Origin of the sequence: Escherichia sp. MOD1-EC7003, from assembly GCF_002965065.1 — a bacterium.
Lineage (GTDB): Bacteria > Pseudomonadota > Gammaproteobacteria > Enterobacterales > Enterobacteriaceae > Escherichia.
Genome location: NZ_PTRE01000064.1, coordinates 1 through 42,503 on the forward strand (window position 1 = coordinate 1; position 42,503 = coordinate 42,503).

Here is a 42,503-nt window from a genome sequence, read left to right on the forward strand (position 1 = left end):
AGCGGGGTGCTCTGGTCACGCTCCTATTTCGCCTGTAGCGCTGGCGGCGCAACAATCGAAACATTGAAGGCTTATGTAGCGGCGCAGAAAACCCCTGATTAGCTCCCCTTATATCCCCGCCCGATTGGGCGAGGGTTTACGGGGCATTTTCTAAATTACGGAAATTGATTCCGACTTTTTCAAGGAATCTGTCGATACAATCATCAATTATGCGTCGAACGGGTCGCGCAGAATTATCGTTTCGGTGCGATCCGGACCGGTAGAGATGATATCGATCGGCACACCGGTCAGCTCTTCAATACGCTTGATGTAGTTCAGCGCCGCCTGCGGCAGGCCGCTACGATCTTTCACACCGAAGGTGGATTCAGACCAGCCCGGCATGGTTTCGTAAATCGGCTCTACACCTTTCCAGCCGTCAGCTGCCAGCGGAGTGGTGGTCACTTCGCGACCATCCGGCATACGGTAAGCCACGCAGAGTTTCACCTCTTTCAGGCCATCCAGAACGTCCAGTTTGGTCAGGCAGAAGCCAGACAGGGAGTTCAGCTGAACCGCACGACGAACGGCAACGGTGTCCAGCCAGCCGGTACGACGACGACGACCTGTAGTTGCGCCGAATTCGTTACCCTGCTTGCAGAGGAACTCGCCAGTTTCATCAAACAGTTCGGTCGGGAACGGACCTGCACCTACACGAGTGGAGTAAGCTTTGAGGATACCCAGAACGTAATCAACATAACGCGGGCCCAGGCCGGAACCAGTCGCCACGCCACCAGCAGTGGTGTTGGAAGAGGTTACGTACGGATAAGTACCGTGGTCGATATCCAGCAGCGTCCCCTGCGCACCTTCGAACATGACGAAATCGCCACGCTGACGCGCCTGGTCGAGCAGGTCAGAAACGTCAACCACCATAGAAGTCAGGATGTCGGCAACAGCCATCGTATCATCCAGAACTTTCTGGTAATCAACCGCTTCAACTTTGTAGTAGTTAACCAACTGGAAGTTGTGATATTCCATCACTTCTTTCAGTTTTTCAGCGAAGGTTTCTTTGTCGAAAAGGTCGCCAACACGCAGACCACGACGTGCTACTTTGTCTTCATAAGCAGGCCCGATACCACGACCGGTGGTGCCGATCGCTTTAGCACCACGCGCTTTCTCACGCGCGTTATCCAGCGCAACGTGATAATCAAGGATCAGCGGACATGCTTCAGACAGCAGCAGACGCTCACGAACGGGGATGCCACGGTCTTCCAGTTCTTTCATCTCTTTCATCAGCGCAGTCGGAGACAGCACAACACCGTTACCGATGATGCTGGTTACATTCTCGCGAAGAATACCTGATGGAATAAGATGGAGAACGGTTTTTTCACCGTTGATTACGAGAGTATGGCCTGCGTTGTGACCGCCCTGGTAGCGTACAACATATTTAGCCCGTTCAGTCAGAAGATCGACGATCTTACCTTTACCTTCGTCACCCCATTGGGTGCCCAGTACGACGACGTTGTTACCCATTTTTCAAAATCACCGTTTGCTTAAAAATGGATTCTACCATCGCTTTTTCAGAGTTACAGCACTTTTTGCACTCAAAAATGACCTCGATCAGTCTGTTTTTTATTCAACCAATCGTTTTCCTCAACATGTAGTAGACCACAACGCCCGCAACCACAAGTCCACCGCCAAAACGACGTAAAATATTATCGGGCAAATTGGTCATCGCAGAGATCATCTTCTTCCATGCCTTCGGGTAAAGCATCGGCCCTAAACCTTCCAGCACCAAAACCAGGGCGAGCGCCAGCCAGATTGTCGAATTCATTCATTATCCTTATAGAAAAAGAAAACCACCGACATCCCTGAGGATGCGGTGGCTTTATTGACCTGTACCGCGGTCGTTATATTAACGCGTTGCGGAAGTCGGCGTCTTCATGTAGCGGAAGAAATCGCTGTCCGGGCTCATGACCATCACGTCCTGATTGCCAGAGAAGCTGTTCTCATAAGCACGCAGGCTACGGATGAATGCGTAGAAATCCGGATCTTTACTGAATGCATCAGCAAACAGTCTGGCAGCTTCGGCATCACCTTCACCGCGCATGATACGGCCCTGACGCTCAGCTTCTGCCAGCGTTCTGGTCACTTCATAGTCAGCAGTCGCGCGCAGTTTTTCTGCTTCTTCCTGACCTTGAGAACGGTGACGACGCGCTACCGCTTCACGCTCGGCGCGCATACGGTTGTAGATCGCTTCAGACACTTCGGTCGGCAGGTTGATCTGCTTAATACGCACATCGACAACTTCAATACCCAGCGCCGCCATACTGTTCGGGTTGATGACCGGTACTTTGCCCTTCATCTCAGCCGTTACGCGCTCTGCCGCTTCGGCAATGGCGTTATCTGCTGCCGGAGTAGTAACTTCATCTTCTGTACCCGCAGAACCGGAGTTCAGCGCGTCACGCACTTCCAGAGTCAGACGACCACGGGAATCGGTAACGATGTCTTTCACGTCCAGGCGACCAATTTCAGAACGCAGACGGTCAGAAAACTTACGTTTCAACAGCACTTCCGCTTGCGAAATGTCACCACCACCCGTTGCCAGGTAGTAACGGCTGAAATCGCTGATGCGCCATTTGATATAAGAGTCAACGATCAGGTCTTTTTTCTCTTTGGTCACAAAGCGGTCGGCCTGGTTGTCCATGGTCTGAATACGTGCGTCGAGCATTTTCACCGTTTCAATGAACGGTATCTTGAAATGCAGACCCGGCTCATAGACCAGAGGTTTGTTGTCATCGTCACGCAGTACCTTACCAAAACGCAGCGTAATACCGCGCTCACCTTCTTTGACGACAAAGACAGACATGTAAAGCACTACCAGCACGATGATGATAATCGCGATAACTGACTTACGCATCGTTATTCCCCCTGACGCTGGTAGTTGTTACGCTGCGCGTTGGCGCGGCGTTGGTCCATAATATCGCCCTGACTGGTGGACGACGTGTTGCTTGCTCCACTGGCTGTGGAGGAAGAGGCTGGCGGCAGACGCAGCAGATTGCTGGCACCGTTGTCACTCTTCGCCGCAGGCGCGTTACCACCTTTCAGCATCTGGTCTAACGGCAGAACCATCAGGTTGCCACCTTTATCGTTAACCAGCACTTTGCGGGTGTTGCCCAACACTTTTTCCATCGTCTCGATATACAGACGCTCGCGAGTAATTTCTGGCGCGGCTTTATATTCCGGCAGAAGTTTAGCAAAGCGCGCCACTTCACCCTGAGCTTCCAGGATGGTTTGGGCTTTGTACGCACGCGCTTCTTCGAGGATACGTTGCGCCTGACCGTTCGCACGCGGCTGAACTTCGTTGGTATACGCTTCTGCTTCACGAATGTATTGCTGTTCGTTTTCACGCGCGGCAATCGCATCGTCAAACGCCGCTTTTACTTCTTCCGGTGGACGAGCGGCCTGGAAGTTGACGTCCAGCAGAGTGATACCCATGTCATAAGGACGAATCGTCTCTTCCAGTTCGCGCTGAGTATCGCTACGAATCACGGTACGACCTTCCGTCAGAATGCGGTCCATGGTGTATTTACCGATAACCCCACGCAGGGCGCTGTCGGTAGCCTGACGCAGGCTGTCATCCGGGCTGGTCACGCTATACAGATATTTTTCCGGATTGGTGACGCGGTACTGCACGTTCATCTCAACGCGCACCACGTTTTCGTCTGAGGTCAGCATCACACCGGAAGCTGCCAGTTCACGCACAGCTTCTACGTTCACCGGTTTGACTTCGTCGATAAATGTCGGTTTCCAGTTCAGACCCGGCTCAACCAGATGGCTGAATTTACCAAAGCGTGTTACCACGCCGCGTTCGGCTTCTTTTATGGTATAGAAACCGCTGGCCGCCCAGATAATAACAACCGCTGCCGCTGCGATGGTAACGACACGACCGCCAAGCTGCGGGCGCGGGCCTTGCGATGAACTGCCACCGCCAGATCCGGTGCCTTTACCGCCGCCCAGACCGCCGAGTTTTTTGCTCAGTTTGCGGAAGATATCATCTAAATCAGGTGGCCCTTGATCGCGACCGCCTTTGTTTCCATTTCCCTCAGAGTTGCCGCCAGGTTTGCTGCTTCCCCACGGGTCGCGGTCTTGTCCGTTATTACCGGGCTGATTCCACGCCATGTTTGTGCTCCATATTTGTTATGCGGTGATCCCTGTTGTCTTTCGACGCCAGAGGATATGACTCCACGCTTCAGACGCTACGCCGTTAGATCAGGTAATCGATCAACGCCGGTTCTTGTTTACAGAGGCGACGCCAGTCAACGATCGGCATACGAACCTGCAGACTTACGCTGCCGTCCTCCTCCATCCACTCTTTTTCTATTGCCTGAAGCTGATAAAAACGACTTCTCAGACGCCCTTCCTGCGGTGGCAGACGCAATGTATGCTGCGCCACCTCGCCGGAAAGCCGCTCCGTCAAAGCCTGAAAAAGCTGTGGTATCCCCGCTCCGGTCTGCGCGGAAAGCCAGACACGGATCGGTTTGTTCTCTTCATCTCGATCAATACGTGGTTCGAAATCTTCCAGCATATCGATCTTGTTCATCACCAGCAGAGTTGGGATCTCGTGAGCATCGATCTCTTCAAGAACCGTATTCACCGCTTCGATGTTTTCTTGTACACGCACATCTGCCGCATCAATGACGTGCAGCAGTAATGTAGCTTGCCGCGTCTCTTGTAACGTGGCTTTAAATGCAGCCACCAGATCGTGCGGCAGATGGCGAATAAACCCTACGGTATCTGCCAGCACGGTTTCACCGACATCCGAGACGTCAATACGCCGCAACGTCGGGTCGAGGGTGGCAAACAACTGGTCTGCCGCGTAGACCCGCGCTTCAGTGATGCGATTGAAAAGGGTAGATTTACCGGCGTTGGTATATCCCACCAGCGAAACAGTAGGAACGTCGGCTTTGATACGCGATTGCCGCCCCTGCTCACGCTGCTTTTCAACTCTTTCCAGGCGCGACTGTATCTGCACAATGCGATTACGCAACAAACGACGGTCGGTTTCGAGCTGGGTTTCCCCCGGACCACGCAAACCTATCCCGCCTTTCTGTCTTTCAAGGTGGGTCCAGCCACGCACCAGGCGCGTAGCCAGATGACGCAGCTGCGCCAGCTCAACCTGCAACTTACCCTCATGGGTACGCGCACGTTGGGCGAAAATATCTAAAATAAGGCCGGTGCGGTCGATAACACGACACTCGCACAAACGCTCCAGGTTACGCTCTTGCGCCGGGCTCAGGGCATGGTCAAAAAGAACGACCGAAGCACCCGTCGCTTTGACAGCTTCCGCAATTTCAACTGCTTTACCTTCACCTACAAAATACTTTGGGTGCGGCGCTTTACGGCTACCGGTAATCACCTGCAATGCTTCGACACCGGCGGAAGAGACCAGAGATTCAAACTCCTGGAGGTCTTCCATATCTTTGTCTTGCGTAAAATAGATGTGTACCAGTACCGCCTGCTCACCAGCATCATAACGGTCAAACAAGCGTATAACCCTCTAAATAGATCAGCGGGGAACGCAGGATCGCTGGCTCCCCGTGTAAAAAAACAGCCCGAAACCTTATTCGGTTTCTTCGCTGTCCTGTTGCGCGGAAGTATTCTGCGCGCTGCTACCATGATGGTAGTTACTGCTGGTACCGCCACCGACGTTGTTACTGTGATGAGAAACCGGGCGAGACGGGACAACAGTAGAAATCGCGTGCTTGTAAACCATCTGGCTGACCGTGTTTTTCAACAGGATCACGAACTGATCAAAAGACTCGATTTGCCCTTGCAGCTTAATACCATTCACCAAATAAATAGAAACTGGAACACGTTCCCGACGCAGTGCGTTCAGGAACGGATCTTGTAAAGATTGCCCCTTAGCCATTCTCTCTTTTCCTTATATGCTTATTTGTACTTTGAACCTTTCGATTCTGAAAAATTGCGCACGATACGTCTCAATTGTACACATTCAGCCTGCGATAGCACCAACAACCTGTAATACCTCGTCACGCGCCTGTTCTGGTTTTTCACTGTCAAGCCAGTGAACCCCTTCCCAACCACGCAACCAGGTTATCTGCCGCTTCGCCAACTGTCTCGTGGCGCAAACACCTCGATAAACCATTTCATCGTATGAGATTTCGCCTTCAAGGTAAGACCACATCTGGCGATAACCCACGCAACGAATGGAAGGCAAATCCGTATGCAAATCTCCTCGGGCAAAAAGCGCCCGGACTTCTGCTTCAAAACCTGAAGCCAACATCTGATGAAAACGCTGCTCAATTCGTTGATGGAGCAGTTCACGGCTCGCCGGGGCGATGGCGAACTGATGCACCTGATACGGTAGAGCGTCTCCTGACGTTTGCGTCAGTTCCGTTAAAGTTTTACCCGAAATGAAAAAAACTTCCAGTGCCCGGGAAAGCCTTTGTGGATCATTTGGATGAATCCTTGCTGCCGCAACCGGATCGATCTCCTGAAGTTGACGATGCAATGACTCCCAACCTTGCTCTGCCGCCTGTTGCTCAATTCTGGCCCGCACTTCGGGATCTGCCGACGGTAGCGGCGACAACCCTTCCAGCAATGCCTTGAAATACAACATCGTACCGCCCACTAACAGTGGGATCCGTCCCGCCGCGGTGATATCGGCCATTTCCACCAGCGCATCGCGGCGAAAATCAGCAGCCGAGTAAGCCTGCGACGGATCGCGAATATCCAGCAATCGGTGCGGCGCGACGAGTAACTCTTCAGCGTTCGGCTTCGCCGTCCCGATATCCATCCCTTTGTAAATAAGGGCAGAATCAACGCTTATCAACTCCACTGGTAAAATTTTACGCAGCTCAATGGCTAACGCCGTTTTACCGGAGGCCGTCGGCCCCATCAAAAAAATCGCCTTAGGCAGGCTCACCTTACTGATATCACTCATCTTTCAGGGCTTTCATTGCCGGATGTAAATCAACAGATTGTAACAGACCACCCGGCGGCGTTTTCACAAGTTGTGGACATAACCGTTCTACGTCTGCCAGCAGGGTAATGGCCTGAGCCATCGACCACTGCGCATGTTCGCTCATCAGATTTCGTGCAATCCACTGCGCAATATTGCCAGGTTCGAATACGGACTGCTTCGCCAGGTAGCCTATCAGTTCAGGAATCAAGATTTGTAAATTTTGTTGGCGTAAGGGTAAAGGCACGGCCCTGATGGTCACATGCTGCGCATCGGACTGAAATTCAATACCCAATTCTGTCAGAGCAGACTGAGATTTTTCTAATGCCGATTTTTCTTCACCAGAAACTTTTAGCCGCAAAGGAATAAGCAACGGCTGGGCGCAAACTGGCACTTCACCCGGCGTCAGTTGCGCCTGACGCAGCCAACGTTCTGCCACTGGCAAGGCTAAAAGTGAAATGTTGCCGTCGCGCTCCAGCAACGCACAGTTGGAATGGACGATAGTCAGTACCCGACCAAAACTCTGACTGTTCGCCGCAAGCGCTGGCTCCTGCGACTCTGGCGCTTTTGGTTTTTGCATCGGCGCAGGCGTTTGCAAAAGCTGGCGATAAACCTCACCTTGCTGTTTCTGGTAGCCTGGCTGCGCATTCGGCCAGAGGGTAGCCGGACGACTGCCTGAGGCGGGCGCAGGAGAGTAGCGTGGAGTTACCGGTTCACGAACTACCGGTTCCGCAAAATGATTACGCCCAGCTGCCACGCGGTTTTCCGGGATGGTGCGCGGTGCGGGTTGTGGCTCATCATCCAGCGATAGCGGCGTTTCCAGTTGCTGTTGTAGCACGCTCAGCACGCCCTGATAGATAAAGTCATGCACCAGACGCGACTGATGGAAACGCACTTCGTGTTTGGCGGGATGCACGTTGACGTCCACCTGATGCGGGTCGATCTCCAGATACAGCACAAACGCCGGTTGCTGATCGGCCCCCAGTTTGTCTTCGCAGGCCTGGCGGATCGCGTGATTGATCAGGCGATCGCGCATCATGCGACCATTCACGTAGCAATACTGAATTTCTGCCAGTGCGGGCGTGGTGTGATTTGGATCTGCCACCCAGCCGCGCAGCGTGAGATCGCCATGCTGCCATTCAATCGCCAGCGCATGTTCGAGAAAAGCGGTGCCGCAAATCGCGCCTAAGCGCCGTTCCTTTTGCCCGCCTTCCGGCACTGCGCGGTACTGGCGTACGATTTTACCGTTATGCGACAGGTTGATAGTGACATCGAAACGCGCCAGCGCGATGCGACGGATGATTTCATCGATATGGTTAAATTCGGTTTTCTCGGTACGCAGAAATTTGCGCCGCGCCGGGGTGTTGTAGAACAAATCTAACACCTCCAGCGTCGTTCCCACCGGATGCGCCGCCGGTTTTACCGTCACGTCCATATCGCGGCCTTCGGCATAAGCCTGCCAGGCTTCCTGCTGTTCTGCGGTGCGTGAAGTGAGCGTCAGGCGGGAAACCGAACTGATACTCGCCAGCGCCTCTCCACGAAAACCCAGGCTGATAATCGCTTCGAGATCGTCCAGAGAGGCAATTTTACTGGTGGCATGACGAGCCAGCGCCAGCGCCAGCTCATCTTTTTTGATACCGCAGCCGTTATCACGAATGCGGATAAGTTTCGCCCCACCACGTTCGATATCAATATCGATACGCGTCGCGCCTGCATCGAGGCTGTTTTCCACCAGTTCTTTGACTACCGACGCAGGTCGCTCGACCACCTCACCTGCGGCAATCTGGTTCGCCAGTTGTGGCGGTAAGACCTGAATTGGCATCAATAATCCTTAATTTGGCAGCGTACGATCTGGCGTCGTCACCGTGCTGGCCGTTTGTGCCGATGCCCCCTGTGGCGCAGATTGCATCGGATGCGCAAGGAAATAATTGCGCAAGCCTTTGTAAATGGCTTCTGCCAGCTGTTGTTGGTAATCGTCGCTCGCCAGCAAACGTTCTTCGCTGTTGTTGCTGATAAAACCGGTTTCGACCAGTACTGAGGGAATATCCGGCGAACGCAGAACGCCAAGGCTGGCGTGTTCTGGTCGACGTTTATGTATTTCGCCAATGCGTTGCAACTGGCTGATCATACTGGTCGCCACATCATACCCTACCCGCTGGGAATGACCGAACTGTAAATCCAGCACCGCCTGGCTTAAATAGGGATCGGCCTGACTGTTCGCCAGCACATCGCCCGCTCCACCCAGCAGCTCCGACTGTTTCTCGTGCTGCTCCAGCCAGTTGGCCATTTCGCTGTTGGCGCGACGGTTAGAGAGCACCCATACGGAAGCGCCAGTCGCACTGCGGTTCGGTGCGGCATCAGCGTGAATCGACACGAGGAAATTGGCGTTTTGCTTACGAGCCACATCACTGCGCCCCATCACCGAAATAAAGTAATCCCCGTCACGAGTTAAAACACCTTTAAACATCGGATCGTCATTGAGCAAAGTACGCAATTTACGCGCGATGGCGATGGTGACATTTTTCTCCCGCGTACCGCCAGGGCCGATAGCGCCAGGGTCCTGACCGCCGTGTCCGGCATCAATAGCGATGACAATTTTATCGCCAGTGTTAGCCGTCACGCGCGCTGCCGGACGCGTTACCGTATTGCTGTTGATAACGCCCGTGGTACGGTTGCTTTCTGTTTTAAACGGATTGCGCGCCGGTTCACTGACACGCGGGGCAACCACTGGCGGTGCCTCAACGCGTTTTGCAACCACTGGCGGTGGAGGAGGCGCATCGGCATTAATCGTAAAGACGACGGTGTAATTATTGCCATTCTGCCGCTTTATCGCTTCGGTTTTACCGTTTTCGGTAAGATCGACCACCAGTCGCAACGTTTGCGCATCTTCAGGCGCTCCAGAGCGAATCGCCTTCACCAGATTATTACCGCTGAACAACAACGGCAGCCCCTGAATCACGCCCGTTTGTTTAATATCCAGCGCTACAGTGCGTTTGCTTTGATGGCTAAACGCATAATCAGGATCGCCAATAAAACTCAACGTTATCCGCGCCTGTTGATTACCGTTAGAAACCTGAATATCAGAGAGCGTCGCAGCGCCAGCCTGCGCGCACAGCAGCACCAACGTCGCAACCAACCAATTTCTGATGCGATACATCATCCCGTCACCTTTCAAAGGTTAACCGGCTAAACGCGCCAGCAACAATTCACCCGCAGAGGAAACTGCACTCACGTGCGCCTCACGGCCTTGTGCCTGATAATCAATGTGTATTTCGACATCCGGGTCAGGAAGAACACCTGTACCTTGTTGTGGCCACTCCACCAGGCAGATGGCATCGTTGGCAAAATAATCGCGGATCCCCATAAACTCCAGCTCCTCGGGATCGGCAAGGCGGTACAAATCAAAGTGATACACCATTAAGTTGTCGAGCGTATAGGGTTCGACCAGCGTATACGTGGGGCTTTTGACATTACCCTGATGACCCAGAGCCTGTAAAAAGCCCCGGCTAAAGGTGGTTTTACCTGCGCCTAAATCGCCATATAGATAGATTACAGTAGCACCATCGCAGGCTTTCGCTACCCGCTCGCCCAGGTCTAATGTTGCCTGCTCATCAGGGAGCGGAATTACTCGATTCATCATGGTTTTTATCAGTCACTTCCGGGTTAACAATACGCTGTAACGTGGAAAAGAGATCGGTTGCCAGCATTCCGCGCGTTCCAAAACGCGCCGCCAGAACATCAGCTGCCGCACCGTGTGCGACACAGCCAGCGCACGCTGCATCATATGGCGACAGTTTTTGCCCAAGCAATGCGCCAATAATACCAGAGAGCACATCGCCCATGCCGCCGCTGGCCATGCCTGCATTTCCGGCGTCAATAATGCCTAAAGCGTCAGGATGCGCGGCGACCACGGTTCCGGCACCTTTCAGCACCGCTACACCGCCATAACGTTGTACCAGACGTTGGGCGCAATGTAAGCGGTCACTTTCAATTTCAGCGACGGAACAGCCTAACAACCTCGCGGCCTCGCCAGGATGCGGCGTGATCACGCGATTGTGACGCTTATCGGGATTGATTGCCAGCAGGTTCAATGCATCGGCATCCCACAACATCGGTTTGCGAAAATTCTCAACTTTTTGCAGGGCTTTTATCCCCCACTCTTGCTGCCCCAGACCTGGGCCAATCACCACCACATCGGCCCATCCCAGGCTTTCGGTAAGAGAGTCCATAGTCAGTTCATGCACCATCAATTCCGGTCGTGCAGTCAGCAGCGGCGCAATATTTTCACTGCGGGTCAGTACTCTGACTAAACCAGCGCCCGTTCGTAGCGCTGCTTCCCCCGTCATACGAATAGCCCCCGCCGTGCCGTGATCGCCACCGATAATCACCAGACGCCCGTGATCGCCTTTATGCGAAGTCGGGCGACGCGGTTTCAGCCAGTGAGAAAGTTGTTCTGTAGAAAACCGCTGAATTTTCGTCTCCTGACCTGCCAACCAACTATCCAGCCCCAGCGAGTCAAAATGCAGTTGTCCGGTCACATCCCGCGCTTTCCCAGTGAGCAAGCCAGGTTTTAGCGCAATAAAGGTGATAGTGTGATTGGCGTTGATTACCGCGCCTGGCGTAGCGCCAGTTTCTGCCAGCAGGCCGGAAGGGATATCAACCGCCACAATCGGCGCAGGATGGGAATTAGCGTGGTCGATTAACTGGCTAATAGATTCGCGAGGTGCTTGCTGCAAGCCGGTGCCGAGCAGCGCATCAACAATCAGATCGACCGACTCGGGCCAGACAATATTCGAAGCATGAAGCTCGCCTCCTGCATTTAACCATGCTTCGCGTGCCAGCGCGGCCTCTTCCGGCAATGATTTGTCACTTTCCAGGGCCAGCAGCGTGACCTCAATGCCGACGGCTTTGGCCAGCCGTGCAACCACGTAGCCATCGCCACCGTTATTACCATGACCGCACAGCACCAGCCAGCGGCGGGCGTCAGGATAAGCCGAACGACACACCTGGAATGCGGCTTCGCCAGCGCGAAGCATCAGCTCATAGAGCGTTAGCCCCAGCGCATCTGCCGCCTCACGTTCTCCGCGGTGGATATCGTCGGCGTGCCAGACGGTGTGTGGTATACTTACGGGGTTTTTCTTCATTGTATGGTCCGTCATGTCAGAGCCCCTCGATCTCAATCAGTTAGCACAAAAAATTAAACAGTGGGGGCTGGAACTGGGCTTTCAGCAAGTAGGTATTACCGATACCGATCTCAGCGAGTCCGAGCCCAAACTGCAAGCATGGCTGGACAAACAATACCACGGCGAAATGGACTGGATGGCGCGTCACGGTATGCTGCGTGCTCGCCCCCACGAGTTATTGCCCGGTACGCTGCGCGTGATCAGCGTGCGGATGAATTACCTTCCTGCCAACGCCGCATTTGCCAGCACGCTGAAAAACCCCAAACTCGGCTATGTTAGCCGTTATGCGCTGGGCCGTGACTATCACAAACTTCTGCGCAACCGACTCAAAAAGCTGGGCGAGCTGATTCAGCAATATTGTGTTTCGCTGAATTTTAGACCGTTTGTCGATTCTGCGCCTATTCTCGAGCGCCCGTTAGCTGAAAAAGCAGGACTTGGCTGGACAGGTAAGCACTCACTTATCCTCAATCGCGAGGCCGGTTCGTTCTTCTTTTTAGGCGAGTTGCTGGTCGATATTCCTCTGCCCGTGGATCAACCGGTCGAGGAAGGATGCGGTAAATGCGTGGCCTGTATGACGATTTGCCCGACCGGCGCCATCGTCGAGCCATATACCGTCGATGCTCGCCGCTGTATCTCTTATCTCACCATTGAACTGGAAGGGACGATCCCGGAAGAGCTGCGACCGTTAATGGGAAACCGTATTTACGGTTGCGATGACTGCCAGCTTATCTGCCCATGGAATCGCTATTCGCAACTCACAACAGAAGACGATTTCAGCCCGCGTAAGCCGCTACACGCACCAGAACTTATTGAGTTATTTGCCTGGAGCGAAGAGACGTTTTTAAAAGTCACGGAAGGATCGGCAATTCGCCGTATAGGTCACCTGCGTTGGCTGCGTAATATCGCCGTAGCATTAGGCAATGCCCCCTGGGATGAAACGATTCTGGCGGCGCTGGAAAGTCGTAAAGGTGAGCACCCACTTCTTGATGAGCACATAACGTGGGCGATTGCGCAGCAAATCGAGAGACGAAATGCGTGCGTGGTCGAAGTGCAATTACCGAAAAAACAGCGTCTGGTTCGGGTGATTGAAAAGGGATTACCGCGTGACGCCTGATTCATCCACAGCTTGTGAATAAAAATAAAAACGCATTGCAATTCAAGACGAATAAAATCGTCAAGTGATCGACTCGACAAAATGAAATCTTAATTTTAAACCTATATATCAATAAGTTAAAAAAATACTATTCACCGTGCGAAGTTTCTTTAAAATTAAGATTACGGCCTGAGGTTGTGGATAACTCTGTTTACAAGAGTTTGTCAGAGACGACAAAAACCAGCAATCACGCATCGCGTCGCTGTGGATATTTTATTGAGAGAAGAATTTGGAGCGGGAAACGAGACTCGAACTCGCGACCCCGACCTTGGCAAGGTCGTGCTCTACCAACTGAGCTATTCCCGCTTGGGTGGTCTGTGCTTTACAGCACTTTCAAATTTTGGAGCGGGAAACGAGACTCGAACTCGCGACCCCGACCTTGGCAAGGTCGTGCTCTACCAACTGAGCTATTCCCGCTTAATCTTCGTCTTTCGAACCGCTACTGCCTTGGCTGCCTTCACTCACCTTAGTCACTTACTTTTGTAAGCTCCCAAGGATTCGTTCAGTTGCCGCCTTGTCGCAATTCGAAATACTGCGATTGGGTGGTCTGTGCTTTGCAGCACTTTTCAAATTTTGGAGCGGGAAACGAGACTCGAACTCGCGACCCCGACCTTGGCAAGGTCGTGCTCTACCAACTGAGCTATTCCCGCGTACTACTTAATTTTGCTTTCGTAATTTTCGCAATTCTGCGTCGTTACGGGAGGCGCATTATACGAGAAATCTTTCCCTCTGCAACCCTCCAAACGAATTTTTTCGCAAAAATTGTTTAAGCGCTGATTTATTCGACAAATCTAGCAAAAAACGAACAGCTTAACAAAAAACTTTTCACTCTCTGCCTAAAAGGACAGAATCTGTCTGTTGCCCCAGGCTGATAAAAGCGTAGCACACAGCCTTAGGCAGTCCACAACACAACATGGAAATCAGGGAATCAGATGAAACAAAAATTACTTGTCATGCTCCTCGCAGGGCTCTCCTTTCAAGCTACTGCCGCAAACACCAAAACACTGCATTTTGGCACTTCTGCAACCTATGCTCCGTATGAATTTGTTGACGCAGACAATCAAATCGTAGGATTCGATATTGATGTTGCCAAAGCCGTTTGCAAAGAGATGCAGGCAGAGTGTCAGTTTACGAATCAGAGCTTTGACAGCCTTATCCCCGGATTACGCTTCAAAAAGTTTGATGCCGTCATCGCGGGGATGGATATGACAGCGAAACGAGAACAACAGGTTTCTTTCAGCCAACCCTACTATGAAGGGCTATCTGCTGTGGTTGTCACTCGCAAAGGGGCTTACAACAGTTTCGCCGAACTGAAAGGCAAAAAAATCGGTCTGGAAAATGGCACCACTCATCAGCGATATCTGCAAGATAAACAAAAAGAGATTACTGCTGTCGCCTATGACAGTTATCTGAATGCATTTACCGATCTGAAAAGCAACCGACTGGATGGTGTTTTTGGTGATGTTGCAGCCATTGGCAAATGGCTTAAAAACAACCCGGATTACGCCATCATGGACGAACGGGCAAAAGATCCGGAGTATTACGGCAAAGGTTTAGGTATCGCGGTACGCAAAGGCAATGATGCGTTGCTGACAGAAATCAACGCGGCACTTGATAAGGTCAAAGCCTCACCTGAATACGCGCAAATGCAGGAGAAGTGGTTTACACAGTAATCATTTGCCGGGGCGTAATCACCACGCCCCGATTTCGTATTACAGCCTGATAAAATGCTCGCGGTAGTAAGCCAGTTCTGCCACCGACTCGCGGATATCATCCATCGCCTGATGCGTCCCCTGTTTGGTAAAACCGTTGAGAATTTCCGGCTTCCAGCGGCGCGCCAACTCTTTCAGGGTGCTGACATCGAGATAACGGTAGTGGAAGTAGGCTTCCAGCTCCGGCATGTATTTAAACAGGAAACGACGATCCTGACCGATGCTGTTACCGCAAATCGGCGATTTTCCCGCAGGCACCCACTGTTTTAAAAATTCGAGCGTCGCCAGTTCAGCTTCACGATCGCCTATCGTACTCGCTTTCACACGCTCCACCAGCCCGCTGGCGGTATGGGTGCGCACGTTCCAGTCATCCATCAGCGCCAACTGTTCATCGGACTGATGTACTGCAATGGTCGGCCCTTCTGCCAGAATATTCAGGTTGGCATCGGTCACCAGCGTGGCAATCTCAATAATGCGATCGCGCTCGGGATCCAGACCGGTCATTTCAAGATCGATCCAAATCAGGTTGTTTTCATTGGCACTCATGCTATTTTCCACCCATTCACAGTGACTATATTGATCCACAATTGCGTGTATCATAGATGTTTTGCCCATCAGGGGCGACCAGGAGTCTGTACGATTGAGTAAAAATAAACTCTCCAAAGGCCAGCAGCGCCGCGTGAACGCCAATCACCAGCGTCGTCTTAAAACGTCTAAGGAGAAGCCCGACTACGACGACAATTTGTTTGGCGAGCCTGATGAAGGTATCGTCATCAGCCGTTTTGGTATGCACGCTGATGTGGAATCTGCCGGTGGCGACGTTCACCGCTGCAATATTCGCCGTACCATCCGTTCGCTGGTGACCGGCGATCGTGTAGTCTGGCGTCCAGGTAAACCGGCGGCAGAAGGCGTAAATGTCAAAGGAATTGTGGAAGCAGTGCATGAGCGTACCTCAGTGTTAACGCGCCCGGATTTCTACGACGGCGTGAAACCTATTGCTGCCAACATCGACCAGATTGTCATTGTCTCTGCCATTTTGCCGGAACTGTCACTCAATATTATCGACCGTTACCTGGTAGCCTGCGAAACCTTGCAGATTGAGCCGATTATTGTGCTCAACAAGATTGACCTGCTGGACGACGAAGGCATGGCGTTCGTCAACGAGCAGATGGATATCTACCGCAATATCGGTTATCGCGTATTGATGGTTTCCAGTCATACTCAGAATGGACTTAAACCGCTGGAAGAGGCGTTGACCGGGCGCATCAGCATTTTTGCCGGGCAATCTGGCGTTGGTAAATCCAGCCTGCTGAACGCGTTGCTGGGGCTGCAAAAAGAGATCCTGACCAACGATGTCTCTGACAACTCGGGTCTCGGCCAGCACACCACTACCGCCGCACGACTGTATCACTTCCCGCACGGCGGTGATGTGATTGACTCCCCTGGCGTGCGTGAGTTCGGCCTCTGGCACCTGGAGCCGGAACAAATTACTCAGGGTTTTGTCGAATTCCATGACTATTTAGGTCTGTGTAAATATCGCGATTGCAAACACGATACCGATCCGGGCTGCGCTATCCGGGAAGCGGTTGATGAGGGGAAAATCGCGGAAACCCGTTTCGAAAACTATCACCGTATTCTGGAAAGCATGGCGCAGGTAAAAACGCGTAAAAACTTTTCTGATACGGATGACTGACAATTAAGCTAACCGTCGTTAGAATCGTCCCCTTTTTTTCAGGATCCGGCATGTAGGCCGGATCAGGAACGACAAAACAATGGCCTGGAGGCTACCTTGTTAAATTCATTTAAACTTTCGCTACAGTACATTCTGCCGAAACTATGGCTTACTCGCCTGGCGGGTTGGGGCGCAAGCAAGCGGGCAGGATGGCTGACAAAACTGGTTATCGATCTGTTCGTTAAATACTACAAGGTCGATATGAAAGAGGCGCAGAAGCCAGACACCGCCAGTTACCGCACCTTTAACGAATTCTTTGTCCGTCCGCTGCGTGACGAAGTACGCCCAATCGATACCGATCCGAATGTACTGGTCATGCCTGCCGATGGCGTTATCAGCCAGTTAGGTAAAATCGAAGAAGATAAAATCCTGCAAGCCAAAGGCCACAACTACAGCCTCGAAGCCCTGCTGGCAGGTAATTACTTGATGGCGGATCTCTTCCGCAACGGTATGTTTGTGACCACTTACCTCTCCCCGCGTGACTACCACCGCGTACACATGCCGTGCAATGGAATTCTGCGTGAGATGATCTACGTGCCGGGCGATCTCTTCTCCGTTAACCATCTCACCGCTCAGAACGTACCGAATCTGTTTGCCCGTAATGAACGCGTGATCTGCCTGTTCGATACCGAATTTGGCCCAATGGCGCAGATTCTGGTCGGAGCGACGATTGTTGGCAGCATTGAGACGGTCTGGGCGGGCACCATTACGCCGCCGCGCGAAGGCATCATCAAGCGCTGGACCTGGCCTTCCGGGGAAAACGATGGTTCTGTGGCGCTGCTGAAAGGCCAGGAAATGGGTCGCTTTAAACTCGGTTCCACCGTTATCAACCTGTTTGCACCGGGTAAAGTGAATCTGGTTGAGCAACTGGAAAGTCTGTCTGTCACGAAAATTGGCCAGCCGCTGGCAGTATCTACCGAAACTTTTGTTACGCCAGACGCTGAACCTGCCCCACTTTCTGCTGAAGAGATCCAGGCAGAACACGACGCCAGCCCATTGGTTGACGACAAAAAAGACCAGGTCTAATCCATCAAAGGAAACGCTGACGTGCGCCTGATTATCACTTTTCTGATGGCCTGGTGCCTCAGTTGGGGGACGTACGCCGCGACGGCCCCCGATAGCAAACAAATCACCCAGGAACTGGAGCAGGCAAAAGCGGCGAAACCCGCGCAGCCGGAAGTCGTAGAGGCGCTCCAGTCTGCCTTAAATGCGCTTGAGGAACGAAAAGGTTCCCTTGAGCGCATCAAGCAATATCAAGAAGTCATTGATAATTACCCGAAACTCTCCACTACTCTGCGCGCGCAGTTAAACAACATGCGTGACGAGCCGCGCAGCGTGTTACCGGGAATGTCTACCGACGCGCTGAATCAGGAAATTCTCCAGGTCAGCAGGCAGTTGCTGGATAAAAGCCGTCAGGCCCAGCAAGAGCAGGAACGCGCCCGTGAGATTGCCGATTCACTGAATCAACTGCCGCAACAGCAAACCGATGCCCGCCGTCAGTTAAATGAAATCGAGCGCCGCCTGGGAACGCTTACCGGCAATACCCCGCTTAATCAGGCACAAAATTTCGCATTGCACTCTGACTCCGCACGTCTGAAAGCACTCGTCGATGAACTGGAACTGGCGCAGCTGTCTGCCAATAACCGTCAGGAATTAGCGCGCTTGCGCTCTGAGCTGGCAGAAAAAGAGAGCCAGCAGCTGGATGCATATTTGCAGGCCTTACGTAATCAGTTGAACAGCCAACGTCAGCTTGAGGCAGAGCGGGCGCTGGAAAGTACCGAATTGCTGGCAGAAAACAGTGCCGATTTGCCGAAAGACATCGTCGCGCAATTCAAAATTAACCGCGAACTGTCGGCGGCGCTCAATCAACAGGCACAGCGGATGGATCTCGTTGCCTCGCAACAGCGTCAGGCTGCCAGCCAGACGTTACAGGTCTGGCAGGCGTTGAATACACTGCGTGAACAGTCGCAATGGTTGGGGTCGTCAAACCTGCTCGGTGAAGCGTTGCGTGCGCAGGTGGCACGGCTACCGGAAATGCCGAAACCACAACAGCTTGATACCGAAATGGCGCAGTTACGTGTGCAACGGTTACGTTATGAGGATCTGCTTAATAAACAGCCGCTGCTACGGCAAATCCATCAGGCCGACGGTCAGCCGCTGACCGCCGAGCAAAACAGTATTCTGGAAGCACAGCTACGCACTCAGCGTGAGTTGCTGAACTCATTGTTGCAGGGTGGCGACACGCTACTGCTGGAGCTGACCAAGCTGAAAGTCTCCAACGGGCAACTGGAAGATGCGCTGAAAGAAGTGAACGAAGCGACGCACCGCTATCTGTTCTGGACCTCAGACGTGCGCCCAATGACCATCGCCTGGCCGCTGGAAATCGCCCAGGATCTGCGCCGCCTTATCTCGCTGGACACCTTCAGCCAGTTGGGCAAAGCCAGCGTGATGATGCTGACCAGCAAAGAGACGATTTTGCCGCTATTTGGCGCGCTGATTCTGGTCGGTTGCAGTATTTACTCGCGCCGCTATTTCACCCGTTTTCTTGAACGTTCGGCGGCGAAAGTCGGCAAAGTGACTCAGGATCACTTCTGGCTGACGTTGCGTACCCTTTTCTGGTCGATTCTCGTCGCGTCACCGCTACCGGTGCTATGGATGACGCTGGGTTACGGCTTGCGCGAGGCGTGGCCTTATCCGCTGGCGGTCGCAATAGGTGATGGCGTAACAGCCACCGTGCCGCTGCTGTGGGTAGTGATGATTTGCGCCACCTTTGCCCGCCCGAACGGCTTGTTTATCGCTCATTTTGGCTGGCCGCGCGAACGTGTTTCCCGTGGGATGCGCTACTACCTGATGAGCATCGGGCTTATTGTGCCGCTGATTATGGCGCTGATGATGTTCGATAATCTCAACGACCGCGAGTTTTCCGGTTCGCTGGGACGGCTTTGTTTTATTCTCATTTGTGGTGCGCTGGCGGTGGTCACCCTCAGCCTGAAAAAGGCCGGGATCCCGCTGTATCTCAACAAAGAGGGCAGCGGCGACAACATTACTAACCATATGCTGTGGAACATGATGATTGGCGCACCACTGGTTGCCATTCTGGCAGCGGCAGTCGGTTACCTGGCAACGGCACAGGCACTGTTAGCGAGGCTTGAAACCTCGGTTGCCATCTGGTTCCTGCTACTGGTGGTTTATCACGTTATACGCCGCTGGATGCTGATCCAACGCCGCAGGCTGGCGTTTGACCGGGCGAAGCATCGCCGGGCAGAGATGTTAGCGCAACGTGCGCGTGGCGAAGAGGAAACGCATCATCACAGTAGCCCCGAAGGGACAATTGAAGTCGATGAAAGCGAAGTCGATCTCGATGCCATCAGTGCGCAATCCTTGCGGCTGGTGCGCTCAATCCTGATGCTGATCGCCCTGCTTTCGGTCATTGTGCTGTGGTCAGAAATTCATTCCGCTTTCGGCTTCCTCGAAAATATTTCGCTGTGGGATGTCACCTCCACGGTACAGGGCGTAGAAAGCCTGGAGCCGATTACCCTCGGCGCGGTGCTGATTGCCATTCTGGTGTTTATCATCACCACGCAGCTGGTGCGCAACCTGCCCGCCCTGCTGGAACTGGCGATTTTGCAACACCTCGATTTAACGCCGGGTACGGGTTACGCCATCACCACCATCACCAAATACCTGCTGATGCTGATTGGCGGGCTGGTCGGCTTCTCGATGATTGGTATTGAGTGGTCGAAATTGCAGTGGCTGGTCGCCGCGCTCGGTGTTGGTCTCGGTTTTGGTTTGCAGGAAATTTTCGCCAACTTTATCTCTGGTCTGATCATCCTGTTCGAAAAACCGATTCGCATTGGCGATACGGTAACGATCCGCGATCTTACCGGTAGCGTAACGAAAATTAACACCCGTGCCACCACCATCAGCGACTGGGACCGTAAAGAGATTATCGTGCCGAACAAGGCGTTTATTACCGAGCAGTTTATCAACTGGTCACTCTCTGACTCAGTCACGCGCGTGGTGTTGACAATTCCGGCCCCTGCCGATGCTAACAGTGAAGAAGTGACGGAAATCCTGCTCACCGCAGCACGTCGCTGCTCGCTGGTGATCGATAACCCAGCGCCGGAAGTCTTCCTGGTGGATCTGCAACAGGGGATTCAGATTTTCGAGCTGCGTATTTACGCCGCCGAAATGGGTCACCGTATGCCGCTACGCCATGAGATCCACCAGCTGATTCTGGCGGGCTTCCACGCCCACGGTATCGATATGCCATTCCCGCCCTTCCAGATGCGTCTGGAAAGCCTCAACGGTAAGCAAACGGGGAGAACATTAACTTCTGCGGGCAAAGGTCGTCAGACGGGAAGTTTGTAATGCGTGAAGCTACCGGATGATGCCAACGTGGCTAATTTAGCAACTTAACATCATCTTCAGTTATCACCGGCCCCGGAGAGTATCATCCATAACGTCTTCCTTTCCAGACAACTCATCGCCGGAGAGACGATGAGTTGCAGGATTTCATATGATCAGTCGAGAGCGAGTTCAGGTTTGTTCGCCATGCGACTGCAATAGTTCTGGTAAATCGCCATCGCTAACAGCGAGAAGAAGACAGGGCCGCCAATCATCCACAATGTGCTGTCCCAGTCTCCGGCTTCAACCACAGGCTGAATGATGGTGAAGACGTTCGCAAATGTCACCACCAGTACGACAACCACCGTCGCAATCATTGCCGACATATGCGTTTTGAAAATCACAAATGGTCTGTCGAGATCCTGACGTGCTTTAAAGAACGGGAAAGCCAGCGCGAGGAACAGATAAGGAAGCGTCATAGACACGTTCGCCATCAGCGTCAGCTTGTTAAAGAACGCCGATGCAGTACCGCCACCAAACGAAACCAGCAGGATGAAAACAGTAACCAACCCGCACTGCATCCACATGGCGACAGACGGCATGCCCATCGCATTCAGGCGCGTCATCGGTTCCGGCCACAACGCTTTCGGCGTCCCCTGGATGATGGCTTTCAACGGTGAATAGCAAAGCGTAAAGAACGCGCCGGTATAGGCGAGGAACATCGACAGTCCGGTAATACGCGCAAACCATACGCCCAGCGACAATGATGCTTCAGGTGACAAATGCAGTGCGTTACCCAGCGTCATCCCGAGGCTCTTCATCAGCACATAGGTAATATTGCCGAGGTTAACGGAACTATTACTTAAAACCTGCTGCCAGTTTGTACTGACACCCCATAAAAATATTGCCAGCGAATAGCCGATTGAAATAACAATAGCGGCAAAAACAATACCTTTGGCAAAGTTCTTTTCTGGATTTTCTGTTTTATCGACCAGACCACCAACCGCTTCAATTCCGCCATAGGCAAAAATGGCAAATACCACAAACGATAGCATTGCCAGACCGGACTGATAACCTGGGTTCGGTGATGCCAGGAAATTAATATCCTGCGCGAAATGCCCACCATTTAATAACAAAATAGTAATGCTTACTAACAGTAATACTAAATTCAGGCACATTACTGCAATACCGCCCACCGCAGTAATGCGGGCAATTTTATTAATCCCCTTTGAAGCAACAACGGTGACCAGAATCATCCATGCCACTGCCAGCAGACCAACCACCTGCGTAGGCTCCAGTCCGGCAACACGCCAGTGCTGGGTCATGTCGCTACCATAGAGGAATGTTGAGAATGGTACCCAAACTTTAGCGGAGGTGCTCACCATCCAGATGATATAAGAGGAAAACCACATAAACGTGCCAATGAAGGCAAAACGTGGTCCGACACTATTATTCATCCAGGAATAGATACCGCCTTCTTCTTTGCGATACGCAGCGCCCATTTCAGCCATCATTAAGGCGAATGGAATAAAGAATAACAATGCAGAAAATATATAAAAGGGAATCGCACTATAACCCATTAAGTAATAAGCCGATGGGCTATTGGCAAATCCAAATACGGAAGTAAAGATCATCAATATGAGTCCTATCAGACTCATCTTTTTTATCTTGTGAGGCATGAAACCATCCTTCATTTCAGCGCGTGTATAAAACGCGCCCACTGAACGCACTACCCAACATTGAGCGGGCAGCGTAAAAACCAATACAGAATTGATACCTGGATGATATCAAATATCCAGTCTTAAATTGTGGGCTTTAGCGTAAAAATGAAAAAATATGCTACAGAATGGCGTTTATCACACCATTCCCCGCTGTTAAATCAGTAATTTTCCAGAATTATGCCCGGTCAACGCTAAAGGCGATGACGTCAGCCAGTGTCTCCGCGCCCAGCGCCAACATCACCAAACGATCAACACCTAACGCCACGCCAGAACAGTCAGGCATACCGACTTTCAAGGCTTCAATCAGATTCTCGTCAATGGGGTGCTGCGGCAAACCACGCGCCGCGCGCTTACGGTTATCTTGTTCAAAGCGTTGTTGCTGCTCACGGGCATCCGTCAATTCATGGAAACCATTCGCCAGCTCAATGCCTTTATAATAAACCTCAAAGCGTTCAGCGACCCGATGATCTTCGGTACTGATTTGCGCCAGTGATGCCTGGCTGGCTGGAAAGTGGTACACAAAGGTCGGTTTTTCTTTGCCAATATTTGGCTCTACGCCAAAGGTAAACAGCAGTTGTAGCAGCGTGTCGCGGTCTTCTTCGGTATCTGCAACGTTGCTCAAATCCAGTTTCGCCGCCACTTCCCGCAGTTGCGTTTTGTCGGCAGAGAGCGGGTCAATTTCCAGATAACGCAAGAAAGCTTGTTGATAAGAAAGGCTTTCTGCTGCCGGGCAGTCCAGCACCTGTTGCAAGAGATCGTCCACCTCGTTCATCAACCGGTACATATCATAGTGCGGTCGATACCACTCAAGCATCGTGAACTCAGGGTTGTGATAACGCCCCATCTCTTCATTACGGAAGCTGCGGCACAGCTGGAATACCGGTCCACAACCGGCAACCAGCAGGCGTTTCATATGGTATTCCGGACTGGTCATTAACCAGAGATTCATCCCCTGCGAATGCCCGGGGCCAACGAAACGTGTCTCAAACGGGACCAGATGAATATCGGTTACCGTCGCCTGGCTCATACAAGGCGTCTCCACCTCCAGCACTCCACGATCGGCAAAAAAACGACGGATCTCCGTCATAATCGCCGCGCGCTTTAATAAGTTAGGAATGGATGCGCTCGGCTGCCAGGATGCCGTTTCGCTCATAGTTAAATCTCCAGTTTTTGACAAGGGCACGAAGTCTACTCGCAACGTGACGGCGAGACAAATTTTACGCAGGAATCAATCAACGGCGAGCGGTGACTAAAAAAAGCACGATCTGATGGTTTAGTAATTAAATTAATCATCTTCAGTGATAATTTAGCCCTCTTGCGCACTAAAAAAATCGATCTCGTCAAATTTCAGTCTTATCCATCAGACTATACTGTTGTACCTATAAAGGAGCAGTGGAATAGCGTTCGCAGACCGTAACTTTCAGACACTTACCCTGAAGTTCGGTGCTGTGGGATAAAAACAATCTGGAGGAATGTCGTGCAAACCTTTCAAGCCGATCTTGCCATTGTAGGCGCCGGTGGCGCGGGATTACGTGCTGCAATTGCTGCCGCGCAGGCAAATCCAAATGCAAAAATCGCACTAATCTCAAAAGTATACCCGATGCGTAGCCATACCGTTGCTGCAGAAGGGGGCTCCGCCGCTGTCGCGCAGGATCATGACAGCTTCGAATATCACTTTCACGATACAGTAGCGGGTGGCGACTGGTTGTGTGAGCAGGATGTTGTGGATTATTTCGTCCACCACTGCCCAACCGAAATGACCCAACTGGAACTGTGGGGATGCCCATGGAGCCGTCGCCCGGATGGTAGCGTCAACGTACGTCGCTTCGGCGGCATGAAAATCGAGCGTACCTGGTTCGCCGCTGATAAGACCGGCTTCCATATGCTGCATACGCTATTCCAGACCTCTCTGCAATTCCCGCAGATCCAGCGTTTTGACGAACACTTCGTGCTGGATATTCTGGTTGATGATGGTCATGTTCGCGGCCTGGTGGCAATGAACATGATGGAAGGCACGCTGGTGCAGATCCGTGCTAACGCGGTCGTTATGGCTACCGGCGGTGCGGGTCGCGTTTATCGTTACAACACCAACGGCGGCATCGTTACTGGTGACGGTATGGGTATGGCGCTAAGCCACGGCGTTCCGCTGCGTGATATGGAATTCGTTCAGTATCACCCAACCGGTCTGCCAGGTTCCGGTATCCTGATGACCGAAGGCTGCCGCGGTGAAGGCGGTATTCTGGTCAACAAAAATGGCTACCGTTATCTGCAAGATTACGGCATGGGCCCGGAAACTCCGCTGGGCGAGCCGAAAAACAAATATATGGAACTGGGTCCACGCGACAAAGTTTCTCAGGCCTTCTGGCACGAATGGCGTAAAGGCAACACTATCTCCACGCCGCGTGGCGATGTGGTTCATCTCGACCTGCGTCACCTCGGCGAGAAAAAACTGCATGAACGTCTGCCGTTCATCTGCGAACTGGCGAAAGCGTACGTTGGCGTCGATCCGGTTAAAGAACCGATTCCGGTACGTCCGACCGCGCACTACACCATGGGCGGTATCGAAACCGATCAGAACTGTGAAACCCGCATTAAAGGTCTGTTCGCTGTAGGTGAATGTTCCTCTGTTGGTCTGCACGGTGCAAACCGTCTGGGCTCCAACTCCCTGGCAGAGCTGGTGGTCTTCGGTCGTCTGGCCGGTGAACAAGCGACAGAGCGTGCAGCAACTGCCGGTAATGGCAACGAAGCGGCAATTGAAGCGCAGGTAGCTGGCGTTGAACAACGTCTGAAAGATCTGGTTAACCAGGATGGCAGCGAAAACTGGGCGAAGATCCGCGACGAAATGGGCTTGGCTATGGAAGAAGGCTGCGGTATCTACCGTACGCCGGAACTGATGCAGAAAACCATCGACAAGCTGGCAGAACTGCAGGAACGCTTCAAGCGCGTGCGCATCACCGACACCTCCAGCGTGTTCAACACCGACCTGCTCTACACCATTGAACTGGGCCACGGTCTGAACGTTGCTGAATGTATGGCGCACTCCGCAATGGCACGTAAAGAGTCCCGCGGCGCGCACCAGCGTCTGGACGAAGGTTGCACCGAGCGTGACGACGTCAACTTCCTCAAACACACCCTCGCCTTCCGCGATGCTGATGGCACTACTCGCCTGGAGTACAGCGACGTGAAGATTACTACGCTGCCGCCAGCTAAGCGCGTTTACGGTGGCGAAGCGGATGCAGCCGATAAGGCGGAAGCAGCCAATAAGAAGGAGAAGGCGAATGGCTGAGATGAAAAACCTGAAAATTGAGGTGGTGCGCTATAACCCGGAAGTCGATACCGCACCGCATAGCGCATTCTATGAAGTGCCTTATGACGCAACTACCTCATTACTGGATGCGCTGGGCTATATCAAAGACAACCTGGCACCAGACCTGAGCTACCGCTGGTCCTGCCGTATGGCGATTTGTGGTTCCTGCGGCATGATGGTTAACAACGTGCCGAAACTGGCATGTAAAACCTTCCTGCGTGATTACACCGACGGTATGAAGGTTGAAGCGTTAGCTAACTTCCCGATTGAACGCGATCTGGTGGTCGATATGACCCATTTCATCGAAAGTCTGGAAGCGATCAAACCGTACATCATCGGCAACTCCCGCACCGCGGCTCAGGGTACTAACATCCAGACCCCGGCGCAGATGGCGAAGTATCACCAGTTCTCCGGTTGCATCAACTGTGGTCTGTGCTACGCCGCGTGCCCGCAGTTTGGCCTGAACCCAGAGTTCATCGGTCCGGCTGCCATTACGCTGGCACATCGTTATAACGAAGATAGCCGCGACCACGGTAAGAAGGAGCGTATGGCGCAGTTGAACAGCCAGAATGGCGTATGGAGCTGTACTTTCGTGGGCTACTGCTCCGAAGTCTGCCCGAAACACGTCGATCCGGCTGCGGCCATTCAGCAGGGCAAAGTAGAAAGTTCGAAAGACTTTCTTATCGCGACCCTGAAACCACGCTAAGGAGTGCAACATGACGACTAAACGTAAACCGTATGTACGGCCAATGACGTCCACCTGGTGGAAAAAATTGCCGTTTTATCGCTTTTACATGCTGCGCGAAGGCACGGCGGTTCCGGCTGTGTGGTTCAGCATTGAACTGATTTTCGGGCTATTTGCCCTGAAAAACGGCCCGGACGCCTGGGCGGGATTCGTCGACTTTTTACAAAACCCGGTTATCGTGATCATTAACCTGATCACTCTGGCTGCAGCCCTGCTGCACACCAAAACCTGGTTTGAGCTGGCACCGAAAGCGGCCAATATCATTGTAAAAGACGAAAAAATGGGACCAGAGCCAATCATCAAAAGTCTCTGGGCGGTAACTGTGGTTGCCACCATCGTAATCCTGTTTGTTGCCCTGTACTGGTAAGGAGCCTGAGATGATTAATCCAAATCCAAAGCGTTCTGACGAACCGGTATTCTGGGGCCTCTTCGGGGCCGGTGGTATGTGGAGCGCAATTATTGCGCCGGTGATGATCCTGCTGGTTGGTATTCTGCTGCCGCTGGGTCTGTTTCCGGGTGATGCGCTGAGCTACGAGCGCGTTCTGGCGTTCGCGCAGAGCTTCATTGGCCGCGTATTCCTGTTCCTGATGATCGTTCTGCCGCTGTGGTGTGGTTTACACCGTATGCACCACGCGATGCACGATCTGAAAATCCACGTGCCTGCGGGCAAATGGGTTTTCTACGGTCTGGCTGCTATCCTGACAGTTGTTACGCTGATTGGTGTCGTTACAATCTAACGCATCGCCAATGTAAATCTGGCCTGCCGTTGGCAGGCCTTTTTATTCGCTTTTCCTTACGGTCATCTACACTTAGAAAAAACCAGTAAGGAAACATTTATGCGCCTGCTCCCTCTCGTTGCCGCAGTGACAGCTGCTTTTCTGATCGTTGCCTGCAATTCTCCTACACCGCCGCGTGGCGTGACCGTAGTAAATAATTTCGACGCTAAACGCTATCTCGGCACCTGGTATGAGATTGCCCGTTTTGATCACCGCTTTGAACGCGGGCTGGAGAAAGTCACCGCAACATACAGCCTGCGGGATGATGGCGGCTTGAATGTCATCAATAAAGGCTATAACCCTGACAGAGAAATGTGGCAGCAGAGTGAAGGGAAAGCGTACTTTACCGGCGCACCAACTCGCGCTGCGCTGAAAGTGTCATTCTTTGGTCCTTTCTATGGCGGTTATAACGTCATTGCACTCGATCGGGAGTACCGCCATGCGCTGGTTTGCGGCCCGGACCGCGACTACCTGTGGATACTCTCCCGCACGCCCACCATTTCTGACGAAGTTAAACAGGAGATGCTGGCAGTCGCGACCCAGGAATGGTTTGATGTCAGTAAATTTATTTGGGTACAACAACCCGGTAGTTAATGAGTGCTGAGTTTCAGACCAATAATCCCCAATACGATTAACGCCAGACTCACCAGGCGCATTGGGTTAGCGGACTCACCGAGCAACACAATGCCGGTGATGGCCGCGCCGACTGCACCAATACCCGTCCACACGGCATAAGCCGTCCCTACCGGTAACGATTTCATCGCCCAGGCAAGTAGCGCCATACTGGCAACCATCGCCGTCACAGTAATAACACTTGGCGTCAAACGACTAAAGCCGTGGGTATATTTCAAGCCAACGGCCCATACCACTTCCAGCAGACCAGCAATAACTAAGATAATCCAGGACATATCAGGCTCCGGAAATTTGGGGCCGTCCCCGATGAAAAGACGCGTTTGCAGGTCGTCCTGCAAAGCGGGTGGTTGAACGAATATTTTGCCAGGTGGCAGGGGAATTTCAACTATTACTTTAGTGACTATCGCAGAAAAACAAACGGCACGACACCGCTGTCGTACCGTTATTGCTTATTGCTGCGCTTTCGTCGCTGCACCAGAAATCGCGTTACCGCCATCAGAAATGTCTTCACCAACGCCACGCGTGGTGTTGCAGGCAGTTAATACAGTTGAAAGCACCAGAACAGAAAAGATCGCTGCAATTGTCTTCTTCACCATAACGTCTTCCTTTTAGGTCATGTTATTTATGTTTGCCTATAGCAAATTAATAATAGACAACATCACCAAAAATGACGGAAATCTGATGATTTTTCGGAAGAGAAGAAAAATTAGCTGGCAGCGCGGGAGATTGAGTTGCCGAGATGTTTGATGTCTTCGCCGAAACCGCGAGCGGTGTTACAGCCCGTGAGCAGCGTGCTGGCAAGCAAAACAAGAACGATAAGGCGTTTCATTATCTCTGACCTGAATAAGTGATGGTGCAGCCTGCAGGCCGCACCACAACCGCATTACTTCACGCGAGAGACGTATTCACCAGAGCGGGTATCCACTTTGATGACTTCGCCGATCTGTACGAACAGCGGAACTTTAACCACAGCGCCAGTTGACAGGGTAGCCGGTTTGCCGCCAGTACCTGCGGTATCACCTTTCAGACCCGGATCGGTATCAACGATTTCCAGTTCAACGAAGTTCGGTGGAGTAACGGCGATCGGCTGACCATTCCACAGAGTTACAATGCACTCTGCCTGATCCAGCAGCCATTTAGCGTTGTCGCCGATTGCTTTTGCATCAGCAGACAGTTGCTCGAAAGTTTCGTTGTTCATGAAGTGCCAGAACTCACCGTCGTTGTACAGGTAAGTCAGGTTCATATCGACAACATCAGCGCCTTCAGCGGAATCAGTAGATTTGAAGGTTTTTTCTACGCGAGTACCAGTCAGCAGACGACGCAGTTTAACGCGAGCAAATGCCTGGCCTTTACCCGGTTTTACGAATTCACTCGCTTCAACCGCGTAAGGTTCGCCGTCTAACATGATTTTAAGACCAGCACGAAAATCGTTGCTATAGTACGTTGCCATAAGGCCCTCTGAAATTTGTTAATTGGTAGCTAAGCCACAAAATGGCGCATATTGTAACCCTAAATACCCCATCCAGAGAAGATTGGTTAACGCAACTTGCCGATGTTGTGACCGATCCTGATGAACTTCTGCGTCTTTTGAATATAGACGCGGACGAAAAACTGTTGGCCGGACGCAGCGCCAAAAAGCTGTTTGCCCTGCGTGTGCCCCGCTCATTTATCGATCGCATGGAGAAAGGCAATCCGGACGATCCACTTTTGCGTCAGGTACTTACCTCGCAAAATGAGTTTGTCGTCACACCCGGATTCTCCACCGACCCGCTGGAAGAACAGCACAGCGTAGTGCCTGGTTTGTTGCATAAATACCACAACCGGGCGCTATTGCTGGTCAAAGGCGGCTGCGCGGTAAATTGTCGCTATTGCTTCCGTCGCCACTTCCCCTATGCCGAAAATCAGGGCAACAAGCGTAACTGGCAGACTGCACTTGAGTATGTTGCTACGCATCCGGAACTGGACGAGATGATTTTCTCCGGCGGCGATCCGTTGATGGCGAAAGATCACGAGCTGGACTGGTTGCTCACACAACTGGAAGCCGTCCCGCACATCAAACGTCTGCGGATCCACAGCCGTCTGCCAATTGTGATCCCGGCACGCATCACAGATGCGCTGGTTGAACGCTTTTCACGTTCTACACTGCAAATCTTGCTGGTGAATCACATCAACCATGCCAATGAGGTAGATGAAACATTCCGTCAGGCAATGGCTAAGTTGCGCCGGGTGGGTGTTACCTTGCTGAACCAGAGCGTTCTGTTACGTGGCGTGAACGATAACGCGCAAACGCTGGCAAACCTGAGCAATGCATTGTTCGATGCAGGCGTGATGCCGTATTACCTGCATGTGCTCGATAAAGTACAGGGCGCAGCGCATTTTATGGTGAGCGATGACGAAGCACGGCAGATTATGCGTGAATTACTGACACTGGTGTCAGGATATCTGGTACCGAAACTGGCGCGTGAAATTGGCGGTGAACCCAGTAAAACGCCGCTGGATCTCCAGCTACGCCAGCAGTAACTGATTAAACAGGGAAGTTAAACATTAAAATTGCCTGATGCGCTACGCTTATCAGACCTACACCGGGCATTGAAATTGAATGGATTTTCAATGGACTGTAGGCCGGATAAGGCGTTTACGCCGCATCCGGCAAGAGCAATAAACGCAAGTACAGCGACCGTTGCCCGTGTATAACCTTTAATTATTCATATATGTAGCTATTCTTACTTTTTATATAACCAACACCAATAATTAACCTTTCTTTTCTGTTTGTATAGAGTGACCACGGCTATTTATGCTATTTTAACAACTATTACTACCAAGCCCATTCATCTGGCTTATAAATTAAAATTAATTATTTAATTGAGAAATGGTTAGGGAGAACCTACATGGCCATAAGCATCAAGGGTGTTAATACCGGTGTTATTCGCAAAAGTAATAATTTCATTGCACTGGCGCTGAAAATCAAAGAGCCTCGCAATAAAGAATCGTTGTTCTTTATGTCTGTCATGGAACTGCGAGACCTGCTGATTGCGCTGGAAAGTCGTCTGTATCAAAAGCATAAACTGGATGCTGATGCACGTCTTCAGTATGAGCAGGCTCGCGATAAAGTCATTAAGATAATGGCAGAAAATATCCCAGAAATTCTGGTTGATGAGCTTAAAAATGCCGATATTAATCTCCGGGTTAACACGCTGGAACTTACCGATAATCAGGGCGAAAATCTTACCTTCGTATTAACGCTACATGACGGTAGCAAATGTGAGTTAGTCGTCAATGAGTTGCAGATTGAAATGCTGGCGCGAGCAATCATTCATGCAATTAATAATGCGGAAATGCGCGAACTGGCATTACGTATTACCTCATTGTTAGATTTCCTGCCATTATACGACGTTGACTGCCAGGATAATGGCAATCTGGAATATGACACCTATTCCCAACCGGAATGGAAACATAACTTGTTCAGCCATTATCTGGCGGTGCTTTATCGCTTTAAAGATGAAAGTGGCAAAGAGCAATTTAGCGGCGCAGTGGTGAAAACGCGTGAAGCAACGCCGGGTAAAGAAGTGGAGGCGATCACTCGCCGAATGCTTGATTTCAGCCCCCGACTGAAAAAACTCGCAGGTGTGCCGTGTCAGGTCTATGTTCGCACCGTGGCGGCAAATAACGCTCAACCGCTAACCCAGGATCAATGCTTACGCGCGCTGCATCACTTACGTGTCCAGTCCATCAGCAAAACTGCACCACTGGCGAAATAATCTCATCTTTGCTAATGCAAGGCTGGAGCCATCCAGCCTTACATGACTGATAACGTGATCGTTGATCATGCCGGATGCGGCGTAAACGCCTTATCCGACCTACAAATTCTCAAGCATTCAATCAGTTCCAATGCCCGGTGTAGGCCTGATAAGCGTAGCGCATCAGGCAATTACACGTTTGTCATCCAATATCTGGTTCACATCAGTTCGGGCACTTATAAACCTGACCGATAATCTGGCTATCCGTCGGGACAAAACTGGACAACATTCCCTGCGAGGGGCTGCTGACACCATAAATCACGTTACCGCCCATTGCAGCCGCCTGGTTGCGCAAATCGTTTGCTGCGCCACGCATAGAACCGCCTTCTTCACCGTGTTGCCCGGAAAGCCAGTTGCTTTGCTTACCTGTCGCAGTACCAATCAGCTGGCACTCTGCGCCTGGCTGCTCGTCCACAATGCGTACACTCTGACCGGCAGCACTCAATTCGTTGCTGGAGCTACAACCCGCCATCAGTAGCGCGGCACCGACAATCCCTGCTAAATATTTTACGTGCATGTCATTCCCCATAATCAATGAGCTGGACGCCACTCGCGTCGTCCGTGTCTGAATCTTATACTAGAAAGATGACCAAAAGAAAAACCCCCAGACATTTCTGCCTGGGGGTTTGTTTATTCCTACGAGGTGCAGGGCAATTACATCATGCCGCCCATGCCACCCATGCCGCCCATACCGCCAGCAGCACCTAAGTCAGCTGCATCGTTTTTCGGCAGGTCGGTAACCATGCACTCGGTGGTGATCATCAGGCCAGCCACAGAAGCCGCGTACTGCAGAGCAGAACGGGTTACTTTGGTCGGATCCAGGATACCCATGTCGATCATGTTGCCGTATTCTTCGGTTGCTGCGTTGTAACCGTAGTTACCGTCGCCGCCTTTAACGGTGTTAGCAACAACAGATGGTTCTTCGCCGCAGTTCAGTACGATCTGACGCAGCGGAGCTTCCATTGCACGCAGTGCAACTTTGATACCCACGTTCTGGTCTTCGTTCTGACCACGCAGGTCAGCCAGTTTAGACGCTACGCGGATCAGCGCAACACCACCACCAGCAACCACGCCTTCTTCTACCGCAGCACGGGTCGCGTGCAAGGCATCTTCAACGCGTGCTTTCTTCTCTTTCATTTCAACTTCGGTAGCAGCACCGACTTTGATAACTGCAACGCCGCCTGCCAGTTTCGCTACGCGCTCCTGCAGTTTTTCACGGTCGTAGTCAGAAGTTGCTTCTTCAATTTGCTGACGGATCTGAGCAACACGGCCCTGAATTGCCGCTTCTTCACCCACGCCATCGATGATGGTGGTGGTGTCTTTGTTGATCACAACGCGTTTCGCCTGGCCCAGGTCTTCCAGGGTGGCTTTTTCCAGTTCCATACCAATCTCTTCAGAGATAACGGTACCGCCGGTCAGGGTTGCGATATCCTGCAGCATAGCTTTACGACGATCACCGAAGCCCGGAGCTTTAACCGCAGCGACTTTCACGATGCCACGCATGGTGTTAACAACCAGAGTTGCCAGCGCTTCGCCTTCAACATCTTCAGCGATGATCAGCAGCGGTTTGCCTGCTTTGGCAACAGCTTCCAGAACCGGCAGCATTTCGCGGATGTTGGAGATTTTCTTGTCAGCCAGCAGGATGAACGGGCTTTCCAGTTCTACTGCGCCAGTTTCCGGCTTGTTGACGAAGTAAGGAGACAGGTAGCCACGGTCGAACTGCATACCTTCAACCACGTCCAGTTCGTCCTGCAGACCGGTACCGTCCTCAACGGTGATAACGCCTTCTTTACCGACTTTGTCCATCGCTTCAGCGATCAGTTTACCTACGGTTTCGTCAGAGTTAGCAGAGATAGTACCCACCTGAGCAATCGCTTTAGAGTCAGAGCACGGTACGGACAGGGCTTTCAGTTCTTCAACTGCGGCGGTAACGGCTTTGTCGATACCACGTTTCAGGTCCATCGGGTTCATGCCCGCAGCAACAGCTTTCAGACCTTCAGTGATGATAGCCTGAGCCAGTACGGTTGCAGTAGTAGTACCGTCGCCTGCAGCATCGTTCGCTTTAGAGGCAACTTCTTTCACCATCTGCGCACCCATATTTTCGAACTTGTCTTCCAGTTCGATTTCACGAGCAACGGAAACACCATCTTTGGTGATGGTCGGTGCACCGAAAGATTTATCCAGAACTACGTTACGGCCTTTCGGACCGAGGGTAACTTTCACTGCATCTGCCAGTACGTTTACGCCGCGCAGCATTTTCACACGAGCGTCGTTACCGAATTTTACGTCTTTAGCTGCCATTATCTTTATTCCTTAAATTCGTATGTTCAGTGTCGTGCGCGGATTACGCTTCAACAATTGCGAGAATGTCGCTTTCGGACATGATCAACACTTCTTCATTGTCGATCTTCTCAGATTTCACACCGTAGCCATCGTTGAAAATAACGATGTCGCCAACTTTCACGTCCAGCGGCTTCACTTCGCCATTTTCAAGGATACGGCCATTGCCGACAGCCAGCACTTCGCCGCGGGTGGATTTAGCCGCTGCAGAGCCGGTCAGAACGATGCCGCCAGCAGATTTAGTTTCAACTTCTTTACGCTTGACGATCACGCGATCATGCAATGGACGAATATTCATTGATAACTCTCCTTTGAGAAAGTCCGTATCTGTTATGGGTGACGCCGGAGCTTATGGGGTTTCCCGGCTGGTGACCAGAGAGATGGGGATGAGGCTTCGCTCCTTCAAGGGGGAAAAAGAAAAAAAATTCTGATCAGCACAAAATCGGGTGAAAACCCTGATTCACCTCACATTTCATCGCAATTTCTTCATCGCCGTCATCAGCGAATCTGATTGTGCTACCATCGAAAATCTACGCAGTTGCCCATCTCGCCTCGGAGTTTAAAAATCCAGAGCGTGATTTTCCTCGTGCGTTGATGATTGGTCTGCTACTGGCAGTGACTGGCAGGCTGTTATGCGTTCTGTTACTGGCAATGGTCGGCTGGAAAAGTCTCTATGCGCTTATCATGCTGGCGGGGTTATGGCTGTTTCTGCCAAAACGAAAAACGCCGGAAAATGGCATAACCACATAATCCGGCGTTTCGACATTAATCCTGGCGATCATCTTTATGATCAAGGCGGTCGCGGTCATCATCCTTTCGCTGATACTCACCATCAAAAGTATTACCACCACCGGTCCCGGCGCTAAAACCGCCGCCTGGCATGCGAGAAAAGCGCAAATGCGGCATCAACTTCACCGTCAGATGCTTTTGCACCGGTGGTAATAAAAGCAGAAGGCCGAGGAAGTCGGTGAAAAAGCCCGGTAATAAAAGCAGCAAACCGGCAATGACCAGCGAAACACTTTTAATCATCTCTGCCGCTGGGTTTTCACCCGCCGCCATTTTTTGCTGCATCAGCACGAAATTCTTAAAGCCCTGGTTACGTACCAGTGACATACCGATAACTGACGTGAATATAACCAGCACGAGAGTCAGCAATACCCCCAATACATGGGCAACCTGAATAAAGATTGAAATCTCAATATAGACATAAAGGAAAATGGCAATAAAAGGTAACCAGCGCAAAGGTTTCTCCTGTAATGGCAGCCGGTTAACCCCGGCTACCTGAATGGGTTGCGAATCGCGTTCAGCTTATATTGTGGTCAATAGCAAAATTTCAAGATGTTTGCGCAACTATTTTTGGTAGTAATCCCAAAGCGGTGATCTATTTCACAAATTAATGATTAAGGGGTAAAAACCGACACTTAAAGTGATCCAGATTACGGTAGAAATCCTCAAGCAGCATATGATCTCGGGTATTCGGTCGATGCAGGGGATAATCGTCGGTCGAAAAACATTCGAAACCACATATATTCTGTGTGTTTAAAGCAAATCATTGGCAGCTTGAAAAAGAAGGTTCACATGTCAAACAACATTCGTATCGAAGAAGATCTGTTGGGTACTAGGGAAGTTCCGGCTGATGCCTACTATGGTGTTCACACTCTGAGAGCGATTGAAAACTTCTATATCAGCAACAACAAAATCAGCGATATTCCTGAATTTGTTCGCGGTATGGTAATGGTTAAAAAAGCCGCAGCTATGGCAAACAAAGAGCTGCAAACCATTCCTAAAAGTGTAGCGAATGCAATCATTGCCGCATGTGATGAAGTTCTGAACAACGGAAAATGCATGGATCAGTTCCCGGTAGACGTTTACCAGGGCGGCGCAGGTACTTCCGTAAACATGAACACCAACGAAGTGCTGGCCAATATCGGTCTGGAACTGATGGGTCACCAGAAAGGTGAATATCAGTATCTGAACCCGAACGACCATGTTAACAAATGTCAGTCCACTAACGACGCCTACCCGACCGGTTTCCGTATCGCAGTTTACTCTTCCCTGATTAAGCTGGTAGATGCAATTAACCAACTGCGTGAAGGCTTTGAGCGTAAAGCTGTCGAATTCCAGGACATCCTGAAAATGGGTCGTACCCAGCTGCAGGACGCAGTACCGATGACCCTCGGTCAGGAATTCCGCGCTTTCAGCATCCTGCTAAAAGAAGAAGTGAAAAACATCCAACGTACCGCTGAACTGCTGCTGGAAGTAAACCTTGGCGCAACAGCAATCGGTACTGGCCTGAACACGCCGACAGAGTACTCTCCGCTGGCAGTGAAAAAACTGGCTGAAGTCACTGGTTTCCCATGCGTACCAGCTGAAGACCTGATCGAAGCGACCTCTGACTGCGGCGCTTATGTTATGGTTCACGGCGCGCTGAAACGCCTGGCTGTGAAGATGTCCAAAATCTGTAATGACCTGCGCCTGCTCTCTTCTGGCCCACGTGCCGGCCTGAACGAAATCAACTTGCCGGAACTGCAGGCAGGCTCTTCAATCATGCCAGCTAAAGTAAACCCGGTTGTTCCGGAAGTGGTTAACCAGGTATGCTTCAAAGTCATCGGTAACGACACCACTGTTACCATGGCAGCAGAAGCAGGTCAGCTGCAGTTGAACGTTATGGAACCGGTCATTGGCCAGGCCATGTTTGAATCCGTCCACATTCTGACCAACGCTTGCTACAACCTGCTGGAAAAATGCATTAACGGCATCACTGCGAACAAAGAAGTGTGCGAAGGTTACGTTTACAACTCTATCGGTATCGTTACTTACCTGAACCCGTTCATCGGTCACCACAACGGTGATATTGTAGGTAAAATCTGTGCCGAAACAGGTAAGAGTGTACGTGAAGTCGTTCTGGAACGCGGTCTGTTGACTGAAGCGGAACTTGACGATATTTTCTCCGTACAAAATTTGATGCACCCGGCTTATAAAGCAAAACGCTATACTGATGAAAGCGAACAGTAATAGTACAGGGTAGTACAAATAGAAAAGGCACGTCAGATGACGTGCCTTTTTTCTTGTAAGTAGTAACTTTAAAATAACAACCTAATATCAACTTGTTAAAACACAAGGAAGGCTAATATGCTAGTTGTAGAACTCATCATAGTTTTGCTGGCGATCTTCTTGGGCGCCAGATTGGGGGGAATAGGTATTGGTTTTGCAGGTGGATTGGGGGTGCTGGTACTTGCTGCTATTGGCGTTAAACCCGGTAACATCCCGTTCGATGTCATTTCCATTATCATGGCGGTTATCGCCGCTATTTCTGCCATGCAGGTTGCTGGCGGTCTGGACTATCTGGTTCATCAGACAGAAAAGCTGCTGCGCCGTAACCCGAAATACATCACAATCCTCGCGCCGATCGTGACCTATTTCCTGACAATCTTTGCTGGTACTGGCAACATCTCTCTGGCGACACTGCCAGTTATCGCTGAAGTTGCGAAGGAACAAGGCGTTAAACCGTGCCGTCCGCTGTCTACTGCAGTGGTATCCGCACAGATTGCGATCACCGCATCACCCATCTCAGCGGCAGTGGTTTACATGTCTTCCGTGATGGAAGGTCATGGCATCAGCTATATCCATCTGCTCTCCGTGGTCATCCCATCCACTCTGCTGGCAGTTCTGGTGATGTCCTTCCTGGTCACTATGCTGTTCAACTCCAAACTCTCTGACGATCCGATTTATCGCAAGCGTCTGGAAGAAGGCCTGATTGAACTGCGCGGTGAAAAGCAGATTGAAATCAAAGCGGGTGCAAAAACGTCCGTCTGGCTGTTCCTGCTGGGCGTAGTTGGCGTGGTTATCTATGCAATCATCAACAGCCCGAGCATGGGGCTGGTTGAAAAACCGCTGATGAACACCACCAACGCAATTCTGATCATCATGCTCAGCGTTGCTACTCTGACCACCGTTATCTGTAAAGTCGATACCGACAACATCCTCAACTCCAGCACCTTCAAAGCAGGTATGAGCGCCTGTATTTGTATCCTGGGTGTTGCGTGGCTGGGCGATACTTTCGTTTCCAACAACATCGACTGGATCAAAGATACCGCTGGTGAAGTGATTCAGGGTCATCCGTGGCTGCTGGCTGTCATCTTCTTCTTTGCTTCTGCTCTGCTGTACTCTCAGGCTGCAACCGCAAAAGCACTGATGCCGATGGCTCTGGCACTGAACGTTTCTCCGCTGACCGCAGTTGCTTCTTTCGCTGCAGTGTCTGGTCTGTTCATTCTGCCGACCTACCCGACGCTGGTTGCTGCAGTACAGATGGATGACACGGGGACTACCCGTATCGGTAAATTCGTCTTCAACCATCCGTTCTTCATCCCGGGTACTCTGGGTGTTGCCCTGGCCGTTTGCTTCAGCTTCGTGCTGGGTAGCTTCATGCTGTAATGACCAATCGCGGGGCGTTCACGCCCCGCTTTCTTTCCCGCCGACTAACATCCTTCCCCCGTCCGTTGTATAGTGACCTCTCTCTTGCGGTTCCATCTGTTCTTACGAGGTGTTTATGCTTGATGAAAAAAGTTCGAATACCGCGTCTGTCGTGGTGCTATGTACCGCACCGGATGAAGCGACAGCCCAGGATTTAGCCGCCAAAGTGCTGGCAGAAAAACTGGCGGCCTGCGCAACCTTGCTCCCCGGCGCGACCTCTCTCTATTACTGGGAAGGTAAGCTGGAGCAAGAATACGAAGTGCAGATGATTTTAAAAACTACCGTATATCACCAGCAGGCACTGCTGGAATGCCTGAAGTCTCACCATCCATATCAAACCCCGGAACTTCTGGTTTTACCTGTTACACACGGAGACACAGATTACCTCTCATGGCTCAACGCATCTTTACGCTGATCCTGCTACTTTGCAGCACTTCTGCTTTTGCCGGATTATTCGACGCGCCGGGACGTTCACCATTTGTCCCTGCGGATCAAGCCTTTGCTTTTGATTTTCAGCAAAACCAACATAACCTTAATCTGACCTGGCAGATCAAAGACGGTTACTACCTCTACCGTAAACAGATCCGCATTACGCCGAAGCACGCGAAAATTGCCGACGTGCAGCTGCCGCAAGGGGTCTGGCATGAAGATGAGTTTTACGGCAAAAGCGAGATCTACCGCGATCGGCTGACGCTTCCCGTAACCATCAACCAGGCGAGTGCGGGAGCGATGTTAACTGTCACCTACCAGGGCTGTGCTGATGCCGGTTTCTGTTATCCACCAGAAACCAAAACAGTTCCGTTAAGCGAAGTGGTCGCCAACAACGCAGCGCCACAGCCAGTGTCTGTTCCGCAGCAAGAGCAGCCCGCCGCACAATTGCCCTTTTCCGCACTCTGGGCGTTGTTGATCGGTATTGGTATCGCCTTTACGCCATGTGTCCTGCCGATGTACCCACTGATTTCCGGCATCGTGCTGGGAGGAAAACAGCGGCTCTCCACCGCCAGAGCATTGGTGCTGACCTTTATTTATGTGCAGGGGATGGCGCTGACCTACACGGTACTGGGTCTGGTGGTTGCCGCCGCAGGGTTACAGTTCCAGGCAGCGCTACAGCACCCTTATGTGCTCATTAGCCTCGCCATTGTCTTTACCTTGCTGGCGATGTCGATGTTTGGCTTATTCACCTTACAGCTCCCCTCTTCGCTGCAAACGCGCCTCACGCTGATGAGTAACCGCCAACAGGGCGGCTCACCCGGCGGTGTGTTTGTTATGGGGGCGATTGCCGGACTGATCTGTTCACCATGCACCACCGCACCGCTTAGCGCGATTCTGCTGTATATCGCCCAAAGCGGGAACATGTGGCTGGGCGGCGGCATGCTTTATCTCTATGCGTTGGGCATGGGGCTGCCGCTGATGCTAATTACCGTCTTTGGTAATCGCCTGCTGCCGAAAAGCGGCCCGTGGATGGAACAGGTCAAAACCGCGTTTGGTTTTGTGATCCTCGCACTACCTGTCTTCCTGCTGGAGCGAGTGATGGGTGATATATGGGGATTACGCTTGTGGTCGGCGCTTGGTGTCGCATTCTTTGGCTGGGCCTTTGTCACTAGCTTACAGGCCAAGCGCAGCTGGATGCGCGTGGTGCAAATAATCCTGCTGGCAGCGGCGCTGATTAGCGTACGTCCACTCCAGGATTGGGCATTTGGTGCGCCCCATACCGCGCAAACTCAGGCGCATCTCAACTTTACACAAATCAAAACGGTAGATGAGTTAAATCAGGCTCTCGTTGAAGCCAAAGGCAAACCGGTGATGTTAGATCTCTATGCCGACTGGTGCGTCGCCTGTAAAGAGTTTGAGAAATACACCTTCAGCGACCCGCAGGTGCAAAAAGCGTTAGCAGACACGGGCTTACTTCAGGCCAACGTCACTGACAACGACGCACAAGATGTGGCGCTGTTAAAGCATCTTAATGTCCTTGGCCTACCGACAATTCTCTTTTTTGACGGACAAGGCCAGGAGCATCCACAAGCACGCGTCACGGGCTTTATGGATGCTGAAACCTTCAGCGCACATTTGCGCGATCGCCAACCGTGAGCGACACTTGCTGTGGGAAAGACGGAGGAAAATAGCGTGCAACGTGAAGATGTACTGGAAGAAGCCCTGAAATTATTAGAATTACAAGGGATTGCCAACACCACGCTGGAGATGGTTGCTGAACGTGTGGATCATCCACTGGACGAGCTGCGCCGCTTCTGGCCAGACAAAGAGGCAATCCTCTACGATGCGCTGCGTTATCTTAGCCAACAGATAGATGTCTGGCGCCGTCAGCTGATGCTGGACGAAACGCAAACTGCCGAAAAAAAGCTGCTGGCACGTTATCAGGCGCTGTCGGAGTGCGTTAAAAACAACCGCTATCCGGGCTGTCTGTTTATCGCGGCCTGTACGTTTTATCCCGATCCTGGCCACCCTATTCATCAACTGGCCGATCAGCAAAAAAGCGCGGCCTACGATTTTACCCACGAACTGTTAAGCACGCTGGAAGTTGACGATCCGACGATGGTAGCAAAGCAGATGGAACTGGTGCTGGAAGGCTGTTTAAGCCGAATGCTGGTGAATCGTAGCCAGGCAGATGTCGACACCGCACATCGGCTGGCAGAAGATATCCTGCGCTTCGCCCGCTGCCGCCAGGGAGGAGCCTTGACCTGACAGAAAAACAGAAAAGAAGCGATTTGCCGCAATCTTAAGCAGTTGAATCGCTTTTACTGAAATTAGGTTGACGAGGTGTGCAGATTACGGTTTAATGCGCCCCGTTGCCCGGATAGCTCAGTCGGTAGAGCAGGGGATTGAAAATCCCCGTGTCCTTGGTTCGATTCCGAGTCCGGGCACCAAATTCATATCAACGGACCTCCACGGAGGTCCGTTTTTCGTTTCAGCACGAACAAAACGGAATGAAACCCGAAGACTGATTTCGGAGGGGATTGGCCCTTGCGAACAGAAAAGAGCTAAAAAAGTAATCCCTGATTTACAACTCTCTTTTGAACATATTGCACGACGCTGACGTGCCGGTAATAAGCAATGGGCACAATCACAGAGCGATAAAGTACTCAAAAGCCTCGAGACACATGTTTTCCCTTTTATCGGCAACCGGGATATCACAACACTCAATACTCCGGACCTGCTTATCCCTGTTCGCGCTGCAGAGGCTAAACAGATTTATGAAATCGCCAGTCGTCTGCAGCAAAGGATGTCTGCTGTAATGCGTTATGCCGTACAGTCTGGCATCATCAGATATAATCCTGCTCTGGATATGGCTGGCGCATTGACCACTGTAAAACGCCAGCATCGCCCCACTCTTGATCTTTCACGTCTGCCTGACCTTCTGTGTAAGCGTGCAGCAAGAACCGTATTGACGGGGATGTGTTATTCAGTCGGCAGTGCTACGCGCCAGGGGAGCAGTTCGCCGACCCGGTTTATCGGCCAGTCGGCTATGACGTCAAGGACATAGCGGAGGTAGCTTTCTGGCTCCACTCCGTTCAGTTTGCACGTCCCGATCAGGCTGTACAGCAGCGCTCCCCGCTCTCCTCCATGATCCGAACCGATGAACAGGTAGGTTTTGCGGACCAGACTGACCA

The 42,503-nt window shown here is 51.7% G+C and carries 42 protein-coding genes, 4 tRNA genes and 2 pseudogenes; 21 read left to right on the top strand and 27 right to left on the bottom strand.

From position 1 onward, the window contains the following. Positions 1–102, top strand: a 102-nt coding sequence (locus A7090_RS12030) for a transposase (RefSeq protein ID WP_198599583.1), incomplete at its 5' end; no start/stop codon positions are given. 105 nt (positions 103–207) lie between these two features. On the opposite strand, the gene purA is transcribed toward A7090_RS12030, so the two are convergent. The 11 genes from purA to nnr form a co-directional block, all read right to left on the bottom strand. Then, the gene (purA, locus tag A7090_RS12035; protein ID WP_105274200.1) at positions 208–1,506 is read right to left on the bottom strand and encodes an adenylosuccinate synthase; all 1,299 of its coding nucleotides are present in this window, start codon (positions 1,504–1,506) and stop codon (positions 208–210) included. Positions 1,507–1,609: 103 nt separating this feature from the next. Next, positions 1,610–1,807 (bottom strand): DUF2065 domain-containing protein, encoded by a 198-nt coding sequence (locus A7090_RS12040; RefSeq protein WP_001089295.1) that lies wholly within the window; start codon positions 1,805–1,807, stop codon positions 1,610–1,612. Between the two features lie 81 nt (positions 1,808–1,888). After that, on the bottom strand, positions 1,889–2,893 hold the full coding sequence (gene hflC / locus A7090_RS12045; protein ID WP_105274201.1) for a protease modulator HflC: 1,005 nt from the start codon (positions 2,891–2,893) through the stop codon (positions 1,889–1,891). 2 nt (positions 2,894–2,895) lie between these two features. Beyond that, positions 2,896–4,155, bottom strand: coding sequence for an FtsH protease activity modulator HflK (gene hflK / locus A7090_RS12050; RefSeq protein ID WP_105274202.1), 1,260 nt, complete (start codon positions 4,153–4,155; stop codon positions 2,896–2,898). Positions 4,156–4,240: 85 nt separating this feature from the next. Beyond that, on the bottom strand, positions 4,241–5,521 hold the full coding sequence (hflX, locus tag A7090_RS12055) for a ribosome rescue GTPase HflX (protein ID WP_105274203.1): 1,281 nt from the start codon (positions 5,519–5,521) through the stop codon (positions 4,241–4,243). 75 nt (positions 5,522–5,596) lie between these two features. Continuing rightward, positions 5,597–5,905: an RNA chaperone Hfq gene (gene hfq, locus A7090_RS12060; RefSeq protein ID WP_104769001.1), complete on the bottom strand. Its 309-nt coding sequence runs from the start codon at positions 5,903–5,905 to the stop codon at positions 5,597–5,599. 84 nt (positions 5,906–5,989) lie between these two features. Continuing rightward, entirely contained in the window at positions 5,990–6,940 is a 951-nt protein-coding gene (gene miaA, locus A7090_RS12065; RefSeq protein WP_105274204.1) for a tRNA (adenosine(37)-N6)-dimethylallyltransferase MiaA, read from the bottom strand. Then, on the bottom strand, positions 6,933–8,780 hold the full coding sequence (mutL, locus tag A7090_RS12070; RefSeq protein ID WP_105274205.1) for a DNA mismatch repair endonuclease MutL: 1,848 nt from the start codon (positions 8,778–8,780) through the stop codon (positions 6,933–6,935). The genes miaA and mutL overlap by 8 nt, the downstream gene beginning before the upstream one ends. A gap of 9 nt (positions 8,781–8,789) precedes the next feature. Then, a complete protein-coding gene (gene amiB, locus A7090_RS12075) occupies positions 8,790–10,118 on the bottom strand; it encodes an N-acetylmuramoyl-L-alanine amidase AmiB (protein WP_105274206.1) in 1,329 nt (442 codons plus the stop codon). A gap of 18 nt (positions 10,119–10,136) precedes the next feature. Continuing rightward, entirely contained in the window at positions 10,137–10,598 is a 462-nt protein-coding gene (gene tsaE / locus A7090_RS12080; RefSeq protein WP_000981976.1) for a tRNA (adenosine(37)-N6)-threonylcarbamoyltransferase complex ATPase subunit type 1 TsaE, read from the bottom strand. Further along, positions 10,570–12,117, bottom strand: a complete 1,548-nt coding sequence (gene nnr / locus A7090_RS12085) for a bifunctional ADP-dependent NAD(P)H-hydrate dehydratase/NAD(P)H-hydrate epimerase (RefSeq protein WP_105274207.1) — start codon at positions 12,115–12,117, stop codon at positions 10,570–10,572. Before nnr ends, tsaE begins: the two co-directional genes overlap by 29 nt. Between nnr and queG the strand changes: the two genes are divergently transcribed. After that, the gene (queG, locus tag A7090_RS12090; RefSeq protein WP_105274208.1) at positions 12,116–13,255 is read left to right on the top strand and encodes a tRNA epoxyqueuosine(34) reductase QueG; all 1,140 of its coding nucleotides are present in this window, start codon (positions 12,116–12,118) and stop codon (positions 13,253–13,255) included. The two genes, nnr and queG, sit on opposite strands and share 2 nt — an antisense overlap. Here the strand turns inward: queG and A7090_RS12095 are convergent. From A7090_RS12095 to A7090_RS12110, 4 genes are all read right to left on the bottom strand, one after another. Continuing rightward, a complete protein-coding gene (locus A7090_RS12095) occupies positions 13,238–13,291 on the bottom strand; it encodes a hypothetical protein (RefSeq protein WP_010723271.1) in 54 nt (17 codons plus the stop codon). The genes queG and A7090_RS12095 overlap by 18 nt on opposite strands. 233 nt (positions 13,292–13,524) lie before the next feature. Then, positions 13,525–13,600 (bottom strand) — tRNA-Gly (locus tag A7090_RS12100). A gap of 35 nt (positions 13,601–13,635) precedes the next feature. Beyond that, positions 13,636–13,711 (bottom strand) — tRNA-Gly (locus A7090_RS12105). Between the two features lie 157 nt (positions 13,712–13,868). Beyond that, positions 13,869–13,944, bottom strand: a tRNA-Gly gene (locus A7090_RS12110). Between the two features lie 282 nt (positions 13,945–14,226). Here A7090_RS12110 and A7090_RS12115 point away from each other — a divergent pair. Beyond that, a complete protein-coding gene (locus A7090_RS12115; protein ID WP_105274209.1) occupies positions 14,227–14,967 on the top strand; it encodes an arginine ABC transporter substrate-binding protein in 741 nt (246 codons plus the stop codon). Positions 14,968–15,006: 39 nt separating this feature from the next. On the opposite strand, the gene orn is transcribed toward A7090_RS12115, so the two are convergent. Beyond that, a complete protein-coding gene (orn, locus tag A7090_RS12120) occupies positions 15,007–15,552 on the bottom strand; it encodes an oligoribonuclease (protein WP_105274210.1) in 546 nt (181 codons plus the stop codon). A gap of 94 nt (positions 15,553–15,646) precedes the next feature. Here orn and rsgA point away from each other — a divergent pair, with 94 nt between their 5' ends. The 3 genes from rsgA (at position 15,647) to mscM (ending at position 21,109) form a co-directional block, all read left to right on the top strand. After that, positions 15,647–16,699: a small ribosomal subunit biogenesis GTPase RsgA gene (gene rsgA, locus A7090_RS12125; RefSeq protein ID WP_105274211.1), complete on the top strand. Its 1,053-nt coding sequence runs from the start codon at positions 15,647–15,649 to the stop codon at positions 16,697–16,699. A 96-nt stretch (positions 16,700–16,795) separates the two neighbouring features. Then, positions 16,796–17,764 (top strand): archaetidylserine decarboxylase, encoded by a 969-nt coding sequence (gene asd, locus A7090_RS12130; protein ID WP_105274212.1) that lies wholly within the window; start codon positions 16,796–16,798, stop codon positions 17,762–17,764. Between the two features lie 21 nt (positions 17,765–17,785). Further along, positions 17,786–21,109 (top strand): miniconductance mechanosensitive channel MscM, encoded by a 3,324-nt coding sequence (mscM, locus tag A7090_RS12135; RefSeq protein ID WP_105274213.1) that lies wholly within the window; start codon positions 17,786–17,788, stop codon positions 21,107–21,109. Positions 21,110–21,261: 152 nt separating this feature from the next. On the opposite strand, the gene yjeM is transcribed toward mscM, so the two are convergent. Together yjeM and epmA are read right to left on the bottom strand one after the other, a co-directional pair. After that, complete coding sequence (yjeM, locus tag A7090_RS12140) at positions 21,262–22,764, bottom strand: glutamate/gamma-aminobutyrate family transporter YjeM (protein ID WP_105274214.1); 1,503 nt, start codon at positions 22,762–22,764, stop codon at positions 21,262–21,264. A 217-nt stretch (positions 22,765–22,981) separates the two neighbouring features. Continuing rightward, complete coding sequence (epmA, locus tag A7090_RS12145; protein WP_105274215.1) at positions 22,982–23,959, bottom strand: elongation factor P--(R)-beta-lysine ligase; 978 nt, start codon at positions 23,957–23,959, stop codon at positions 22,982–22,984. A 324-nt stretch (positions 23,960–24,283) separates the two neighbouring features. Here epmA and frdA point away from each other — a divergent pair, with 324 nt between their 5' ends. From frdA to blc, 5 genes are all read left to right on the top strand, one after another. Beyond that, positions 24,284–26,092, top strand: a complete 1,809-nt coding sequence (gene frdA / locus A7090_RS12150; RefSeq protein ID WP_105274216.1) for a fumarate reductase (quinol) flavoprotein subunit — start codon at positions 24,284–24,286, stop codon at positions 26,090–26,092. Next, complete coding sequence (frdB, locus tag A7090_RS12155; protein ID WP_105274217.1) at positions 26,085–26,819, top strand: fumarate reductase iron-sulfur protein; 735 nt, start codon at positions 26,085–26,087, stop codon at positions 26,817–26,819. The genes frdA and frdB overlap by 8 nt, the downstream gene beginning before the upstream one ends. Before the next feature lie 10 nt (positions 26,820–26,829). Then, positions 26,830–27,225 carry a fumarate reductase subunit FrdC gene (gene frdC, locus A7090_RS12160; RefSeq protein ID WP_000208752.1) on the top strand — a complete coding sequence of 132 codons (396 nt, stop codon included), beginning with the start codon at positions 26,830–26,832 and terminating at the stop codon, positions 27,223–27,225. A gap of 10 nt (positions 27,226–27,235) precedes the next feature. Further along, entirely contained in the window at positions 27,236–27,595 is a 360-nt protein-coding gene (frdD, locus tag A7090_RS12165; RefSeq protein ID WP_000609663.1) for a fumarate reductase subunit FrdD, read from the top strand. Positions 27,596–27,694: 99 nt separating this feature from the next. Next, the gene (blc, locus tag A7090_RS12170; RefSeq protein ID WP_105274218.1) at positions 27,695–28,228 is read left to right on the top strand and encodes a lipocalin Blc; all 534 of its coding nucleotides are present in this window, start codon (positions 27,695–27,697) and stop codon (positions 28,226–28,228) included. Here blc and sugE read toward each other — a convergent pair. The 4 genes from sugE to efp form a co-directional block, all read right to left on the bottom strand. After that, a complete protein-coding gene (gene sugE, locus A7090_RS12175; protein WP_105274219.1) occupies positions 28,225–28,542 on the bottom strand; it encodes a quaternary ammonium compound efflux SMR transporter SugE in 318 nt (105 codons plus the stop codon). The two genes, blc and sugE, sit on opposite strands and share 4 nt — an antisense overlap. A 174-nt stretch (positions 28,543–28,716) precedes the next feature. Next, positions 28,717–28,863, bottom strand: a complete 147-nt coding sequence (gene ecnB / locus A7090_RS12180; RefSeq protein WP_000239596.1) for a lipoprotein toxin entericidin B — start codon at positions 28,861–28,863, stop codon at positions 28,717–28,719. Positions 28,864–28,973: 110 nt separating this feature from the next. Continuing rightward, positions 28,974–29,099, bottom strand: coding sequence for a lipoprotein antitoxin entericidin A (gene ecnA / locus A7090_RS12185; protein ID WP_000977757.1), 126 nt, complete (start codon positions 29,097–29,099; stop codon positions 28,974–28,976). A 51-nt stretch (positions 29,100–29,150) separates the two neighbouring features. Next, a complete protein-coding gene (efp, locus tag A7090_RS12190) occupies positions 29,151–29,717 on the bottom strand; it encodes an elongation factor P (RefSeq protein ID WP_023319547.1) in 567 nt (188 codons plus the stop codon). 41 nt (positions 29,718–29,758) lie between these two features. Between efp and epmB the strand changes: the two genes are divergently transcribed. Together epmB and A7090_RS12200 are read left to right on the top strand one after the other, a co-directional pair. Next, entirely contained in the window at positions 29,759–30,787 is a 1,029-nt protein-coding gene (gene epmB, locus A7090_RS12195) for an EF-P beta-lysylation protein EpmB (RefSeq protein WP_105274220.1), read from the top strand. 368 nt (positions 30,788–31,155) lie between these two features. Continuing rightward, a complete protein-coding gene (locus A7090_RS12200; RefSeq protein WP_105274221.1) occupies positions 31,156–32,025 on the top strand; it encodes a YjeJ family protein in 870 nt (289 codons plus the stop codon). Positions 32,026–32,227: 202 nt separating this feature from the next. Here A7090_RS12200 and A7090_RS12205 read toward each other — a convergent pair whose 3' ends face one another. The 3 genes from A7090_RS12205 to A7090_RS12215 all read right to left on the bottom strand — a co-directional run bounded on the left by A7090_RS12205 (position 32,228) and on the right by A7090_RS12215 (position 34,702). Further along, entirely contained in the window at positions 32,228–32,581 is a 354-nt protein-coding gene (locus A7090_RS12205) for a DUF4156 domain-containing protein (protein WP_105274222.1), read from the bottom strand. A 137-nt stretch (positions 32,582–32,718) separates the two neighbouring features. Further along, positions 32,719–34,365, bottom strand: a complete 1,647-nt coding sequence (gene groL / locus A7090_RS12210; RefSeq protein ID WP_105274223.1) for a chaperonin GroEL — start codon at positions 34,363–34,365, stop codon at positions 32,719–32,721. 43 nt (positions 34,366–34,408) lie between these two features. Then, on the bottom strand, positions 34,409–34,702 hold the full coding sequence (locus A7090_RS12215) for a co-chaperone GroES (protein ID WP_001026276.1): 294 nt from the start codon (positions 34,700–34,702) through the stop codon (positions 34,409–34,411). A 308-nt stretch (positions 34,703–35,010) separates the two neighbouring features. On the opposite strand from A7090_RS12215, the pseudogene A7090_RS26175 reads away from it, so the two are divergent. Further along, positions 35,011–35,154: pseudogene (locus tag A7090_RS26175) on the top strand (L-methionine/branched-chain amino acid transporter); the annotation flags it as partial. A 15-nt stretch (positions 35,155–35,169) separates the two neighbouring features. Here the strand turns inward: A7090_RS26175 and A7090_RS12225 are convergent. Further along, positions 35,170–35,646, bottom strand: a complete 477-nt coding sequence (locus A7090_RS12225; RefSeq protein ID WP_105274225.1) for an FxsA family protein — start codon at positions 35,644–35,646, stop codon at positions 35,170–35,172. Between the two features lie 336 nt (positions 35,647–35,982). Here A7090_RS12225 and aspA point away from each other — a divergent pair, with 336 nt between their 5' ends. The 7 genes and pseudogenes from aspA to A7090_RS12260 all read left to right on the top strand — a co-directional run. Further along, complete coding sequence (aspA, locus tag A7090_RS12230; protein WP_105274226.1) at positions 35,983–37,419, top strand: aspartate ammonia-lyase; 1,437 nt, start codon at positions 35,983–35,985, stop codon at positions 37,417–37,419. Between the two features lie 117 nt (positions 37,420–37,536). Then, the gene (gene dcuA / locus A7090_RS12235; protein WP_105274227.1) at positions 37,537–38,838 is read left to right on the top strand and encodes an anaerobic C4-dicarboxylate transporter DcuA; all 1,302 of its coding nucleotides are present in this window, start codon (positions 37,537–37,539) and stop codon (positions 38,836–38,838) included. A 115-nt stretch (positions 38,839–38,953) separates the two neighbouring features. Continuing rightward, positions 38,954–39,292, top strand: a complete 339-nt coding sequence (gene cutA / locus A7090_RS12240) for a divalent cation tolerance protein CutA (RefSeq protein ID WP_105274228.1) — start codon at positions 38,954–38,956, stop codon at positions 39,290–39,292. After that, positions 39,268–40,965, top strand: coding sequence for a protein-disulfide reductase DsbD (gene dsbD, locus A7090_RS12245; protein ID WP_105274229.1), 1,698 nt, complete (start codon positions 39,268–39,270; stop codon positions 40,963–40,965). The genes cutA and dsbD overlap by 25 nt, the downstream gene beginning before the upstream one ends. Positions 40,966–41,001: 36 nt before the next feature. Then, positions 41,002–41,577 (top strand): transcriptional regulator, encoded by a 576-nt coding sequence (locus A7090_RS12250; RefSeq protein ID WP_105274230.1) that lies wholly within the window; start codon positions 41,002–41,004, stop codon positions 41,575–41,577. A gap of 106 nt (positions 41,578–41,683) precedes the next feature. After that, positions 41,684–41,759: transfer RNA gene (locus A7090_RS12255), tRNA-Phe, on the top strand. Between the two features lie 44 nt (positions 41,760–41,803). After that, a pseudogene (locus A7090_RS12260) lies at positions 41,804–42,259 on the top strand (tyrosine-type recombinase/integrase); the annotation flags it as partial. Between the two features lie 32 nt (positions 42,260–42,291). Here A7090_RS12260 and A7090_RS12265 read toward each other — a convergent pair. Continuing rightward, the coding region (locus A7090_RS12265) for a transposase domain-containing protein (RefSeq protein ID WP_198599584.1) at positions 42,292–42,503 on the bottom strand (212 nt) is incomplete at its 5' end.

Coding starts and splice junctions, on each gene's coding strand:
- ecnB (WP_000239596.1), bottom strand. CDS start 28,863: ATGGTGAAGAAGACAATTGCAGCGATCTTTTCTGTTCTGGTGCTTTCA.
- purA (WP_105274200.1), bottom strand. CDS start 1,506: ATGGGTAACAACGTCGTCGTACTGGGCACCCAATGGGGTGACGAAGGT.
- aspA (WP_105274226.1), top strand. CDS start 35,983: ATGTCAAACAACATTCGTATCGAAGAAGATCTGTTGGGTACTAGGGAA.
- hflK (WP_105274202.1), bottom strand. CDS start 4,155: ATGGCGTGGAATCAGCCCGGTAATAACGGACAAGACCGCGACCCGTGG.
- frdC (WP_000208752.1), top strand. CDS start 26,830: ATGACGACTAAACGTAAACCGTATGTACGGCCAATGACGTCCACCTGG.
- orn (WP_105274210.1), bottom strand. CDS start 15,552: ATGAGTGCCAATGAAAACAACCTGATTTGGATCGATCTTGAAATGACC.
- frdD (WP_000609663.1), top strand. CDS start 27,236: ATGATTAATCCAAATCCAAAGCGTTCTGACGAACCGGTATTCTGGGGC.
- nnr (WP_105274207.1), bottom strand. CDS start 12,117: ATGACGGACCATACAATGAAGAAAAACCCCGTAAGTATACCACACACC.
- cutA (WP_105274228.1), top strand. CDS start 38,954: ATGCTTGATGAAAAAAGTTCGAATACCGCGTCTGTCGTGGTGCTATGT.
- hfq (WP_104769001.1), bottom strand. CDS start 5,905: ATGGCTAAGGGGCAATCTTTACAAGATCCGTTCCTGAACGCACTGCGT.
- miaA (WP_105274204.1), bottom strand. CDS start 6,940: ATGAGTGATATCAGTAAGGTGAGCCTGCCTAAGGCGATTTTTTTGATG.
- epmA (WP_105274215.1), bottom strand. CDS start 23,959: ATGAGCGAAACGGCATCCTGGCAGCCGAGCGCATCCATTCCTAACTTA.
- A7090_RS12040 (WP_001089295.1), bottom strand. CDS start 1,807: ATGAATTCGACAATCTGGCTGGCGCTCGCCCTGGTTTTGGTGCTGGAA.
- hflC (WP_105274201.1), bottom strand. CDS start 2,893: ATGCGTAAGTCAGTTATCGCGATTATCATCATCGTGCTGGTAGTGCTT.
- A7090_RS12200 (WP_105274221.1), top strand. CDS start 31,156: ATGGCCATAAGCATCAAGGGTGTTAATACCGGTGTTATTCGCAAAAGT.
- dsbD (WP_105274229.1), top strand. CDS start 39,268: ATGGCTCAACGCATCTTTACGCTGATCCTGCTACTTTGCAGCACTTCT.
- dcuA (WP_105274227.1), top strand. CDS start 37,537: ATGCTAGTTGTAGAACTCATCATAGTTTTGCTGGCGATCTTCTTGGGC.
- amiB (WP_105274206.1), bottom strand. CDS start 10,118: ATGATGTATCGCATCAGAAATTGGTTGGTTGCGACGTTGGTGCTGCTG.
- epmB (WP_105274220.1), top strand. CDS start 29,759: ATGGCGCATATTGTAACCCTAAATACCCCATCCAGAGAAGATTGGTTA.
- efp (WP_023319547.1), bottom strand. CDS start 29,717: ATGGCAACGTACTATAGCAACGATTTTCGTGCTGGTCTTAAAATCATG.
- A7090_RS12215 (WP_001026276.1), bottom strand. CDS start 34,702: ATGAATATTCGTCCATTGCATGATCGCGTGATCGTCAAGCGTAAAGAA.
- mutL (WP_105274205.1), bottom strand. CDS start 8,780: ATGCCAATTCAGGTCTTACCGCCACAACTGGCGAACCAGATTGCCGCA.
- A7090_RS12115 (WP_105274209.1), top strand. CDS start 14,227: ATGAAACAAAAATTACTTGTCATGCTCCTCGCAGGGCTCTCCTTTCAA.
- queG (WP_105274208.1), top strand. CDS start 12,116: ATGTCAGAGCCCCTCGATCTCAATCAGTTAGCACAAAAAATTAAACAG.
- tsaE (WP_000981976.1), bottom strand. CDS start 10,598: ATGATGAATCGAGTAATTCCGCTCCCTGATGAGCAGGCAACATTAGAC.
- A7090_RS12205 (WP_105274222.1), bottom strand. CDS start 32,581: ATGCACGTAAAATATTTAGCAGGGATTGTCGGTGCCGCGCTACTGATG.
- frdB (WP_105274217.1), top strand. CDS start 26,085: ATGGCTGAGATGAAAAACCTGAAAATTGAGGTGGTGCGCTATAACCCG.
- blc (WP_105274218.1), top strand. CDS start 27,695: ATGCGCCTGCTCCCTCTCGTTGCCGCAGTGACAGCTGCTTTTCTGATC.
- yjeM (WP_105274214.1), bottom strand. CDS start 22,764: ATGCCTCACAAGATAAAAAAGATGAGTCTGATAGGACTCATATTGATG.
- sugE (WP_105274219.1), bottom strand. CDS start 28,542: ATGTCCTGGATTATCTTAGTTATTGCTGGTCTGCTGGAAGTGGTATGG.
- groL (WP_105274223.1), bottom strand. CDS start 34,365: ATGGCAGCTAAAGACGTAAAATTCGGTAACGACGCTCGTGTGAAAATG.